This window comes from Mycobacterium sp. GA-1285 (assembly GCF_001499905.1).
Classification (GTDB): domain Bacteria; phylum Actinomycetota; class Actinomycetes; order Mycobacteriales; family Mycobacteriaceae; genus Mycobacterium.
Map to the genome: position 1 here is coordinate 56564 of NZ_LQIS01000002.1, position 54262 is coordinate 110825.

The 54262-nt window shown below is 66.4% G+C and carries 65 protein-coding genes, 2 tRNA genes and 1 other RNA gene (2 of these 68 cut by a window edge); 25 read left to right on the forward strand and 43 right to left on the reverse strand.

The window, feature by feature from the left end; genetic code table 11:
• The 6 genes from AU193_RS02145 to AU193_RS02170 all read right to left on the reverse strand — a co-directional run.
• Positions 1-1185, reverse strand: partial view of an Ig-like domain-containing protein gene (locus tag AU193_RS02145; protein ID WP_064420703.1) — the beginning only. It extends 1932 nt beyond the left edge of the window; the window shows 1185 of its 3117 coding nt (coding positions 1-1185); it begins with the start codon at positions 1183-1185; its stop codon lies off the left edge, out of view.
• Positions 1186-1471: 286 nt separating this feature from the next.
• A complete protein-coding gene (locus tag AU193_RS02150; protein WP_253867566.1) occupies positions 1472-2560 on the reverse strand; it encodes a DUF4185 domain-containing protein in 1089 nt (362 codons plus the stop codon).
• Between the two features lie 44 nt (positions 2561-2604).
• Complete coding sequence (locus tag AU193_RS02155; RefSeq protein WP_064420704.1) at positions 2605-3645, reverse strand: aspartate-semialdehyde dehydrogenase; 1041 nt, start codon at positions 3643-3645, stop codon at positions 2605-2607.
• Entirely contained in the window at positions 3646-4911 is a 1266-nt protein-coding gene (locus AU193_RS02160) for an aspartate kinase (RefSeq protein ID WP_064420705.1), read from the reverse strand.
• A 101-nt stretch (positions 4912-5012) separates the two neighbouring features.
• Positions 5013-5996: a linear amide C-N hydrolase gene (locus AU193_RS02165; RefSeq protein ID WP_064420706.1), complete on the reverse strand. Its 984-nt coding sequence runs from the start codon at positions 5994-5996 to the stop codon at positions 5013-5015.
• 21 nt (positions 5997-6017) lie between these two features.
• Entirely contained in the window at positions 6018-6470 is a 453-nt protein-coding gene (locus AU193_RS02170; RefSeq protein ID WP_253867551.1) for a hypothetical protein, read from the reverse strand.
• A 257-nt stretch (positions 6471-6727) separates the two neighbouring features.
• On the opposite strand from AU193_RS02170, the gene leuA reads away from it, so the two are divergent.
• Together leuA and AU193_RS02180 are read left to right on the forward strand one after the other, a co-directional pair.
• On the forward strand, positions 6728-8569 hold the full coding sequence (gene leuA, locus AU193_RS02175) for a 2-isopropylmalate synthase (RefSeq protein ID WP_064420708.1): 1842 nt from the start codon (positions 6728-6730) through the stop codon (positions 8567-8569).
• Between the two features lie 124 nt (positions 8570-8693).
• Positions 8694-8999 (forward strand): hypothetical protein, encoded by a 306-nt coding sequence (locus AU193_RS02180; RefSeq protein ID WP_064420709.1) that lies wholly within the window; start codon positions 8694-8696, stop codon positions 8997-8999.
• Between the two features lie 4 nt (positions 9000-9003).
• On the opposite strand, the gene AU193_RS02185 is transcribed toward AU193_RS02180, so the two are convergent.
• Entirely contained in the window at positions 9004-10044 is a 1041-nt protein-coding gene (locus tag AU193_RS02185) for a DEDDh family exonuclease (protein ID WP_064420710.1), read from the reverse strand.
• Positions 10045-10127: 83 nt separating this feature from the next.
• Here AU193_RS02185 and AU193_RS02190 point away from each other — a divergent pair, with 83 nt between their 5' ends.
• Genes AU193_RS02190 through AU193_RS02200 form a run of 3 tightly spaced genes read left to right on the forward strand, consistent with a single transcriptional unit; the run spans position 10128 to position 12745 of the window.
• Complete coding sequence (locus AU193_RS02190) at positions 10128-11354, forward strand: Mur ligase family protein (protein WP_064420711.1); 1227 nt, start codon at positions 10128-10130, stop codon at positions 11352-11354.
• Positions 11347-12063 (forward strand): type 1 glutamine amidotransferase, encoded by a 717-nt coding sequence (locus AU193_RS02195; RefSeq protein ID WP_064420712.1) that lies wholly within the window; start codon positions 11347-11349, stop codon positions 12061-12063. Before AU193_RS02190 ends, AU193_RS02195 begins: the two co-directional genes overlap by 8 nt.
• 1 nt (position 12064) lies before the next feature.
• The gene (locus tag AU193_RS02200) at positions 12065-12745 is read left to right on the forward strand and encodes a hypothetical protein (RefSeq protein WP_064420713.1); all 681 of its coding nucleotides are present in this window, start codon (positions 12065-12067) and stop codon (positions 12743-12745) included.
• Between the two features lie 29 nt (positions 12746-12774).
• On the opposite strand, the gene AU193_RS02205 is transcribed toward AU193_RS02200, so the two are convergent.
• From AU193_RS02205 to AU193_RS02215, 3 genes are read right to left on the reverse strand one after another with little or no spacing between them, the layout of a single operon-like run.
• Positions 12775-13173 carry a hypothetical protein gene (locus AU193_RS02205; protein WP_064420714.1) on the reverse strand — a complete coding sequence of 133 codons (399 nt, stop codon included), beginning with the start codon at positions 13171-13173 and terminating at the stop codon, positions 12775-12777.
• A 12-nt stretch (positions 13174-13185) separates the two neighbouring features.
• Positions 13186-13797 carry a recombination mediator RecR gene (gene recR / locus AU193_RS02210; protein WP_064420715.1) on the reverse strand — a complete coding sequence of 204 codons (612 nt, stop codon included), beginning with the start codon at positions 13795-13797 and terminating at the stop codon, positions 13186-13188.
• Positions 13798-14130 carry a YbaB/EbfC family nucleoid-associated protein gene (locus tag AU193_RS02215; RefSeq protein WP_064420716.1) on the reverse strand — a complete coding sequence of 111 codons (333 nt, stop codon included), beginning with the start codon at positions 14128-14130 and terminating at the stop codon, positions 13798-13800.
• Positions 14131-14241: 111 nt separating this feature from the next.
• Between AU193_RS02215 and AU193_RS02220 the strand changes: the two genes are divergently transcribed.
• Positions 14242-15015 (forward strand): Rv3717 family N-acetylmuramoyl-L-alanine amidase, encoded by a 774-nt coding sequence (locus tag AU193_RS02220; protein WP_064420822.1) that lies wholly within the window; start codon positions 14242-14244, stop codon positions 15013-15015.
• Between the two features lie 55 nt (positions 15016-15070).
• On the opposite strand, the gene AU193_RS02225 is transcribed toward AU193_RS02220, so the two are convergent.
• Positions 15071-15508, reverse strand: a complete 438-nt coding sequence (locus tag AU193_RS02225) for an SRPBCC family protein (protein WP_064420717.1) — start codon at positions 15506-15508, stop codon at positions 15071-15073.
• A gap of 69 nt (positions 15509-15577) precedes the next feature.
• Between AU193_RS02225 and AU193_RS02230 the strand changes: the two genes are divergently transcribed.
• Together AU193_RS02230 and AU193_RS02235 are read left to right on the forward strand one after the other, a co-directional pair.
• On the forward strand, positions 15578-16987 hold the full coding sequence (locus AU193_RS02230; protein WP_064420718.1) for an FAD-binding oxidoreductase: 1410 nt from the start codon (positions 15578-15580) through the stop codon (positions 16985-16987).
• Positions 16984-18297, forward strand: a complete 1314-nt coding sequence (locus AU193_RS02235) for a class I SAM-dependent methyltransferase (protein WP_064420719.1) — start codon at positions 16984-16986, stop codon at positions 18295-18297. Before AU193_RS02230 ends, AU193_RS02235 begins: the two co-directional genes overlap by 4 nt.
• Before the next feature lie 44 nt (positions 18298-18341).
• Here the strand turns inward: AU193_RS02235 and AU193_RS02240 are convergent, their stop codons facing one another.
• Positions 18342-20219, reverse strand: coding sequence for a DNA polymerase III subunits gamma/tau (locus tag AU193_RS02240; protein WP_064420720.1), 1878 nt, complete (start codon positions 20217-20219; stop codon positions 18342-18344).
• A gap of 179 nt (positions 20220-20398) precedes the next feature.
• On the opposite strand from AU193_RS02240, the gene AU193_RS02245 reads away from it, so the two are divergent.
• Positions 20399-21268 carry a hypothetical protein gene (locus AU193_RS02245; protein WP_064420721.1) on the forward strand — a complete coding sequence of 290 codons (870 nt, stop codon included), beginning with the start codon at positions 20399-20401 and terminating at the stop codon, positions 21266-21268.
• 50 nt (positions 21269-21318) lie between these two features.
• Here the strand turns inward: AU193_RS02245 and AU193_RS02250 are convergent, their stop codons facing one another.
• A complete protein-coding gene (locus AU193_RS02250) occupies positions 21319-22596 on the reverse strand; it encodes an aminotransferase class I/II-fold pyridoxal phosphate-dependent enzyme (protein ID WP_064420722.1) in 1278 nt (425 codons plus the stop codon).
• Between the two features lie 30 nt (positions 22597-22626).
• Positions 22627-22721, reverse strand: an RNA gene (gene ffs, locus AU193_RS22635) — signal recognition particle sRNA small type.
• Between the two features lie 68 nt (positions 22722-22789).
• On the opposite strand from ffs, the gene AU193_RS02255 reads away from it, so the two are divergent.
• The 3 genes from AU193_RS02255 to AU193_RS02265 all read left to right on the forward strand — a co-directional run bounded on the left by AU193_RS02255 (position 22790) and on the right by AU193_RS02265 (position 24790).
• Positions 22790-22875 (forward strand) — tRNA-Ser (locus AU193_RS02255).
• Positions 22876-22961: 86 nt separating this feature from the next.
• Entirely contained in the window at positions 22962-23744 is a 783-nt protein-coding gene (locus tag AU193_RS02260) for a hypothetical protein (protein ID WP_064420723.1), read from the forward strand.
• Positions 23745-23773: 29 nt separating this feature from the next.
• Complete coding sequence (locus AU193_RS02265; protein ID WP_064420724.1) at positions 23774-24790, forward strand: S1C family serine protease; 1017 nt, start codon at positions 23774-23776, stop codon at positions 24788-24790.
• Here AU193_RS02265 and AU193_RS02270 read toward each other — a convergent pair.
• On the reverse strand, positions 24787-25443 hold the full coding sequence (locus AU193_RS02270; RefSeq protein ID WP_064420725.1) for a TetR/AcrR family transcriptional regulator: 657 nt from the start codon (positions 25441-25443) through the stop codon (positions 24787-24789). The genes AU193_RS02265 and AU193_RS02270 overlap by 4 nt on opposite strands.
• Before the next feature lie 89 nt (positions 25444-25532).
• Between AU193_RS02270 and AU193_RS02275 the strand changes: the two genes are divergently transcribed.
• Complete coding sequence (locus AU193_RS02275; protein ID WP_064420823.1) at positions 25533-26600, forward strand: dihydrodipicolinate reductase; 1068 nt, start codon at positions 25533-25535, stop codon at positions 26598-26600.
• Between the two features lie 4 nt (positions 26601-26604).
• On the opposite strand, the gene AU193_RS02280 is transcribed toward AU193_RS02275, so the two are convergent.
• The 3 genes from AU193_RS02280 to AU193_RS02290 all read right to left on the reverse strand — a co-directional run bounded on the left by AU193_RS02280 (position 26605) and on the right by AU193_RS02290 (position 28723).
• Positions 26605-27060, reverse strand: coding sequence for a hypothetical protein (locus AU193_RS02280; protein ID WP_064420726.1), 456 nt, complete (start codon positions 27058-27060; stop codon positions 26605-26607).
• A gap of 62 nt (positions 27061-27122) precedes the next feature.
• Positions 27123-27884: a superoxide dismutase family protein gene (locus AU193_RS02285; RefSeq protein ID WP_172798192.1), complete on the reverse strand. Its 762-nt coding sequence runs from the start codon at positions 27882-27884 to the stop codon at positions 27123-27125.
• Between the two features lie 164 nt (positions 27885-28048).
• Entirely contained in the window at positions 28049-28723 is a 675-nt protein-coding gene (locus AU193_RS02290) for a DUF1942 domain-containing protein (protein WP_253867552.1), read from the reverse strand.
• 239 nt (positions 28724-28962) lie between these two features.
• On the opposite strand from AU193_RS02290, the gene AU193_RS23015 reads away from it, so the two are divergent.
• Positions 28963-29232: a hypothetical protein gene (locus AU193_RS23015; protein ID WP_156425083.1), complete on the forward strand. Its 270-nt coding sequence runs from the start codon at positions 28963-28965 to the stop codon at positions 29230-29232.
• Between the two features lie 410 nt (positions 29233-29642).
• On the opposite strand, the gene AU193_RS22640 is transcribed toward AU193_RS23015, so the two are convergent.
• The 4 genes from AU193_RS22640 to AU193_RS02310 all read right to left on the reverse strand — a co-directional run bounded on the left by AU193_RS22640 (position 29643) and on the right by AU193_RS02310 (position 32703).
• The gene (locus AU193_RS22640; RefSeq protein ID WP_253867554.1) at positions 29643-30038 is read right to left on the reverse strand and encodes a J domain-containing protein; all 396 of its coding nucleotides are present in this window, start codon (positions 30036-30038) and stop codon (positions 29643-29645) included.
• A gap of 53 nt (positions 30039-30091) precedes the next feature.
• Positions 30092-30508, reverse strand: a complete 417-nt coding sequence (locus AU193_RS02300) for an Hsp20/alpha crystallin family protein (protein ID WP_064420729.1) — start codon at positions 30506-30508, stop codon at positions 30092-30094.
• 97 nt (positions 30509-30605) lie between these two features.
• Positions 30606-31649, reverse strand: coding sequence for a non-homologous end-joining DNA ligase (gene ligD, locus AU193_RS02305; protein ID WP_064420730.1), 1044 nt, complete (start codon positions 31647-31649; stop codon positions 30606-30608).
• A gap of 1 nt (position 31650) precedes the next feature.
• The gene (locus AU193_RS02310; RefSeq protein WP_064420731.1) at positions 31651-32703 is read right to left on the reverse strand and encodes an ATP-dependent DNA ligase; all 1053 of its coding nucleotides are present in this window, start codon (positions 32701-32703) and stop codon (positions 31651-31653) included.
• Positions 32704-32819: 116 nt separating this feature from the next.
• Here AU193_RS02310 and AU193_RS02315 point away from each other — a divergent pair, with 116 nt between their 5' ends.
• Together AU193_RS02315 and AU193_RS02320 are read left to right on the forward strand one after the other, a co-directional pair.
• The gene (locus AU193_RS02315) at positions 32820-33884 is read left to right on the forward strand and encodes an ATP-dependent DNA ligase (RefSeq protein ID WP_064420732.1); all 1065 of its coding nucleotides are present in this window, start codon (positions 32820-32822) and stop codon (positions 33882-33884) included.
• A 58-nt stretch (positions 33885-33942) separates the two neighbouring features.
• Positions 33943-34368: a hypothetical protein gene (locus AU193_RS02320; protein WP_064420733.1), complete on the forward strand. Its 426-nt coding sequence runs from the start codon at positions 33943-33945 to the stop codon at positions 34366-34368.
• 49 nt (positions 34369-34417) lie between these two features.
• Here AU193_RS02320 and AU193_RS02325 read toward each other — a convergent pair whose 3' ends face one another.
• The 11 genes from AU193_RS02325 to AU193_RS02375 all read right to left on the reverse strand — a co-directional run bounded on the left by AU193_RS02325 (position 34418) and on the right by AU193_RS02375 (position 41190).
• Positions 34418-35740, reverse strand: coding sequence for an MFS transporter (locus tag AU193_RS02325; RefSeq protein WP_253867569.1), 1323 nt, complete (start codon positions 35738-35740; stop codon positions 34418-34420).
• Positions 35741-35975: 235 nt separating this feature from the next.
• Positions 35976-36287 carry a gas vesicle protein K gene (locus AU193_RS02330; protein WP_064420734.1) on the reverse strand — a complete coding sequence of 104 codons (312 nt, stop codon included), beginning with the start codon at positions 36285-36287 and terminating at the stop codon, positions 35976-35978.
• Complete coding sequence (locus AU193_RS02335; RefSeq protein ID WP_064420735.1) at positions 36268-36483, reverse strand: gas vesicle protein; 216 nt, start codon at positions 36481-36483, stop codon at positions 36268-36270. Before AU193_RS02335 ends, AU193_RS02330 begins: the two co-directional genes overlap by 20 nt.
• Positions 36480-37253 carry a GvpL/GvpF family gas vesicle protein gene (locus AU193_RS02340; protein ID WP_064420736.1) on the reverse strand — a complete coding sequence of 258 codons (774 nt, stop codon included), beginning with the start codon at positions 37251-37253 and terminating at the stop codon, positions 36480-36482. The genes AU193_RS02335 and AU193_RS02340 overlap by 4 nt, the downstream gene beginning before the upstream one ends.
• A complete protein-coding gene (gvpJ, locus tag AU193_RS02345) occupies positions 37246-37656 on the reverse strand; it encodes a gas vesicle protein GvpJ (RefSeq protein WP_064420737.1) in 411 nt (136 codons plus the stop codon). Before gvpJ ends, AU193_RS02340 begins: the two co-directional genes overlap by 8 nt.
• Positions 37653-37973 carry a gas vesicle protein gene (locus tag AU193_RS02350; RefSeq protein WP_064420738.1) on the reverse strand — a complete coding sequence of 107 codons (321 nt, stop codon included), beginning with the start codon at positions 37971-37973 and terminating at the stop codon, positions 37653-37655. Before AU193_RS02350 ends, gvpJ begins: the two co-directional genes overlap by 4 nt.
• 5 nt (positions 37974-37978) lie before the next feature.
• Positions 37979-38233 carry a gas vesicle protein GvpG gene (locus tag AU193_RS02355; RefSeq protein WP_064420739.1) on the reverse strand — a complete coding sequence of 85 codons (255 nt, stop codon included), beginning with the start codon at positions 38231-38233 and terminating at the stop codon, positions 37979-37981.
• Positions 38234-38238: 5 nt separating this feature from the next.
• Positions 38239-39024, reverse strand: a complete 786-nt coding sequence (locus AU193_RS02360) for a GvpL/GvpF family gas vesicle protein (RefSeq protein ID WP_064420740.1) — start codon at positions 39022-39024, stop codon at positions 38239-38241.
• Positions 39021-39428 (reverse strand): gas vesicle structural protein GvpA, encoded by a 408-nt coding sequence (locus tag AU193_RS02365; RefSeq protein ID WP_064420741.1) that lies wholly within the window; start codon positions 39426-39428, stop codon positions 39021-39023. The genes AU193_RS02360 and AU193_RS02365 overlap by 4 nt, the downstream gene beginning before the upstream one ends.
• The gene (locus AU193_RS02370; protein WP_064420826.1) at positions 39425-40468 is read right to left on the reverse strand and encodes an SRPBCC family protein; all 1044 of its coding nucleotides are present in this window, start codon (positions 40466-40468) and stop codon (positions 39425-39427) included. The genes AU193_RS02365 and AU193_RS02370 overlap by 4 nt, the downstream gene beginning before the upstream one ends.
• 5 nt (positions 40469-40473) lie before the next feature.
• Complete coding sequence (locus AU193_RS02375; protein WP_082682797.1) at positions 40474-41190, reverse strand: hypothetical protein; 717 nt, start codon at positions 41188-41190, stop codon at positions 40474-40476.
• Between the two features lie 404 nt (positions 41191-41594).
• Here AU193_RS02375 and AU193_RS02380 point away from each other — a divergent pair, with 404 nt between their 5' ends.
• Genes AU193_RS02380 through gluQRS form a run of 3 tightly spaced genes read left to right on the forward strand, consistent with a single transcriptional unit; the run spans position 41595 to position 43044 of the window.
• Positions 41595-41804, forward strand: a complete 210-nt coding sequence (locus tag AU193_RS02380) for a hypothetical protein (RefSeq protein WP_064420743.1) — start codon at positions 41595-41597, stop codon at positions 41802-41804.
• Position 41805: 1 nt separating this feature from the next.
• Entirely contained in the window at positions 41806-42120 is a 315-nt protein-coding gene (locus AU193_RS02385; protein ID WP_064420744.1) for a hypothetical protein, read from the forward strand.
• A 54-nt stretch (positions 42121-42174) separates the two neighbouring features.
• The gene (gene gluQRS, locus AU193_RS02390) at positions 42175-43044 is read left to right on the forward strand and encodes a tRNA glutamyl-Q(34) synthetase GluQRS (RefSeq protein ID WP_064420745.1); all 870 of its coding nucleotides are present in this window, start codon (positions 42175-42177) and stop codon (positions 43042-43044) included.
• 136 nt (positions 43045-43180) lie between these two features.
• Here gluQRS and tgt read toward each other — a convergent pair whose 3' ends face one another.
• Positions 43181-44455 (reverse strand): tRNA guanosine(34) transglycosylase Tgt, encoded by a 1275-nt coding sequence (gene tgt / locus AU193_RS02395; RefSeq protein WP_064420746.1) that lies wholly within the window; start codon positions 44453-44455, stop codon positions 43181-43183.
• A gap of 17 nt (positions 44456-44472) precedes the next feature.
• On the opposite strand from tgt, the gene AU193_RS02400 reads away from it, so the two are divergent.
• Together AU193_RS02400 and AU193_RS02405 are read left to right on the forward strand one after the other, a co-directional pair.
• A complete protein-coding gene (locus AU193_RS02400; protein WP_064420747.1) occupies positions 44473-44931 on the forward strand; it encodes a lipoprotein LpqH in 459 nt (152 codons plus the stop codon).
• A 116-nt stretch (positions 44932-45047) separates the two neighbouring features.
• On the forward strand, positions 45048-45509 hold the full coding sequence (locus AU193_RS02405; protein ID WP_064420748.1) for a lipoprotein LpqH: 462 nt from the start codon (positions 45048-45050) through the stop codon (positions 45507-45509).
• 54 nt (positions 45510-45563) lie between these two features.
• Here the strand turns inward: AU193_RS02405 and AU193_RS02410 are convergent, their stop codons facing one another.
• Positions 45564-45902, reverse strand: a complete 339-nt coding sequence (locus AU193_RS02410; RefSeq protein WP_064420749.1) for a DUF732 domain-containing protein — start codon at positions 45900-45902, stop codon at positions 45564-45566.
• A 57-nt stretch (positions 45903-45959) separates the two neighbouring features.
• Here AU193_RS02410 and AU193_RS02415 point away from each other — a divergent pair, with 57 nt between their 5' ends.
• A complete protein-coding gene (locus AU193_RS02415; protein ID WP_064420750.1) occupies positions 45960-46331 on the forward strand; it encodes a hypothetical protein in 372 nt (123 codons plus the stop codon).
• 123 nt (positions 46332-46454) lie between these two features.
• The gene (locus tag AU193_RS02420) at positions 46455-46925 is read left to right on the forward strand and encodes an ATP-binding protein (RefSeq protein WP_253867558.1); all 471 of its coding nucleotides are present in this window, start codon (positions 46455-46457) and stop codon (positions 46923-46925) included.
• Here the strand turns inward: AU193_RS02420 and AU193_RS02425 are convergent.
• The 6 genes from AU193_RS02425 to AU193_RS02450 form a co-directional block, all read right to left on the reverse strand.
• Positions 46911-47351 (reverse strand): response regulator, encoded by a 441-nt coding sequence (locus AU193_RS02425; protein WP_064394836.1) that lies wholly within the window; start codon positions 47349-47351, stop codon positions 46911-46913. The genes AU193_RS02420 and AU193_RS02425 overlap by 15 nt on opposite strands.
• Positions 47348-48919 (reverse strand): ATP-binding protein, encoded by a 1572-nt coding sequence (locus AU193_RS02430; RefSeq protein ID WP_064420751.1) that lies wholly within the window; start codon positions 48917-48919, stop codon positions 47348-47350. The genes AU193_RS02425 and AU193_RS02430 overlap by 4 nt, the downstream gene beginning before the upstream one ends.
• Complete coding sequence (locus AU193_RS02435) at positions 48916-50127, reverse strand: PP2C family protein-serine/threonine phosphatase (RefSeq protein WP_156425086.1); 1212 nt, start codon at positions 50125-50127, stop codon at positions 48916-48918. Before AU193_RS02435 ends, AU193_RS02430 begins: the two co-directional genes overlap by 4 nt.
• Positions 50128-50324: 197 nt before the next feature.
• Positions 50325-50415 (reverse strand) — tRNA-Ser (locus AU193_RS02440).
• A 29-nt stretch (positions 50416-50444) separates the two neighbouring features.
• Positions 50445-50906, reverse strand: a complete 462-nt coding sequence (locus tag AU193_RS02445; protein WP_064420752.1) for a nucleoside deaminase — start codon at positions 50904-50906, stop codon at positions 50445-50447.
• 16 nt (positions 50907-50922) lie between these two features.
• A complete protein-coding gene (locus AU193_RS02450) occupies positions 50923-51444 on the reverse strand; it encodes a tRNA adenosine deaminase-associated protein (protein WP_064420753.1) in 522 nt (173 codons plus the stop codon).
• Positions 51445-51592: 148 nt separating this feature from the next.
• On the opposite strand from AU193_RS02450, the gene AU193_RS02455 reads away from it, so the two are divergent.
• A complete protein-coding gene (locus AU193_RS02455; protein ID WP_253867573.1) occupies positions 51593-52498 on the forward strand; it encodes a prephenate dehydrogenase in 906 nt (301 codons plus the stop codon).
• On the opposite strand, the gene AU193_RS02460 is transcribed toward AU193_RS02455, so the two are convergent.
• Positions 52461-53051: a putative glycolipid-binding domain-containing protein gene (locus tag AU193_RS02460; RefSeq protein ID WP_064420755.1), complete on the reverse strand. Its 591-nt coding sequence runs from the start codon at positions 53049-53051 to the stop codon at positions 52461-52463. The two genes, AU193_RS02455 and AU193_RS02460, sit on opposite strands and share 38 nt — an antisense overlap.
• 259 nt (positions 53052-53310) lie before the next feature.
• On the opposite strand from AU193_RS02460, the gene AU193_RS02465 reads away from it, so the two are divergent.
• Positions 53311-53700, forward strand: a complete 390-nt coding sequence (locus AU193_RS02465; protein ID WP_064420756.1) for a lipopolysaccharide assembly LapA domain-containing protein — start codon at positions 53311-53313, stop codon at positions 53698-53700.
• On the opposite strand, the gene AU193_RS02470 is transcribed toward AU193_RS02465, so the two are convergent.
• Positions 53697-54262, reverse strand: partial view of a phosphotransferase family protein gene (locus AU193_RS02470; RefSeq protein ID WP_064420757.1) — the 3' portion only. 478 nt of this gene lie beyond the right edge of the window; the window shows 566 of its 1044 coding nt (coding positions 479-1044); its start codon lies beyond the right edge, outside the window; it ends in the stop codon at positions 53697-53699. The genes AU193_RS02465 and AU193_RS02470 overlap by 4 nt on opposite strands.

Here is a 54262-nt window from a genome sequence, read left to right on the forward strand (position 1 = left end):
CGTGAAGCTGTCATCACCGCTGTAGCCGGTGTTGGGCGTGTACGTCCAGGTGCCCGCCTCTGCGTCGATGGACACTGTGCCGTTCGAAGGGGCTCCCGGGCCGGTGGCCGGCACGCTGTAGGTCAGCGCGTCGCCATCCGGATCGGAAGCGCCTAGAGTGCCGTGGATCTCGCGGTCGTCGGCATCCTGTTGGCCGGTGGTTTGCAAGTCCACCACCGGCGTGGAGTTGCTGAAGACCTGGTTGGTCTGGCGGCGCACGGCCTCCACGAACCCCCACAGCGTCGAGTTGTAGAACGGCGCGCCGGGACCGAAAATCGGGGCGAGGGCCGTGGCGACCGCATTGACCGCCCGGCTGATGATGGAGCCGGTGAACGCCAGTATGGCCTCGACCGGATCTGGGACAGCCACCGGTGGGGGCGCGGGCTCGTCCAAAGCTGTGACACCCTCGGCGACGTTGGCCGCCATCGAATTCTGGGTGTCAGCGACTTCGCTCGGACCCGACATTCGCAATCCCAGCTGTCCGGCGTCGGCATCAGCACCGTCCAAAGTGGTGAACATCGTTGTGCCTGTGAGGCCGTCCGCGTCACCTGTCGACGGCTGCAAATCACCCTCGCCGGGGAAGAACTTCCGCGAACTGCCGGGCGGCGTAGACGGCGGCAGGTCAGGATCTGGCGCCGTCGACACCAGCGGTTCAGGATCAACGCTCGGCGTCGACGTGGGTTCTGGCGGCGTGTAACCGGGGGTTTCGGACGCACCGGTCGCTTCGACTGCAACGGTGGGCGTAGCTTCACTTACGGCCGTCGGGGCGCTGGACGCAGCCGTTTGCTCGGTCGAACTGCGAGACGATTCAACCGTCGACCCGCTGATCGTCACCTGAGGGGACCCACCTCCGCCGATCACCGTGGTGCTGTTGCTACCCGTCGTCGTCGTTGTCGTGGTGGCATTGGACCCGCTCCCTGGGTCACCCGGGTCGCTACCGCCGTCATCGTGCTGGCCTTCGGAACCGGCCGCCGGTTGGGTTTCAGCCAGTTTGGTGTCGACCGACGACGTGTCGTCATCCCCACCGCCGGCGGTGCTGGCGCCATCCTCAGCCCACGCCCACCCCGGCGTCGTGGCGACCGCAAACCCCACTCCCAACGCCACGGCCAACGCCCCGACCCGACCGACGTACCGTCCATAATCCACAGCCGGACCTCCCGCTCCAAAGCGCAGCTAATTGCTTCAAGCTAGCTGACTAGATCCTGGAAGGAATCAGGGATTTCCCTATGCGTCAATACAAAGATGCTCGCGGAAGCAAACATCGAGACAAACCACGATGTCGCCAAACAAGCCGCAGGCAACGAGTTGGCGTCGGATTCCCATAAGAACCCACGCTGTGAGGTCATCATTTACAGCCACCTCTGGCTTAATGCAACGACCGCACCCCGAAACGCCGCTGCGACACAGGGGAATTGTTCGCAACCAAGCTGGACTAGGGCTTGAACGGGTTGACTGCGAACTGGATCACCCGGTACGGCGACCCGCCACGCGGTCCGGTGTTCCACTGGCTGACGAACACCCGCACCTCATCCAGCGTCGATCCCGGTGAGATGTACCCGCCGTACGGTTGGGCCAGTCGGTTGCTCTCGGGAGGTCCGAGGTGGTCAACCGGGTCGGGCCACTCGGACGCGACGACGACGGTGGTCACCGGCGCTGCGCCCAACCCGGTCGGGTCGTCGGCCACCCGCATCTCCATGTTCCCGGTCGTCGCGTTGAAATAGGACAGCACGGTCTTGCCGTCGATCTGGCGGATGCTCATCTCCCCGACCGCGTCCGGCCACAGCGGCGTCGGCGGATTGCCCCAGCCCGAATCAACCGACCAGCCTTGCCAACTCGACCGATCCTCGAACTCCTCCGGCGTGGCACGGTACAGCACCAGCGGCGCACTGCGGTCGAAGTTGTCGGAAACGATGTACACCCACCCGCTGTCCGAGTCGGCGCGCGGGATCGGGTCGTAGTAGCCGCTGATCTGCGACTGTCTGCCGTCGGCGTAGGACGCCGCGCGCTCGGAGTCCGGCAGTGTCGGCCAATTCCCGCGTGCCGGTACGGCTTTCACCAGCCGCGAGGTCTGCGGCTCCAGCTCCCGCACAGTGGTGACCATCAAATAGTTCTGCCGGTTGATCTGTACGACACCCGCCGGCAGCTGCGACATGCCTTCGGACGTCGGATCGGCCAGCAGCGGACGGTCGGTTCCGGTGACGCCGTCGTAGCGCACGCCTGCCGGGTCGTCGATGGATTCCGTCTCGACGTGCAATGCGATCGGTGAGAACCAGCCCCCGTAGCCGACTCCCTGTCCGGCGAAACTGTCGCCGCACACCTGAAGGATGCCACTGGGAAACTCCATGAACTCACACAGATCCGTTGCGCCGATGCCGTAATCGCGCGTCGGGGTTCCGGTTCCGGCCGTCGGACCGATCCTGATCACCTGCCCGGGCGCCAGCGCCGGCAGCACGGGATCGGGTATCGGCGCCGGCTGGGCGGCGGCACCAACCGCCGAAATTGTGTTCCAGCAGACAAAGATCGAGAGCAGCCCTGCTGGAATGCAGTTTCGGCGCAAGGCAGCGGCTAGAGTTCCGCGGCCAACAGCTCGGCGATCTGAATCGTGTTGAGCGCCGCGCCCTTACGTAGGTTGTCCCCGGACACGAACAGTGCCAGCCCCCGACCGTCGGGCACACCGGGATCCTGACGTATCCGGCCGACCAGCGAGTCGTCCACCCCGGCCGCCGCCAACGGCGTCGGGACGTCGACGAGCTTCACACCGGGAGCCGCGCCCAACAACTCCGTCGCGCGCTGCACCGAAAGAGGTTGGGAGAATTCGACGTTCAGAGACAACGAATGGCCCGTGTACACCGGGACCCGCACGCAGGTCCCGCTCACCGCCAGGTCCGGGATCCCCAGGATCTTGCGGCTCTCGTTGCGCAGCTTCTGGTCCTCGTCGGTCTCGCCGGAGTCGTCGTCAACGTACGACCCGGCCAGCGGGACCACGTTGAACGCGATCGGCGCCACATACTTCGACGGGGGCGGAAAGTCGACCGCGGACCCGTCGGCCACCAGGTCCCGGCTATCAGCGACGACCGCACTGGCCTGGGCGAACAACTCCTCCACGCCGGCGACACCGCTGCCCGACACCGCCTGATATGTCGAGGCGATCAGCCGTATGAGGCCCGCCTCGTCGTGCAATGGCTTGAGCACCGGCATCGCGGCCATCGTGGTGCAGTTCGGGTTGGCGATGATCCCCTTCTCGAGAGTGACACCCCGCACGTCGCGGGCGAAGTTCACCTCGCTGACCACCAGCGGCACGCCGGGGTCCTTGCGCCACGCCGACGAGTTGTCGATGACGACGGCGCCCGCCTCGGCGAACCGCGGCGCCTGCACACGCGACATCGTCGCGCCCGCGGAAAACAACGCGATGTCCAGCCCGGAGGGATCGGCGGTCGCGGCGTCCTCGACCTCGATCTCCTGCCCGCGGAACGCGAGCTTCTTGCCCTGCGACCGCGACGAGGCGAAGAACCGCACGCTGGTTGCCGGAAAGTCGCGCTCCTCCAACAGCGTTCGCATCACCTGTCCGACCTGACCGGTCGCGCCGACCACACCAAGGTTGACCATTTAGCGCCCCGTCCCCGCGTACACCATGGCTTGCTCGTCGCCGCCCAGGCCGAACGCCTCGTGCAGTGCAGCGACCGCCTTGTCCAGATCGGTGTCCTTGACCAGCACCGAGATCCGGATCTCCGACGTGGAGATCAGGTCGATGTTCACCCCGACCTCGGCCAACGTCTCGCAGAATTTGGCGGTCACCCCGGGATGGCTTCGCATGCCGGCGCCCACCAGCGACACTTTGCCGATGTGGTCGTCGTAGAGCACACCGGTGAAACCGATCTCGCCCTGCAGCGACGTCAGCTTCTGCACCGCCGCAGGGCCGTTGTCCCGCGGGCAGGTGAAGGTGATGTCGGTCTTGCCGTCCTCGACCTTCGAGATGTTCTGCAGCACCATGTCGATGTTGATGTCGGCGTCGGCGACGGCGCGGAACAGCTTGGCGGCATAGCCCGGCACGTCCGGGATACCGACCACGGTGACCTTGGCTTCGCTGCGGTCGTGTGCGACTCCGGTCAGGATGGCGTCTTCCACGGGTATGTCCTCCATCGATCCGGTCACCAGGGTGCCGGGATTGTCCGAATATGACGAGCGGACGCGAATCGGCACGTTGTAGCGCCGGGCGTACTCCACGCAGCGCAGCATCAGCACCTTGGCGCCGCACGCGGCCATTTCGAGCATCTCCTCAAAGCTGATCTGGTCGAGGTGGTGCGCGTTGGGCACGATCCGCGGGTCAGCGGTGAAGATGCCGTCGACGTCGGTGTAGATCTCGCAGACGTCGGCGTTGAGCGCGGCGGCCAATGCCACCGCGGTGGTGTCCGAGCCGCCGCGTCCCAGCGTGGTGACGTCCTTGCTGTCCTGACTGACCCCCTGGAACCCGGCGACCAGAACGATGACGCCCTGGTCGAGCGCGTCGCGCAGTCGGCCGGGGGTGACGTCGATGATCTTGGCGTTGCCGTGGATGCCGGTGGTGATCACGCCGGCCTGCGAGCCGGTGAACGAGCGCGCCTGCGCTCCCAGCGAGTGGATGGCCATCGCGACCAACGCGTTGGAGATCCGCTCGCCGGCGGTCAGCAGCATGTCCATCTCGCGGGGCGGCGGCGCCGGGCACACCTGGTTGGCCAGGTCGAGCAGGTCGTCGGTGGTGTCCCCCATCGCCGAGACGACCACGACGACGTCGTTGCCCTGCTTTTTCGTCTCGACGATCCGCTCGGCCACGCGTCGGATCCGCTCGGCGTCGGATACCGAGGATCCGCCGTACTTTTGCACGACGAGCGCCACTGAACAAGCCTTTCAAGTGCTGGGAAGAATCCCACCAAGGATAAGGGCTGCGCGCATCCTATTTCTTTCGCCCGTGGCGGCCCGACCGGAGCCGAAGGCGATCAGGCCACTCCGGGGAACGGGAACGGCTCGGCTTGCTCGAACTTCGAGCTGGCATCACCCGCGTAGATCGTCTTCTCGCCCTCGCCGAGGGGCAGCCGCAGCGTCGGGGCGCCGGGTGAGAAGTCGAGGTTGCCCAACTCGACCCAGAACGTGTTCGGCGAGAGCGCCGACTCGAAGAAGTACCGCAACGCCTTGTGGTCGACGACCGTGCGCCAACGGGTGGTCGAGATGTTCGGCTCGTCCGGCGTGGAGATCCCGTATGGCACCGACGCGTTGCGCACGACGCTGAGCACTGTCGCGGCGGCCAGCAGCGGGTCGTCGGTCTTGGGGACCGCGTCGATGTAGAACGACGCCCGCACGAACCGGTCCGCCGCGCGGTTGGTGCCGGGCAGCATCACGGTGCCGCCGATCTGCTTCCAGTACTCGCTGATCGCGAGCTGCTTGTCGAAGGTCGGCGAATTCGTCATCACCCGGTACTGGCTGCCGTGGTGGATGACCTGTTCACCGTCGATGTACTCGACGATCGCGCTGTCGCCGCTCGCATCGGACATCGCCAGGTGCAGCGTCGCCATCCTCTCCTCGCCGGGCACCTCGGCGGTGGCCACCCGCAACGGGGTCGCGCTCAGCGCCTGCACGGCCTCGGCGACCGTCGCGAAGTTGTCGAGCACGTACTGGCCCCAAAGGGCCAACGAGACCGCGGGGCCAGCGGCGGTCTCCGCGGGATACTGCGACTCGGCAAGCCACAGGAGGTTGACCACGAGGCCCGCCTCGTTCACGCCATCGGTCGTACTGACGTCGTAGCCGGTCGCGACCACACTGCCGTACTTCGACGTCCACTGCGCGGAGCCGTGGCCGGCCTGACCGGTTCGGCGGACACCCCTCGGCAGCGCCCACAGATTCGTCTGGATCTCCGATTTCCAGTCCATCGAACGACCGGTGATGTTGCGGTTGTCAGTTCCGAGATAGACGACACGGGTGCACACGCTGAGCCATCGTATGAGGTGTCAGGTGGTGCAGGCCTTTGACAGCTCGGCGAGTTTGCGCCGTAGCTGCGTGTCGAGCGCCGACATCTCGTAATAGATCTGCGGAGCGGGGGCACCCGGTGCGCGGGATTCGGTTTCCCCGCGCGCCTGCGGCATCTTCTGAACGAACAGTCCGGCGAGATCGGCGACTTCCACCGCGGTGAACCGCAGCTCGGGGGTGTCGATCTTGCGCGCGCGCTCGGAGAGGCCGTCAGCCCATTCCCGGTATGCCAGCTCCTCGGCCGCAGTCGGCGGACCCTCGGCGCCCTCGCTCTTCGCGCTGATCAACTCGTTCTGCTGCTTGTTGTATTCGAGGAAGTCGAGGACCGGACGGCATTCCTGGGGCGGTTGCTGCAGTTGGCTGTAGACCAGCGCCACGATCGCGATCACCACGACGGCGATCGCCACCCACCATCGCCGATCAAGTTTCCTCACCGCCGCAACTCTAGCCAGCACCACAAACCGGTGAGCGCTCACTGTTGTACATATCCGGTGTGCGCGAAACCGTACCTAGCTGCGCGCTCGCGACAGCAGAGTGGTTTGGTGACGCGCCCGGCCCCGGAGTACAGTGGCCACCGTGCAGCGGGTGCTCCTTCTCGGCAGCCGCGACGGGGTCTGATCCAGACCGGCTTCCCGTCGCGGGTGTTCGCGATGCGCCGGTCGAGTCCCCTTTCAACTCCCGGAGCGACACCGTGACCACGTTCTCGAAACCTTCACCCGATTCGCCTGACGCGTTCTCGTCAGTCCGCCAGATCACCAAACCGTCCGGCCCGCCCCACCCCGGCCAGCCGGCGTGGAACACTCAGCGCGGCTCGGCGATGCCGGTCAACCGGTACCGCAGCTTCGCCGACGAGGTGCCGGGCGGAAGTCCGGCGTTGGGCCCAGTACCGATTCCGTTCGACCGCACCTGGCCGGACACGGTCATCGACTCCGCGCCGATGTGGTGCGCGGTCGATCTGCGTGACGGCAATCAGGCACTGATCGACCCGATGAGCCCGCAACGTAAGCGCCGGATGTTCGACCTGCTGGTGCGCATGGGCTACAAGGAGATCGAGGTCGGCTTCCCGTCGGCCAGCCAGACCGACTTCGACTTCGTCCGCGAGATCATCACCGACGGCGCGATTCCCGAGGACGTCACGATCCAGGTGCTGACGCAGTGCAGACCCGAACTGATCGAGCGGACGTTCGAGGCGTGCGAGGGCGCACCGCGGGCCATCGTGCACTTCTACAATTCGACGTCGATTCTGCAGCGGCGGGTGGTGTTTCGTGCCGATCGCGATGCGGTCAAGGCGATCGCCACCGACGGCGCACGGATGTGCGTCGAAGAGGCCAAGAAGTACCCGGGCACCCAGTGGCGGTTCGAATACTCCCCGGAGTCCTACACGGGCACCGAATTGGAGTACGCGGTCGACGTGTGCAACGCCGTCGCCGCCATCATCGAGCCGACACCCGACGCGCCGCTGATCGTCAACCTGCCCGCGACCGTCGAGATGGCGACGCCGAACGTGTACGCCGACTCGATCGAGTGGATGCACCGGCATCTGACCCCTCGCGACAGCATCATCTTGAGCCTGCATCCGCACAACGATCGCGGAACCGCGGTCGCCGCCGCCGAATTGGGTTATCAGGCCGGCGCGGACCGGATCGAGGGCTGCCTGTTCGGCAATGGTGAACGCACCGGAAACGTGTGTCTGGTGACACTGGGGTTGAACCTGTTCTCCCGCGGCGTCGACCCGCAGATCGACTTCTCGAACATCGACGAGATCCGTCGCACCGTCGAATACTGCAATCAGCTTCCGGTGCACGAACGCCATCCCTACGGCGGCGATCTGGTGTACACGGCGTTCTCCGGCAGCCACCAGGACGCCATCAACAAGGGCCTGGACCAGATGAAGGTCGACGCGGACGCCGCGGATAAGGATGTCGACGACATCCTGTGGCAGGTGCCGTATCTGCCGATCGACCCGCGCGACGTCGGTCGCACGTACGAGGCTGTCATCCGGGTGAACTCGCAGTCGGGCAAGGGCGGCGTCGCCTACATCATGAAGGCCGATCACGGTCTGGCGCTTCCCCGGCGGCTGCAGATCGAGTTCAGCCAGGCGATCCAGAAGATCACCGACGGTGAGGGCGGCGAGGTGTCTCCGAAGGAGATGTGGGACGTCTTCGCCGAGGAGTATCTGGCGCCGATCCGCCCGCTCGAACGCATCCGGCAGAAGGTGACGGCCGCCGAGATCGACGGCGGCACGGACACCATCGAGGCGGTGGTGAAGGTCGACGGCGTCGAACGCGAGATCGTCGGCGCGGGCAACGGTCCGCTGGCCGCGTTCGTCGACGCGTTGGGCGCCATCGGGTTTGACGTGTCGGTGCTCGACTACTTCGAGCACGCGCTGTCGGCGGGCGAAGAGGCGCAAGCCGCGGCCTACGTCGAGGCGTCGATCGGTGGAATCACCGTGTGGGGCGTCGGTATCGCGACCTCGATCACCACCGCGTCGCTGCGCGCGGTGGTCTCGGCGGTCAACCGGGCGTCGCGCTGACCCCTGGGTTGGACGCGCCGCTTCCATACGCAAGTAGCCGACATGCTTGTGTGCACTCGGTGCGGTGCATAGCTTCGGAGTTCCAGGGCCGAGATCCGCGGCCTGGCAGTCCGAAGGAGGCAAAATGACCACTGCGCACTGGGGGACATTCACCCTCAACACGCCTCATTGGAACGCGCTGAAGTTCATCGACCCGCTCATGAGGCAGAACAGGGAAGCGCCGTATACGTTGTTCGACCCGGGCGACGACAACGACTACCAGATCATCGGTCGGCCGGCTGGCACGGATTTGATTGTCACGGTGGTGTGCGTTCCGGTCGAGGCCCACAAGACCTGGGTTAGCGTGATCGTGTGCGGGTCGGACAGTCATGTTGCCGAGCGCGAACGAAATTCGTTGCGCCAGAAGATTATCGACCTTCGGCTCAACTGACCCGTCAGAACAGCGCGAACTGGTCGCCGGTGACGGTGGTGTCGATGAACTCCTCGACGCCGGTGCCGCGAACGACGCGGTCGAGTGCGCACATGAAGTCGGTGTCGGGCACCAGCGGGACACCTAGTTCCTTGGCGTGGTAGCCCTTGCCTTGGGCCGGGTCGGCGTCGTTGCAGACGACCAGCGAGGTTTCGGTGTCGACGGTGTCGGTGTAGGCCAGCCCGACGTCCAGGATCCGTTCGATGAGCTCTTCGTGGGTGCGCTGGACCTCGGCTGACAGGCCGATCCGCATGCCCTGCACGAGCGGGCGCCCGGCAACGAATCGGCCGGGATTGAGGTAGGGACACGGAACGCGCGACGCGACCGCCTTGAGCGGGCGCAGCTCGTCGTGGGTGACGACGCCGTTGGGCCACCGCCTGCGCGATACCGGGTGCACTGGTAGCCAGACCTTGCGTTCGCGGGCGCGCACCAGCACCGGCTTGAGGATCTGGGCGAGCACGAGGGCGTCGTCGAGGGCGTCGTGCGGCCGTATCTGGCTGATCCCCCAGTGCGTGGCGAGCGTCTCGAGCCGCAGGTTCTCCGTGCCCAGGTCCAGCCTGCGAGCCAGCTCGACGGTGCACATCACGGTGTCGGTAGGTAGCTGGCGGTTCGCCAGCTCGGCCTCGGCCGCCAGGAACGAGTAATCGAAGCCGACGTTGTGCGCGACCAGGGTGCGGCCGTCGAGCAGCTCGACGAGGTGGTCGACGATGTCGGCGAAGGTGGGTTGCCCCTCCAGCATCTCGGCCGTCAGACCGTGCACGTGCGTCGGGCCGGGATCGACGCCCGGATCGAGCAGGCTGTAGAGGCTCCGTTCGACGTTGCCGTCGTCGCCGAGGGCGAGTGCGGCGATGCTGACGATGCGGGCCTGCCCCGGCCGGAAACCCGACGTCTCCACATCGACGACCGCCCAGCCCGGTCCGGTGTGCTCCGCCGGCCGGCCCCAGCGCGGCCGGTTGTCGGCGTCAGAGCTACTCGGCCGGTGACCTCCGGCGTCCGTCTGGCCCACTTCGTCAGGATCGCACGGTGCTGTGACAAAGCCGGGACCTCGCCGAATCGCCCGCGAGCGTGTCGGCTACCTAAACTGCCGGGGTGGTCACGACACGTGGGCGGCTCGCCCTCGCCGCCGGCGCGAGCGCACGTTGGGCGTCGCGGGTCACCGGCCGCGGGGCGGGGGCGATGATCGGCGGGCTGGTCGCGCTGGCGCTCGACAAGTCCCTGCTGCGCCAGCTCGGCGCGGGCCGTCGCACGGTGGTGGTCACCGGCACCAACGGCAAGTCGACGACCACCCGGATGATCGCCGCGGCGCTGCGCACGATGGGACCGGTCGCCACCAACGACACCGGCGCGAACATGGACGCCGGCCTGGTGGCCGCGCTGGCCGCCGCGCGGGAGGCACCCCTGGCCGCGCTCGAGGTCGACGAGATGCACGTGCCCCATGTGGCCGAGGCGGTCGACCCGGAGGTGATCGTGCTGCTGAACCTGTCGCGCGATCAGCTGGACCGCGTCGGGGAGATCAACCACATCGAGCGCACCCTGCGCGCCGGGCTGGCTCGTCACCCGTCGGCCGTCGTGGTCGCCAACTGTGACGACGTGCTGATGACCTCGGCCGCATACGACAGCCGCAACGTGGTGTGGGTCGCCGCGGGCGGAAGCTGGGCCAACGACTCGGTGAGCTGTCCCCGGTCCGGCGAGATCATCCTGCGCGACGGCCGCGACTGGCGTTCCACCGGAACCGATTTCAAGCGTCCCAGTCCGCACTGGTGGTTCGACGACACCAACATCTATGGGCCGGAGGGGTTTTCGTTACCGATGACGCTGTCGTTGCCCGGCGCCGTCAACCGCGGAAACGCCGCGCACGCCGTGGCCGCGGCGGTCGCTTTAGGCGCCGATCCGGCGGCGGCGGTGGCCGCGGTGTCCGGTGTCGACGAGGTCGCCGGACGCTATCGGACTGTGCGCCTCGGCGAGCACACCGCACGGGTGCTGCTGGCGAAGAACCCGGCGGGTTGGCAGGAAGCGTTGTCGATGGTCGACAAACATGGTGCGGGCGTGGTGATCTCGGTCAACGGCCAGGTGCCCGACGGTGAAGACCTGTCGTGGTTGTGGGATGTCCGCTTCGAGCACTTCGAGGACACCCACGTAGTGGCCGCCGGCGAGCGGGGTACCGACCTCGCGGTGCGTCTGGGTTACGCGGGTGTGAAGCACACGTTGGTGCACGACACCCTCGCGGCGATCGCGTCGTGCCCACCGGGACACGTCGAGGTGATCGCCAACTACACCGCGTTTCTGCAGTTGAACAGGCGGCTGCCCGATGCGTGAGTCGGCGGTGCGGATCGGCCTGGTGCTGCCCGATGTGATGGGCACCTACGGTGACGGCGGTAACTCCGTGGTGCTGCGACAACGCCTGCGGCTCCGGGGGTTTGACGCCGAGATCGTGGAGATCACCCTGGACGACCCGGTGCCGTCGGAGCTCGACCTGTACACGCTGGGCGGCGCGGAGGACTACGCGCAGCGCCTGGCCACCAAACACCTGCTGCGCTATCCCGGTTTACAGCAGGCCGCCGCGCGGGGCGCGCCGGTGCTGGCGATCTGCGCGGCGATTCAGGTGCTCGGCCACTGGTACGAGACCTCGTCGGGGGAACGCGTCGACGGCGTCGGCCTACTCGACGTCACGACCGCACCGCAGGACAAGCGCACGATCGGCGAGGTGGTGTCCCAGCCACTGCTGGCCAGTCTGTCGCAGCGGCTGACGGGATTCGAAAACCACCGCGGCGGAACGGTTCTGGGCGCCGACGCGCGCCCGCTCGCGAAAGTCGTCAAGGGCGCGGGCAACCGCGAGGGCGACGGTTTCGACGGCGCGGTACAAGGCAGCGTCGTCGCCACCTATCTGCACGGACCGTGCCTGGCCCGCAATCCCGAGCTGGCCGACCACCTGCTGGGCCAAGTGGTCGGTGGGTTGGCGCCCCTGGAGCTGCCCGAGGTCGACCAGCTGCGCCGCGAACGCCTGGCCGCACCCCGGCGAGCCTGAGATGTCCGACGACTTCCCCGTTCAGGTCGGCGACACGGCCACCGTGGCAATGCTCAGCCTGTGCGCCGGCGGACTGGTCCGCACGTGGACGGACACGGGCCCGTCCCGGCTGTGGTCGGTGACCGAACCGCAGCGTCTGCTGGCGCTGCAGGGCACCGGAACGATTGCCCGGACGCTGCGGGAGGAGGGGCGGTTTCGCGAAGTCGGCTGGCTGTCGGAGGACAGTGGCACGCTGATGCTCCCGTCGCGGTTTCCGCAGCAGTCGACCGACGAACGATTCGAAGCCGGTGCCGATCTGGTCAGTCTCGGCCCGGCGACAGAGCCCGCCGAATCGTGGCCCGACGACGTGCGGTTGCTGCTGGCACAAGCGATCCGCCATTGCATCGCCAGCAACGAGTTCCTCCTCGTCGAGGTGGGTGGATGGGATGCGCCGACGGAACCGTACTGCCTGTTCATGCTCACAAGCGAGGACGATGGCGTGCTCAGCGTCATCGAGGCCGCTCCGCCGCCACACGGCTCCGAGATCTGGGACCCGCACATCGTCGGCGGACAGCAGGGCGCCACGCTGAGTGCGCCCGCGAACGAGGACACGATCGACGTCGCACCCCTCATCATGATCGAGGCGGTCGCTACGTGGGGAGTGTCGCCGTGGGACCTGGCGCTGACGTTCGGCAGACGCTGACTCTGCCGATGCACCGCGGTGCGTCGCGGTTACAGACCGAGGTCGCGCAGGAAATCCGGCTTGTACGCCTCGAGGATGACGTAGCGCGGATCTGGGACGGGCACCTCCGGCGCATCGTCGGGCACCTCCTGCCCGCTGACCGGGTCCACCCACTCCTGGCTCGCGGCGTCCCACCGGCTGACCGTGTACTGGGCGGTGACGTCGTCGTCGGCCACCAACCCGCGCACCGTGCGCTCGGCCTCCTGCGCGTCGGCCAAAGTCGCGGTGTACAACTGGATGCGGTCGCCGTCGCGGGTCACCGTGACCCGCGAACCGAGCCTCTCGCGTGCGGCGTCGTCCACGTCCAGCGTGCGCAGCTTCTCCCAGAACGAGAGCCGATGCTCGGGGCTGCCGAGTTCCACCTCGACCTTGAACTCCTCGTCCGCCATGCGTGTCCTTTCTCAAGCCATCGCGCGCCGGCCCGCCAGCGCGCGGCCCAGTGTGAGCTCGTCGGCGAACTCCAGGTCACCACCCATCGGTAGGCCTGACGCGATCCGGGTCACGGTCAGGCCCGGGATGTCGCGCAGCATGCGCACCAGGTAGGTCGCCGTCGCCTCGCCCTCGGTGTTGGGGTCGGTCGCGATGATGACCTCGGTGACGTCCACCCCATCCACCCGCTCACCAATCCTGTTGAGCAGCTCGCGGATTCGCAGTTGTTCGGGTCCGACCCCGGAGAGCGGATCCAAGGCGCCGCCCAGTACGTGGTAACGCCCGCGGAACTCCCGCGTGCGTTCGACGGCCTGTACGTCTTTCGGCTCCTCGACCACGCAGACCAGTGAGGCGTCCCGGCGGGGATCGCTGCAGATGCGGCAGCGGTCGTCGTCGGAGACGTTGCCGCACACCACGCAGAACTTGACACCGTCGCGCACTTTGTTGAGCACGGCGGTCAACCGGTCGATGTCGGGCGGCTCCACCGACAGCAGGTGAAAGGCGATCCGCTGCGCGCTCTTGGGCCCGATGCCGGGCAGCTTGCCGAGCTCGTCGATCAGATCCTGAACGGGTCCCTCGAACAATTACATTCCCGGGATACCGAGATTGCCCATCCCGCCCGCGAGCGGTCCGAGCCGGTCGTGCGCGAGGATGGTGACCTGCTTGGCGGCGTCGGAGATGGCTCCGACGACAAGATCCTGCAGCGTTTCGACGTCTTCGGGGTCCACGACCTTCGGATCGATCGACACGGCCACCACCTCGCCACTGCCCCTCATCGTGACCTGCACCAAGCCGCCGCCGGCCTGACCGTGCACCTCGGCATTGGCCAGCGCCTCTTGGGCCTCCATCAGCTGTTGCTGGACCTGCTGGGCCTGCGCGAGCAGCGCGGACATATCGGGTTGGCCTTGCGGTTGCATGAGTGGTCCCCTTGCGTCTCGGTTGCGGTCCGGTCTCGACTCGGTCTCTGTCGTGGGCTCGCGGCCGTTTGAGCTTTCAGCCTAGACGTCGTTGCGGTTACGGTGACGGCCGTGCCTGCCCGCCTGCGTGTCGGCGCCACCGGAGCATTGCGCGGCTGTGCCGTGGTGGCCGCCGGACTACTCGTCGCCGCATCGACCCTCGTCAACCCTGCCTTCGAAGCCGATGCCGCGCCCGCCAACATCGCGGGCAAGATCGTGTTCCTCGATCCGGGGCACAACGGCGCCAACGACGCCTCGATCAGCAGGCAGGTGCCCACCGGTCGCGGCGGCACCAAAGACTGCCAGGCCAGCGGCACCTCCACCGACGACGGCTACGCCGAGCACACGTTCGCCTGGGAGACCACGCTGCGGATCCGGCAGGCCCTGCACGCGCTGGGCGTGCGCACCGCCATGTCGCGCGGCGACGACACCGGCCTGGGTCCGTGCGTCGACGAGCGCGCCGCGCTGGCCAATTCGATCAAGCCCAACGCGATCGTGAGCATCCACGCCGACGGTGGCCCGCCGACCGGGCGCGGATTCCACGTCCTGTACTCGTCCCCGCCGCTCAACGACGCGCAGGCGGGGCCGTCACCGCGGTTCGCCGCGATCATGCGCGACCAGTTGCAGGCCTCCGGTTTCGTGCCGTCGACCTACATCGGCTCCAACGGCCTGAACCCGCGGTCGGACATCGCGGGCCTCAACCTCGCCCAATACCCGTCGATCCTGGTCGAGCTGGGCAACATGAAGAACCCGGTCGACTCGGCGCTGATGAAGACGCCGGAGGGCAGGCAGAAGTACGCCGACGCCGTCGTGCGCGGCATCGCGGGGTTCCTGGGCTCTGCGTGACCCTTGACAGGTTGCGAGCACGCAGAAGGTGCTTGCGATCAACCGCTCAACGACGTCAGCCTTCGAGGTGCTTCTTGAGGTTCTCCAGCACCTCGGACTGGATTTTGCGCAGCCCCAGCGGCGCGAACGTCTTCTCGAAGAAGCCGCCGATCCCGCCGGCGCCCTGCCAGGACGTCTTAACAGTCACCGAGGACCCGGGACCCGCGGGTGCGACGGTCCAGTTGGTGATCATCGAGGAGTTGGCGTCCTTCTCGATGACGGTGTGACCGGCCACGTCGATCTCGGCCTTGACGTCGCGCACCCGCGACTTGGTCGCCTGCAGTTTCCAGCTGGCCACCGTGCCGGCGCCCTGCCCGCCCTCGATCACCTTGTAGTCGCTGTACTGCGGCGACAGAATCTTCGGGCGCACGTTCGCGTAGTCCGCGACGGCAGACAACACCGTCTCCGGCGACGCGTCGATCAAGACGGTGCTCGATGCGCTGACCTGTCCCATCGGTGCTCGCTCCTTGTATAGAAGTTCCGTGCGGTCGCATCGCCCGCGACCGCGGACTAGCGTATATCCGTGTCTGTTGCCCGAACCGACGCACATGCTCTTCATGCCGCGGGCGTGCAGCGGCTGCTGAACAGCTACCGTGCGATTCCGCCCGATGCCACCGTTCGCCTGGCCAAGCCCACGTCGAACCTGTTCCGTGCGCGGGCCAAAACCACCGCCAAGGGCTTGGACGTCTCGGGGTTGACCGGTGTCATCGCTGTGGACCCCGACGCGCGCACCGCCGATGTGGCGGGCATGTGCACGTACGAAGACCTGGTGGCCGCGACGCTGCCATACGGCTTGTCGCCGTTGGTGGTACCGCAGCTGAAGACGATCACGCTCGGCGGAGCGGTCACCGGGCTCGGCATCGAGTCGACGTCGTTCCGGAACGGGCTTCCACACGAGTCGGTATTGGAGATGGACATCCTCACCGGCACCGGCGATGTCGTCACCGCGTCGCCGGATCAGAACACCGACCTGTACCGCGCGTTTCCGAATTCGTATGGGACACTGGGCTATTCGGTTCGGTTGAAGATCGAGCTGGAAACGGTACGGCCGTTCGTCGCGCTGCGGCACCTACGGTTCAACACGATCGAGGACCTCGTGGCGACCATGGATCGCATCGTCGAGACCCGCGGCTACGGAGACTCGGGGAGCGCTCCCGTCGACTATCTCGACGGTGTGGTGTTCTCCGCCGACGAGGCCTACCTGACGCTCGGATTCCAAACCACCACACCCGGACCGGTCAGCGACTACACCGGTCAGCAGATCTACTACCGCTCGATTCAGCACCCGGGCGGCAACGGCGCCGAGAAGCACGACCGGCTGACGATCCACGACTACCTGTGGCGGTGGGACACCGATTGGTTCTGGTGCTCACGGGCGTTCGGCGTGCAGGATCCGCGGATCCGCCGGTGGTGGCCACGCCGGTACCGGCGCAGCAGCTTCTACTGGAAGCTGGTGGCCCTCGACCAGCGGTTCGACATCGCCGATCGGATCGAGAAGCGTAACGGGCGGCCGCCGCGCGAACGCGTCGTGCAGGACGTCGAAGTGCCGATCGGACGAGTCACCGAGTTCCTGCACTGGTTCCTCGACAACGTGCCGATCGAGCCGATCTGGCTGTGCCCGTTGCGACTTCGTGACGAAGCGGCGACAGGCGGCGCGTGGCCGCTGTATCCGCTTCGGCCGCGTCACACCTATGTCAACGTCGGGTTCTGGTCGTCGGTGCCGGTCGGTCCGACCGAGGGGTATACCAACAGGTTGATCGAGCGCAAGGTCAGTGAACTCGACGGTCACAAGTCGTTGTACTCGGATTCGTACTACAGCCGCGAAGAATTCGACGATCTGTACGGCGGCGAAACGTACAAGATCGTGAAAAAGGCATACGATCCAGATTCACGGCTGCTCGATCTGTATGCGAAGGCGGTGCAGAGACGATGACGACTTTCAAGGATCAGGTGACCCAACAGCCGGCGGGAAAGCTCACGCTGGCCGATATTCTGGCGATCTTCGCGGGCGGAAACCTGCCGCTGCGCTTCAGCGCCTACGACGGAAGTGCCGCCGGCCCCGAGGACGCCCCGCTCGGCCTGGAACTGCTGACGCCGCGCGGCACGACGTATCTGGCCACCGCGCCTGGGGATCTGGGGCTGGCACGCGCCTACGTGTCGGGCGATCTGGCGACGCACGGTGTGCATCCGGGCGATCCCTACGAGCTGCTCAAAGCGCTCGCCGACAAGATGGACTTCAAACGTCCGCCCGCGCGGGTGCTCGCCCAGATCGTGCGCTCCATCGGCATCGAGCACCTCAAGCCGATCGCACCGCCGCCGCAGGAGGCGCTGCCGCGGTGGCGTCGTATCGCAGAAGGCCTGCGCCACAGCAAGACTCGTGACGCTGAGGCGATCCACCACCACTACGACGTCTCCAACCGGTTCTACGAGTGGGTGCTCGGCCCCTCGATGACCTACACGTGCGCGTGCTATCCGCACGACGAGTCGACGCTCGAGGAAGCACAGGAGAACAAGTACCGGCTGGTGTTCGAGAAGCTGCGGCTCAAGCCCGGCGACCGCCTGCTCGACGTGGGTTGCGGTTGGGGCGGCATGGTGCGCTACGCCGCACGACACGGAGTCAAGGCGCTCGGCGTTACGCTGTCGAAGGAGCAGGCGGCGTGGGCGCGGGAAGCCATCATCCGCGACGGGCTCGAGGATCTCGCCGAGGTGCGGCACAGCGACTACCGCGACGTGCGCGAGTCGGATTTCGACGCGGTGTCGTCGATCGGACTGACCGAGCACATCGGTGTGCACAACTACCCCGCCTACTTCGGTTTCCTCCAGTCGAAGATGCGCTGCGGCGCACTGCTGCTCAACCACTGCATCACCCGGCCGGACAACCGGACCGGGTCCACCGCCGGAGGCTTCATCGACCGCTACGTCTTCCCCGACGGTGAGCTCACCGGGTCCGGCCGAATCATCACCGAGGCGCAGGACGTCGGCCTGGAGGTGGTCCACGAGGAGAACCTGCGCCGGCATTACGCGCTGACGCTGCGCGACTGGTGTCGCAACCTGGTGGAACACTGGGACGAGGCGGTCGCCGAGGTCGGCCTGGCGACGGCCAAGGTGTGGGGGCTGTACATGGCCGGTTCGCGTCTGGGTTTCGAGACGAATGTCGTTCAGCTGCACCAAGTTCTGGCGGTCAAGCTGGATCGCGACGGCTCCGACGGCGGGCTTCCGCTGCGGCCGTGGTGGACGCCGTAGTGGACCTCGTAGCCTCAGCCGTCGAATCCTCAGCCGTCGAACCCTCAGCCGTCGATACGCCGGGCGCCCAGCTCGGTCTGCAGTAGCTCGAGCGCGGCTTCCTCAGGGTCACGGCGCGCCGTCTGCGAGGTGTCGCTGCCGGCTTCGGCCAGCATGGCTTCCTCGTCGTCGTCGTCGTCGCGCGGCGGCGGGGGGTCAGCCGGGACCGGTTCCGTCGGCGGCGGTGCGGCGGTACCCGACTCGCACCGGATCTTCCAGTTCACCCCGAGCGCGTCTTTCAACGCTTCGCGGAGGACGTCGGCGTTGCGCTGTTCGGTCAACCGCTTGGCCAGCGGCGCCGACTCGTGGCTGAGCACCAACGTGTCACCCTCGACCGCACGGACGATCGCACCCGACAACATCACCTCGGTGGTGCGACTGCGTTCGCGCACCTTGTCGCGCACCGTCGACCACATGCTGCGCACGGCCGCAGCGTTCGGCTCCCCCGTCACGGCGGCCGGGGGCGGCGCCTCCACCACCGGATCGGACGGCGGCCGCACCGGCGGCGGCGATGACGGCTTGCTTTCGGACGCGGGTGCTGTCGGCGTGGGTTCGCGCTGGGGCTCTGGCTTCGCTTCGGGCTTGGTTTCAGGCCGCGGCTGGCTGCGCGGCGGCGACGGCTGGCTGCTCGGCGGCGACGGCTTGGCCGCTTCGGTCTTACTCCTGCGGGCGTACTGCTTCGGCGGCCCGCTCACCTGAGGCGCTGCGCCCTCACCGGCCGGAATCGACATGTCCAGGCGCGTCTCGATGCGCTCGATCCGTTGCAGTAGCGCCGATTCCGTGTCACTGGCCGACGGAAGCAGCAGCCGCGCGCACACCACCTCCAGCAGCAGTCGGGGCGCCGTGGCGCCGCGCATCTCGCCGAGTCCGGCGTGCACCACTTCGGCGTAGCGGGTCAGCGTCGCGGCGCCGATGCGGGTCGCCTGCTCGCGCATCCGGTCGAGCACGTCCTCGGGCCCGTCGACGACCCCACGCGCCGCGGCGTCGGGTACCGACTGCAGGATTATCAGGTCGCGGAACCGCTCCAACAGGTCGGTCGCGAACCGGCGCGGGTCGTGACCGGCGTCGATCACCGCCTCGACGACCCCGAAGAGCGCCGCGCCGTCGCCGGCGGCCAACGCGTCGATCGCGTCGTCGATGAGCGCCACGTCCGTCGCACCCAGCAGCGCCAGCGCCCGCGCGTAGTTGACGTGGTTTCCCTCGGCGCCGGCGAGCAACTGGTCGAGCACCGACAGGGTGTCGCGGGGCGACCCGCCGCCGGCGCGAATCACCAGCGGGTACACCGCGTCGTCGACGGTGACGTTCTCCTGCGTGCAGATGCCTTCCAGCAGCGTTCGCATGGTCCGCGGTGCCAGCAGCCGAAACGGGTAGTGATGTGTGCGCGACCGGATGGTCGGCAGCACCTTCTCCGGTTCAGTGGTCGCGAACACGAAAATCAGGTGTTCGGGCGGTTCCTCGACGATCTTCAGCAGCGCGTTGAAACCCGCCGTCGTGACCATGTGCGCCTCGTCGACGATGAAGATCCGGTACCGCGACTGCGCAGGGGCGTAGAACGCGCGGTCGCGCAGCTCCCGGGTGTCGTCCACACCGCCGTGGCTTGCGGCGTCGAGTTCGACGACGTCGACGCTGCCGGGCCCGTTCGGCGCGAGCGCCACGCACGAATCGCACACTCCACACGGGGTGGCCGTCGGGCCCTGCACACAGTTCAGCGACCGGGCCAGGATGCGCGCCGACGAGGTCTTGCCGCATCCACGCGGACCCGAGAACAGGTACGCGTGGTTGATCCGACCCGACGCCAGCGCCGTCGACAGGGGCTCGGTGACATGTTCCTGGCCGACGACCTCGGCGAACGTCGCGGGCCGGTACTTGCGGTAGAGCGCCACGATCAGCAGGCTACCGGCGCGGTCCGACGGCTCGACACCTCAGCCCTGCGAGGCTGGATTGTGCATCTGGCGACGGTTGAAGGGCCGGAAGCGTCGGCAGATTCACAAACCGCGTGGGCCTGTGGATGACGGCGTGACCGCAGCCGTGATCCGTCGGTCCACGCGTGCACCGTACGACCATGACCGAGCTGCCGTGGCCGTTCGTCGGGAGCGAAGCGTTGTCGACCGGCGCCATCTCCGAGCGGGCGATGCGCCGCCTGTACGCGCCGCTGTATCCGAACGTCTACGTCCCGCGCGACGTCCCAGTGGCGGCGGACCAACGGGCGCAGGCGGCGTGGCTGTGGTCGAAGCGTCGCGGAATCCTCGCGGGTCTGTCGGCGGCGGCGGTACTGGGCGCCAAGTGGATCGAGGCCACAGAATCTGCAGAGTTGATCCACGACAATCGCAGGCCTCCAAGGAAACTCGTCGTGCGCACCGAAAGCGTGCTGCCCGACGAACTGACCACGATGAACGGCATGCGTCTGACGACGCCGGCCCGCACCGCGTTCGACCTCGGTCGCCATCTCGAGTCTCGAACCGTCGCAGTGCAGCGTCTCGACGCTCTCGCCAACGCCACCGGCCTCGAACACGTCGACGTCGAGGCGGTGATGGCCGCGCATGCGGGCGCCCGCGGCATTCCTCGGTTGAGGCGCGTACTCCCGCTGGTGGACGGCGGCGCGGAATCGCCGCAGGAGACGGTGGCCCGGCTGGCGTTGATCGACGCCGGGCTTCCGGCGCCCCAGACGCAGGTTCGCGTGTTCGACGGCTTCGGCCAGGTCATCGCACGGATCGATATGGCGTATGAGGACTTCAAGGTCGGTATCGAATACGACGGGCCGCAACACTGGACCGATCCAAGGGTGAGGCAGCGCGACATCGACAAGCAGTTCGAGTTGACCGAGCTCCGCTGGCTGATCATCCGCGTCAGCAGAGATCTGCTGCGCTACCGGCGCGCCACCTATGTGGCCAGGGTCGAAAGCGCGTTGCGCTCACGCGGGCTTCGATGGTGAATCCGACGACGCTTTTCGCCGAATTCCGTCGTCAGATTCACAAACGGGCGCTAGTCCCTGAGCAACGACTCGGTCGCCGAGAGCAGCGCGCAGGTGGCCAGACCGTCGATCGCGGTCCGCAGCTCGGGTTCCGGCGGCATCGTCGGCGCGATGCGGATGTTCTTGTCTTCCGGGTCTTTTCGATACGGGAACGTCGCACCGGCTTCCGTTACCGCGATGCCCGCGTCCTTGGCGAGCGCCACTGTGCGCTTGGCCGTGCCGGGCAAGACGTCGAGGCTGATGAAGTATCCGCCCTTGGGTTCGGTCCACGACGCGATCTTCGACTCCCCGAGCCGCTCGGAGAGGATCTCCAACACAGCGGCGAACTTGGGCGCCAGCAGCTGCTGGTGCCGCTGCATCTGCAGCCGCACTCCGTCGGCGTCGCGGAAGAACCGCAAGTGCCGGAGCTGGTTGACCTTGTCCGGGCCGATCGACTTCTTGCCGGCGTGCTGCAGGTACCAGGCGATGTTGCCCAGCGAGGCGCCCAGGAAGCTGACCCCGGCCCCGGCGAAGGTGATCTTCGACGTCGACGCGAACACCAGCGGTCGGTTCCCGTTACCGGCAGCCTCGGCCAGCCCGAGCACGTCGACGTTGCGGACGAAGTCGTGGGTCAATGTGTGCACCGCGTAGGCGTTGTCCCACATCAACCGGAAATCGTTTGCCGCCGTTCGCATCTGGACCAGCCGCCGCACAGTCTCCCAGGAGAAGGTGACGCCGGTCGGGTTCGAGTAGACCGGCACGCACCACATCCCCTTGATGGCGGGGTCGGCCGCGACGAGTTCCTCGATCAGGTCGACGTCGGGCCCATCCTCGAGCATCGGCACGGTGATCATCTCGATGCCCAGGTTCTCGGCGATCGCAAAGTGCCGGTCGTAGCCCGGGGCCGGGCACACGAACTTCACTGTGGGCTCCTGCGCCCACGGCCGCGCCGAGTCCGGACCGCCGTGCAGCATCGAGAACACGACGACGTCGTGCATCAGCTCGAGGCTGGCGTTGTTTCCAGCGATCAGGTTCTGCACCGGGATGCCCAGCAGTTCGCCGAAGATCGCGCGCAGTTCCGGCAGCCCGTGCACGCCACCGTAGTTGCGGACGTCGGTGCCGTCAGCGTCGCGGAAGTCGTCGGAACCGGGCAGTTCGAGCAGTTTGTTGGACAGGTCCAGCTGCGCCGCGGACGGCTTGCCGCGGGTCAGGTCGAGTTTGAGCGCCTTGGCCTGCAGTTCGGCGTAGTTACGCTTCTGCTGCTCGTGTTCTGCGGCGAGTTCGTCCCGACCGAGCGACAGAAATGACACCGAACGCCTTTCGACTCACAGATGCGGGAGATGAGGGGACCCCGCGCACCCGCCAGAGCCCATTGACCCTTGCTGCCTTCCGGCCCTGGGGGAGTTCACAGGATGGACGCCGCGCGGGGTCCACGGCGAGTCTAATACCCGAGCGGCTCGCATCCGGATCGGCTCCGGCCTGAGGTCGGTTACCATGGCCCGCGGAGGATTCGCCTAGTGGCCTATGGCGCTCGCCTGGAACGCGGGTTGGGTTAATAGCCCTCGCGGGTTCAAATCCCGCATCCTCCGCACTCGGCCCGGGGTGCGGTCTGTCGGTACGTTTCGACGGCCAATCCCGGTCGCACCCCGGGGCCAAACAAGCGTCTAGGAGGAGAATGAGCCGCACTGTCGCGGTGACCTGGCACGCGTTGTTCAGCGTCGTAGCCGGTGTTCTGTACTTCTTCTTCGTCCTGCCCCGCTGGTATGAGCTGTCGGGCGACATCCCGCACACGTTCGGCACCGTGATGCGCATCGTGTGTGGCGCGCTGATCGGGCTGGCCGCGCTGCCCGTGGTCTTCACACTGCTACGGACGCGGCGGCCGGAATTCGGCACGCCCCAGATGGCGCTGACGCTGCGGACCTGGTCGATCGCGCTGCACGTGCTGGCCGGCCTGCTGATCATCGGCGCGGCCGTCAGCGAGATCTGGCTGTCGCTCGATACCGCGGGTAGGTGGCTGTTCGGCATCTACGGGGCCGCCGCCGCGATCGCGCTGCTCGGCGTGTTCGCGTTCTACCTCGCTTCGGTCGCCGAAATGCCACCGCCGCCGCCGAAACCGCTCAAGGTCAAGGAGCCGAAGCAGCGCCGTGGTCGGCGCAAGGGCGCGAAAGAGGCCCAGGACGAGGACAAAGCCGAGGTCGCGGCCGACGAGGACAAGGCCGAGGTCGAGGACGACGAGACCGAGGATGCGGCTGCGGCCGAGGAGGCCGAGGAGGCCGAGGTCAAGGCCGACGAGACCGAGGTCAAGGCCGACGCCGACGAACCCGAGTCCGGTGCCGAGAAATCTGCAGTCGAGGCCACCGCGACCGAATCCGGCGACGGCAAACTGCGCAATCGCAGACCCGAAGCGGCACGTCGCCGCCGTCGGCGCCTGCGCGGAGGTGTCGCGCTAGACGATTAGCCGTGGCCGCATCGGGCAATATGGGCGTTATGGGCAAATTCCCCGTTCGGCGTCCATTCACGACGCTGCTGATCGCATTGGCCATGGCGTTGGCCGTGGTGACACCGGTGTTTCCCGCTACGGCCGCCCCGGGCGACCCGATCGCCGCCGCCGCTCAGGTCGAACCCGCCGTTGTCCGCATCGACACCGAGATCGACTACCAGAGCGCGTACGGAAACGGCGCCGGATTCGTGATCGATCCCAACGGCCAGGTCATCACCAACTTCCACGTCGTATCCGGCGCGGACCGGATTACCGCGAGCGTCGGCGGCCGGTCCTACCCCGCTGAGCTGGTCGGCTACAACCGCAGGCGCGACGTCGCGGTCCTGCAGCTGATCGGCGGGAGCGGCCTGCCCGTCGCACCAATCGGCGATTCCGGGCAACTTGCGCCCGGTGAACCCGTCGTCGCCCTAGGCAACGCCAACGGAACGAACGGCCCGCTGACCCGCGAGGTCGGCTCGATCACGGCGTTCGGCCGGACGGTGAGCGCCGAAGACTCCCTGACCGGCAGCAAGGACGAACTCTCGGGCCTCTTCGAGTTCGCCGCACCGGTCGTGGCTGGCGACTCCGGCGGCCCGGTGGTCAACTCTGCCGGTCAGGTCGTCGGCATCACCACCGCGGCGTCGGTGAACTTCCGGTTCGGTCCTGGCGGTGAAGGCTTCGCGATCCCGATCAACGACGCGTTGCCGATCGCCAACCAGATCCGGTCCCGCACGCCGTCGGCCGACGTGCACATCGGTCCTCCGGTGCTGCTCGGCGTCGGGGTGCGCTCGGCGCAACGCGGCCCCGGCGTGCTGATCGCCGACGTGCTGCGCGGCGGGCCTGCCGACCGGGCGGGACTGGTTCCCGGCGACGTGCTCGTCGTGCTCGACGGCACGCCGTTGGATTCGGCGACGACGCTGACCTACGTGCTGGACCGCCACTATCCCGGTGACGTGGTCGACCTGACGTGGATCGACCGCGGCGGGATCGAACGGACCGCCAAGGCCACGCTGACGCCCCTTTAACGGCTGAGGAGTCGTTCCAACCCGGCGATGAGCACCTCGACCTCGAAGTCGAACTGGTGCTCGGCGTCGTGGCGCTTGGGTTCGGCCGAAGCGAGCACAGCGCGCAACGCGGGATAGGTGTCGTCGGGTTCTGACTCCAACGCCGCGGAAGTCTCCGCCCGGTGCCGGTGCACCCCCGACGGCGTCTGCGCGGCGCTGCTGTGGGCCGCTGACTGCGCGATGTTCGACGCCGCGGTCAACCCGTACCGGGCGGTGTCCGGTGTGAAGCCGGCGGAGAGCAGCGCGTCAAGCACCCGGTCGGCGAGGGCCAACGCGGCGGCCGCACCGATACCCCGAAGCCGGGTGAAGTCGGTGGCCGCACCAACCTGAATCAGGCCGTTGCGAAAGGCGACGGTGTAGGCGCGCAGGACCGCCCGCCAGTCGTCGCCGTCGGGCAACTCGACACTGGTGAGTTCACGTTCGAACAGATCGGCCACCACCAGCGTCAGGAGGCCCTCCCGGTCGCCGACGTAGTAGTGCAGGGCCTTGCGGCTGACCCCGAGGGCGTCGGCGACCGCCTGCATCGTCAGGTCGGCGCTCGCCACATCACGGGCCGCCGCGACGATCTGGTCGCGGCTGATCCGGGCCGGGCGACCCCTGGTTCGGCCGCTCATCACCGGTCAGACTAGGGCTTCGCGAGCCAATTTTTCGCCGCCCGGCAAAAACAGCCTCGCGAAGCGCCGCACTTTCCTATGCTGTGCGGGTGCCAAACACTCCCTATCGCGTCGTGCAGTGGACGACCGGAAACGTCGGCAAGAGCTCGGTCGAGGCGATCGCCGGCAATCCGAACTACGAACTCGTCGGCCTCTATGCCTGGTCACAGGACAAGGCCGGCCGGGATGCCGGAGAACTCGCCGGCATCGAACCCCTTGGAGTGAAGGCCACCAACGACGTCGACGCCCTGCTCGCCTTGAAGCCCGATGTCGTGGTGTACAACCCGATGTGGATCGACGTCGACGAACTGGTGCGCATCCTCGAGGCCGGGATCAACGTGGTGTCGTCCGCCTCGTTCATCACCGGGCACAACCTCGGCGCGGACCGCGACAGGCTCGAAGCGGCCTGCCGGCGCGGCGGGTCGACGATGTTCGGGTCCGGGATCAGCCCCGGCTTCGCCGAACTGCTCGCGATCGTGGCCGCCACGGGCTGCGACCGCGTCGACAAGATCACCATCGCCGAATCCGCCGACACCACGCTCTACGACTCCCCCGACACCGAGCGACCCGTCGGATTCGGAACCGCGATCGACGATCCGAACCTGCCGGGTATGGCCGCCAAGGGCACCGCGGTGTTCGCCGAGGCGGTGCGGCTGGTCGCCGACTCGATCGGGGTCGAGCTCGACGAGATTAAGTGTGTGTCCGAATATGCCCAGACCACAGAGGATCTCGTGATGGCGTCGTGGACGATCCCGGCCGGTCACGTCGCGGGGGTGTACGCAAGCTGGCAGGGCATCGTCGACGGCAAGACGGTCATCGACATCAACGTCCGGTGGAAGAAGGGCACCACGCTCGACCCCGACTGGCAGATGGACGCCGAGGGCTGGAAGATCACGATCGACGGGCGGCCGACGGTCAACATGCAGGTCGGATTCCTGCCGCCGCCGGACATGATCGAAAACGCCACGTCGATCGAGGACTTCTTCGTGCTCGGTCACATCATGACCGCCATGCCCCCGATCCATGCGATCCCGGCGGTCGTCGCGGCACCACCCGGCATCGCCACCTACAACGACCTGCCACTGCCGCAGGCACGCGGCGTCGGCCCAAGGCGCTAACGGCTCAGCCGGCCACCTGCAGGACGTTCGCCTTTAGTTGGGTGCCCGGCGGTCCCTCGACGACGACGTCCTGAAGGATCTGCGCCTGCCCGTTTTCCACGGTGAACTCGCCCTTCTGCGGCGCGTTACCGCCGACCACCTCGTAGAAGACGGTGAACGGGGTCTCCGGCAGCGGATGCATGCCGATGTATTTCGGCTCGATCGAGTACTTGTAGAAGCATCCGGGCGGTTCGGGTCCGCAGTGCCGGTCGGTGACGACGACGTTGATCGCGAACTCGAACGGCGTCGGAACCTGTGGCGGCGGGGCCTGCGTCGCGCGCTGAGTTGACGCGGCTTGTGTCTGCTTGGCCTCCGTGACCGATCCGAGGATCATCAGCGCTGCCACCCCGAGACCACTGCCCACTAGCGCGAACAGCGCCAGGCCCGCCAGCCATCTGCGAACGGTCGTCGAAACGCGCATGCGAACAGCAGACCCGGTTCAACGGCCGATCGGCGGGATTTCGGCGTACTGAGCGAGTCGTGTCAGCCGCCGGGCGGCGGGGGCACCGTGGTGGTGGTGGGAGTCGGCGAAGGCGACTCGGTCCCGGTGATTGTGGTCGTCTCCGTCGGCGGGGTCGTGGTGACCGGGGATTCGGTTGGCGACGTGGTGGCGGTTGTCTCCGTGACGGTGGTCGGCGAGACCGCGGTCGTGGTGATGACGGTCGTCGTCGTCTCGACGGAGGTCGTCGCCGCGGTTCCCGGGCTGAGGACACCACACGCGATCGGGCGATCGGCGGCGGCCGGATCCTCCGGGGTTCCGCTCTCGTGCAGCACGATCGACGACCCTTGCGGCGTCGTGAGCTGCTCCTCGGTGAAGGCGTCGGTGGTCGCGACCAGCTTGCCGGCGCCGGTCGAGCGCACCAGCAGCGGCGGCAGATCACCGCTGGCCGGCGTGCCCGTGTGGCCGGGCGCCTGGAAGTGCTCTCCGGCGGACGCGAAGCCGTTGCCGGCGTCGCAGGTACCGATCTGGTGAATGTGCATGCTGTGGAAGCCCGGCGACAGGATGCCGTCCTCGACGGTTTCGACGGTCACCGTGGCGTACCCGCCGGAGAAGTCGATGTTGGCATCGGCCACGTGCCTGTTGTCAAGCGTATTGATCTGGGCTGATATGCCCCTGGCGCTCGGCGATTCCGTGGTCGTGGTCGTGGTGGTGGTGGTGGTGGTGGCCGAATCGTCGGACGCTTGATTGGCACAGCCGACCGCAACCACGAGTACACCCAAGGCAACACTGACTTGTTTGATCATGAAGTCCCCGTACCCGTGTGACACCCGGCACAAACCGCGAATTCAGCCGTCGACCGGATTGCCATGCTCATCCCAGTTCGCCGCCACCTTCTTGCTCGGCTGCACGCGGGGGGTTCACCCGACTTTTTGCTGCAAGAAAGCTGCAAGAAAGCAAAGGCTCCGCCCTAGTCTCCAGTGTCGGCGTCAGTGGCGCCGGAACCGCCGCCCGTCTCTAAGTTTCCGCCGCCACCCTCAACGCCGCCCTCGCGTATGTTCCCGGCCTCACCACCAGATGTCTCCGGGCTGACATCGTTGGGTCCGGTCGATCCCATCGTTCCTTGATTCCCACTGTTGCTGCCTGTCGAGCCGCTGCCGCCATCAGTGGAACCGCCAGCCATTGGTTGTCCAGCCTGGACCCAGGCCAGCAGATCCTCGAACCCATTGTTGTAGACGACGCTGTTCGGCTCGTCGCCTACCACGTCGAAATAGATCTTGCCGTAAGTGGTGCCACGCTCCGCGAGCGGCGCTGTACTGAGGCTCGAAACGTCTGCCAGGACAGGGTAATTGGCGCCGCTCTCAGCGCGGGCGTTGAAGAACGGCACCATCGGAACGACTGTGCCCCGGATCGCCTTCGCCATCACTGTGGCCTCATACAGTCGGCCGACGACCGGGTACGCGACGGGGTCGGCGCTCGGCAGGATCTTGCTAACCGTGTACGCGACCTCCGTACCGTTAGGGTCAATCAATCTTTCTTCGATACCCACCGCCTGGATATCGACTGCCGACGCCGCCGGAGCGGCACCGATGCTCAACATGACTGCGGTGGCTGCAACGACGCCTACCAATATCTTGATGTCCACGCGGGGTCTCCTTTGCCGTGGGTACGGCGAGCGGTACCCGGCGAGTAAGAGACCAAACATACGATTACCTGCGGCTTCACTGACCCGTAGACGCTGCCGCGTTCGCCGTCCGGTGCGACGAATCCAAGCCCGAACGTCTGCTTCATGGGCGCCGTCGTTGCACAAGCTCGCCCCGCCGGCATTCGTGAACCGGCGGGGCGAGGACTCGCTTATTGCGCTTGTTCAGTTATGCGGGGTCGGTGGCCTTACCGCTGATCCTGAGGGACCTGCTGATCCAGCGCGGTCGGGCCCGGTTGCGGATTCTGTTGGGCCGGTTCCGGCTGTCCCAGCGGTGCCGGCTGCGCCGGAGGGGTCGGCTGCGCCGCCGGGTTCCAGCGAATCTCCTGGAAGCCGGCTGGCGTGCAGTACACGCTCACGGTCTGGCCGGGCGCGACACCAAGTTCGCCGGCCAGAGGACCAACGACGGGTACCGGCACCTGACCAACCTCGCGCCAACTTGCCTCGGTTGACACCTCGGTGGACGCCTCGTTGGCCGAGATGACCTCGAGGTTGGACGGGAACGCATCAGCGATGACGCAGGTAGACCCGTTTTCGTCTACACCAGGCGGCGGAACCGGCGGCTGCGCTGGTTGAGCCCATGCAGCTCCAGCGAACGGAACTGCCATAGCGCCGGCGGCCACGCCGCCCAGTAGGAACCTCTTCAGCATGCTCTTCCTCCCATTTGATTGGGTTCACTTCATGACCCCCCGAACGGTCACTGTTGACGCTTGAGCAGAAGTTCAAACTCCAGCAAGATGCAAATACTTGCGAAATAAACTACTTCTGCCTCACTCCAATCTGCTGACCAGGCATGATCTGCCCGGCTCCCTAACCCCCTATGTCGGTCAAGTTCACGGCATCGGCTAACAGCACCGTTGGCTCAGCGATGTCGTCGGACCGGTCCTACCCACAACGGCGGGGTTCGTGCCGAGTCGGTGCGGGCGTGGGCATTGTGCGTGACGGGAATATCGACTCGCTGAGCGCCGCTCGGCGGTTGGCTTATCTCGGGTTGTGTCGGGACCTGCGCAGTACGGTCGAAGGCGGCCCGTCGAGCCGGGTCGCGAAGGATCGCGTAGGCGCGCATTAACCGCTGAAGCTGCTCATCGGCGACCGTGGCCGCTCCTTCTCCAGGGGTACGGGTGTCGGGGTGCTGAGCGCGTACCTTCTGTCGGTAGGCATGGGTGATCTCAGCTGGTGTGGCCGATCGCGGCACCGCCAGCACCGTGTAGGGGTCGAGCGCGTCGGGCATCGCCTTCTCCTCGGTAAGCCACTGCACGCCATCAAGCTCGGCAGCCCACGCCGGCGTGCGTCAAGTGAGATCCTGTCCTATCAGGTTTCTGTCGAGGGCTTGTCAGAACCGTGGGAGACTTCGATGCGTCGCGGCTTGGCCGCCTGGGCGACCGGAATGGTCAGCCGCAGCACCCCGTCCTGATAGCTCGCCTCAATGCGATCGGTGTCGAGCGTGTCGCCGAGAAACACCTGGCGACTGAACACCCCACGCGGTCGCTCAGCCGCCAGCATGTCGCGATCGGCCTCCAGCTCGGGGCGCTCGGCACGCACCGTCACCACGTTGCGTTCCACCCCGAGATTCAGCGACTCAGCCGCCACGCCGGGCAAGTCGAACTCCACGATGAACTGATCCCCCTCGCGCCAGGCATCCATCGGCAGCACTGTGGGCCGCGCCGATGTACCTAGCAGCTGAGTCCAGCGATCCAATTCGCGAAATGGATCTGACCGCATCAACATCCGACTACCTCCGCTTCGACGGTGTCAGTGCGTACACAAGTGGTGATACCACTGTGCTATTCGTGCGGCAAGACGTTATCCGTGCGGCAAGACGGGTTCAAACTCTGTTTCCCTCCTCGTCCCAGTTGGCCGCCACCTTCTTGCTCGGCTGCACGCGCGGCGGTTCGCCCGGCATCTTGGGGTAGTTGGGCGGATACGGCAGATCGCCCAGACCCCGATCCTCATCGGCCTGGACCATCTCCAGCAGCTTGTTGATCGACTGGGGCTTGCGGTCGATATCGGCCCACGGATCAGGCCTTCCCGCAATGAAACCGGGCACGGTCGAGATCGTGTAGTCGTCTGGGTCGGCGGTACGAAGCTCGTCCCAGGTCAACGGAGTAGAGACGGTCGCGATGGGAGTCTTTCGTGCCGAGTACGCCGAGGCGAAGGTCCGGTCCCTCGCATTCTGGTTGTAGTCGATGAAGATGCGCTCACCCCTTTTTTCTTTCCACCACGACGTCGTCACCTCGTCGGGCGCCCGGCGTTCGACCTCACGGGCCAGCGCGATGCCCGCGCGACGCACGTCGATGAAGTCCCAATCGGTCTTGATGCGGAGGAAGACGTGCACGCCGCGGCCGCCCGACGTCTTCGGAAAACCGATCAGACCCAACTCGTCGAGCAGCGGTCTGAGAACGTCGACCGCGACCGCGCGGGCATCGGCGAAACCCGTTCCCGGTTGCGGGTCTAGGTCGATGCGCAGTTCGTCGGGATGCTCGGTGTCGGGGCATCTGACCTGCCAGGGATGCAGGGTGACCGAGCCCATCTGGGCCGCCCAGGCGATCGCCGAGGGGTGGGTGACCTTCAGCGCGTCGGCGGTGCGGCCGGATGGGAAGGTGACGGTGCAGGTTTCGAGGTAGTCGGGATGCTTCTGCGGCACCCGTTTCTGGTAGATCTCCTCGCCGTCGATGCCGTCGGGGAATCGTTGGAGGTGCACGGGCCGGTCGCGCAACAGCGCCACCATCGGTTCGGCAACGGAGAGGTAATAGTCGAACAGCTTGCCCTTCGTGCCGTTTGTGCCCAGCTTCGGGAAGTACACCTTATCGCGGTTGGTCAACCGGACCTTGGTGCCGTTGACATCGACTTCCTCTGCGGCAGAAGGCATCTCAAGACTCCAGTACGTCGTAGACGTCGTAGTTGAGCGGCACGTCGAGCTGGTCGAAAGTACAGCTCTTCGGGTCGCGGTCTGGCCGCCAGCGCCGGAACTTCACCGCGTGCCGGAAGCGTCGGGCGGTGCCGCCGTTGCCCTCCATCTGGTCGTAGGCGACCTCGCAGACCCTCTCCGGCCGGATGGGGACCCACCGCTTGTCGGCGGCCGAGTTCCAGCGGCTGGGATCGCCTTCGCGCAACTCGTCGCCCTCACGAAGTGGCTCCAGCTCGGCCAACAACTTGACCCGGTCCTTGGCCGTGAAAGATGCTGCGCCGCCGACCATCTGCAGCTCTCCGTCGTCGCGGTACAGGCCCAGCAGGAGGGATCCGATCCCCTCGCCGCTCTTGTGGATGCGATAGCCCATCGCCACACAATCGGCGTCGCGGGCGTGTTTGACCTTCACCATCTCCCGCTTGCCCGGCAGATACGGACCCTCGAGCCGCTTGGCGATCACGCCGTCCAGTCCGGCACCCTCGAACTCCTCGAGCCACTGCGCGCCGAGTTCGGGGTCTTCGGTGGTGCGGGTGACGTGACACCACTGTTTCTCGTGCATTGCGTCCAGCAGCGCTTCCCTGCGGCTCCGGAACGGTTCCTTCATCAGCGAGTCATCGCCGACGGCCAGCGCGTCGAAGCCGATGAAGTGGGCGGGCGTCTGCTCGGAGAGCATCTTGATGCGGCTGGCGGCGGGATGGATGCGCTGGCTCAGCGACTCCCAGTCGAGACGGGTGCGGCCGCCGAACTCGCGGGGGACGACGATCTCGCCGTCCAGCACGCACCGCGGCAGCAACTCGTCGCGGACCGCCTCGATGACGTCGGGAAAATACCGGCCGAGGTCCTTACCGTTGCGGGAGAGCAGTACGACCTTGTCGCGGTCGCGGAACACCAGAGCGCGGAAGCCGTCCCATTTCGGCTCGTACGACCACACCCCGGCTTCGGGCGGGACCTTCGCCTGAGCCTTGGCCAGCATCGGTTCGAGCGGCGGCAACACGGGGAGGTCCACCTTGCCCATTATTGCGTCCACGCCACTTCAGACCCCCGGCACGGCGAAATGTCACCGCCGGAGCGGCCGGTGCCTCGCTGCTCTCCGCCCCGGAGTCGGAACGGTCGCCCTGCGACAATGGTCCGATGCGTCTGCCCGTGATGCCGCCGGTGTCGCCGATGCTGGCCAAATCGGTGGCGTCGATTCCGGAGGGCGCGTTCTACGAGCCGAAGTGGGACGGTTTCCGGTCGATCTGCTTCCGTGACGGCGACGACGTCGAACTCGGCAGCCGCAACGAGCGGCCGCTGACCCGCTACTTTCCTGAACTGGTGGAGGCCGCCAAAGCCGAACTACCCGGCCGCTGCGTCATCGACGGCGAGATCATCGTCGCCACCGACCGCGGGCTCGACTTCGAAGCGCTGCAGCAGCGCATCCACCCAGCCGACTCCCGGGTTCGGATGCTGGCCGAGAAGACGCCGGCGTCCTTCATCGCATTCGACCTGCTCGCGCTTGACGACATCGACTACACCGAGCGACCTTTCAGCGAGCGTCGTGCCGCACTCGAAGACGCGCTCGTCGACACCGGCCCGAGATTCCACGTCACACCGGTCACGACCGACCTCGCGACAGCACAGCGCTGGTTCGACGAGTTCGAGGGCGCCGGCCTCGACGGTGTCGTCGCCAAGCCTCGGTCCCTGAACTATCAACCGGACAAGCGCGTGATGTTCAAAATCAAACATCAACGGACCGCTGACTGCGTCGTCGCCGGCTACCGCGTCCACAAATCGGGCGAGGATACGATCGGGTCGCTACTTCTCGGGCTGTACAAAGACGACGGCACGTTGGCGTCCGTCGGCGTGATCGGCGCTTTCCCGATGGTCCGCCGTCGCGAACTCTTCGCCGAATTACAGCCGCTGGTAACCACATTCGACCAGCATCCGTGGAACTGGGCCGCCGATGCCGATCCCGACGTCGTGCGCCGCTACGGCGGCGGGTCCCGCTGGAACGCCGGCAAGGACCTGTCGTTTGTTCCGCTGCGTCCCGAACGCGTGGTCGAGGTCCGCTACGACCACATGGAGGGCGAACGGTTCCGCCACACCGCGCAGTTCAACCGGTGGCGCCCCGACCGCGACCCCCGTTCGTGCACATACGACCAACTCGAGCAGCCGGTCACCTTCAAACTGGGTGACATAGTTCCCGGACTCGGCTGACCGAAGAACTTTCGCCAACTCAGCGATGACCGAACGCCGGACGTGTGATGCTGCCTCCATGGGGATCACACGCGCGATGGCAGCGGCGGTGACGCTCATCGGTGCGGCCATCGGGTTGGCGGGCCCCGCATGGGCCGATGGGCGGCTCGAAGGCCAGTACCGGCTCATCAACGGCGCGACGTCGAACACGTGGGCGATCACCACGCAGTGCAATCCCGAAGGTTACTGTGCCGGAACGGTTTCTAGTTCGACCGGAATGATCGCACAGATCAGCAAGCAGCCCGACGGCCCATGGACCGTCGAGCGCCACGATGTCTTCAACGGACGCCCGTGCGCTGACGGCAGCACCGGCCCCGCCGATTTGACGTACTCGTTCGATCCGGCCAGTTTGGCGGGCAACCTGCGCTACACGTGGAAAGCGGGGACGTGTAACGACCCCGCCGCCGGTCAGAGTGACCAGCCGATAAGTCTCCAGCCGCTGTAATCGGCAATTTTGCTTCGCGCGTTGGGATCCCGATGACTCAGCGACTGACTCAGCGACTGCCCTCGAGTTCGTAGTCCAACTGCGGCGGCGCTTCCGGCGTGCCGGGTATCTCGGTGCCGTTGATCGGGCAGCGGGCCGTCTCGGGAACCTTGGCCAGCGCGATCGCGCCGACGACGCAGGCACCCATCATGTAGTACGCCGGTACGAGGTTGTGACCCGTCGCGTTGACCAGCCACTCGTTGACCGCCGGGGCCGTGCCGCCGAAGAGCGCCGTCGACACGTTGTAGGCGATGGCGAAACCGGCATAGCGCACCTGCGTCGGAAACATCGCGGGAAACGTCGCCGAGATGGTCGCCAACTGCGGCACGTAAAGCAACCCCAGTACGGCGAAACCGATGACAGCGCCGATGAGGCCGGTCGACATCAGCATGAACATCGGAATGCCCGCGACGAACAACCCGGCCAACGAGAACCACCAGACCGGCTTGCGCCCGAACCGATCTGAGGCCAGGCCCGCGAACGGCAGAAAGATCATCATCGACAGCATCCCGATGATCGGCACGACCAACGACATGTCGGTGGACAGGCCGATCGACTGCTCGAGATAGGTGGGCATGTACGAGAGCAGCGTGTAGTTGACGACGTTGAGCGCGACCACCATGCCGCCGAGGCGCAGGATCGGCCCGCGGTACCTGGCGATGAGATCCTTGAACTCGGAGCCGACGGTTTCTTCCTGGCGCCCCGACGCCTCAAGTTCTTTGAACACCGGCGTCTCGTCTAGCCGCGTGCGCAGGTACAGCCCGATCAGGCCGAGCGGAGCGGCGATCAGAAACGGCAGCCGCCAACCCCAGACGTTCATCTGGTCGTCGGAGAGGATCAGCGAGAACCCGAGCATCATCAGCGCTCCGGTCGAGAAGCCGGCCAGGGTGCCGAACTCGAGGAAGCTTCCCAGCACGCCGCGACGGCGGGTGGGTGCGTATTCGGCCATGAACGTGGCGGCGCCGCCGTACTCTCCGCCCGTCGAGAAGCCCTGGATCATCCGCAGGATCACCATCAGCACGGGCGCCCAGATCCCGATGGTGGCGTAACTGGGAACGAGCCCCACGCACAGCGTCGCGCCGGCCATCACCAGGATCGTGATGGCCAGGATCCGCCGCCGCCCGAGTCGGTCGCCGAGTGGACCCCAGACGAAACCGCCGAGCGGGCGGACCAGGAAGGAGACGGCGAACGTCATCAGTGCCAACAGAGTCGCGGTCGCCCCGTCGCCCGGAAAGATGGCCGTCGAGATGTACGAGACCCCGTAGGCGTAGAGGCCGTAGTCGAACCATTCGGTGTAGTTGCCGACGGCCGATGCCGCGATCGCCTTCTTCACCTCACCCGACGACGGCTCCTGCTCGGGCTTGTGCTGCGGGCCGGCCGAACCTTCGGCATCCACGTAGTGCTCCTCGCGTCCGTCGGGCACGGTCCCGGACCGCCTACGTACGGCGAGCGTTCGGCACGGGCCGTGGTTCTCGGTGCACAGGCAAAGTACCAGCGGAAGTCGTGGGTACCCGGAACGGCCTTTCCCATGGCAACTTTGACGAGGCGGTGGAAAGAGCGGGTTCGGGTCAGCCCGGATCAGTGGGCAGCAGCGGCCCGAGCGGCCCTAGATCGATATTGAGGTCCTCTGGCTTGAGATCAAAGTGGTCGCGCAGTTCGGCCATCTTCTCTTCCAACAGCATGAGAGTGGTGCCGATGCGCTCGATCTGCTCGTCGGACAGAGTTCCATCGTCGACCCTGCGGATCGCCTGGCGCTCCATCAGCTGTCGCAGTAACTCGACCAGCGTCAGCACCAGGCTGACCAGGCCACGCTCGACATTGGCCGGGTCGGAGTTGATCCGCCGCCGCGGTTCCGGCAGTTCAGGTCCAGTCGAGTTCATCTGCCATGCCCTGTTCGGCTGACATCAGCGAACTCATCGAGGAGACCAGGGTGCGAAGCGAGATCACAACCATGTCGACGTCTGCGATGGAGAGCACGACCTCGCCGCTGATCACGACACCCCCGGCCAGCACCCGGTCGAGGAGATCGACAAGTGCGATGCGCCGGTCCTCCTGCCCGGGAAGTACGTCAGTCATCCGGCCACCGGCTCGCCAGTGAACGAGTAGGGAGGCCAGGGTCCCGTGGTCTCCAGAGACAGCGCGTCGGTCGACATCACCAGTGCTGAAACGGCTTTACGGAACAACCCGACCGCATCCGAGTCGACCAGATACGTGCCGTTGAGCACGATCACATCGTCCCGACCCGACAGCGCGCGTGTGGGTGGCGGCTTGCGCTTTCCATCGACGGCATAGCGCATCAACGTCCTATGAATACGCTCGGCCCCGACGGCGGCAGCCTGATAGGCCTCCTCACGTGACACCAGCGCTTGCCTCCGTCGCATCAAATACGCTGTGCCGCTGATCTTTCCACTCTCCTCCTTGCCGCCGGCCGGCGCATGCTGGCGCTTTGGATCGGCGTAGACCTTCACGCCCACCTCGAGACGGTCGCGGAGTCGGCTCAGCGTCGCTTCGAAGTCCCGGCTCCGGTTCTGCAACATCTCCCGCACCCGGTCCTCCGAGAGGTAGACCGTCGCCATCCGTACCGGAATGACCGAGCCGGACCGGGCAACCGCGCTGATGACGGCATCGTGCGCCCGCGCCTTGCTAGCGACCCAGTCGAGATCCTCGAGGTTGCGGCTCAAGGCGTCCTTGCCGAACTCATCGAGGTCGACCGAGCCGACGACGGCCGCGAGTTGATCGGTCGAAACCACGTGCACCAGCTCATCGGCGACACCTCGCAGGCCACCCATTCGCCCCTCGGCGCCTTCACCCTGGGTCACGGCGTATAGCCAAACCCCCTCAGTCATAATCGACGTCCTCGTATGCCACCGGTCGCGCTTCCACAGCGCGACGTTGGCCGTCGACCTGCTCGAGTCCGCCCTGCTCGAGTCCGCCCCGCTCGAGTCGCTCAATCTGCGCACGCAGCTTCTCGTTCTCCAGTTGGAGCGCGGATTTCTTGCCCGTGAGCCAGGGATCGTTCTCCCACCAGTCGATGCCGACCTGCTTGGCGGTGTCGAGAGAAGCCACCACCAGACGCAATTTGATGGTGAGAAGCTCGATGTCAAGGAGATTCACCTGGATGTCGCCGGCGATCACGATCCCTTTGTCCAGCACCCGCTCGAGGATGTCGCCGAGGTTCGCCGGCTGCGGACTCGCGACACCGCCACCGCCATAGCCGCGCGGCACGAGGCTGTCATCTCCCAACGTCACGTGCCATCACCTCCGTCGCGAGTCTGGCCGCGCAGATACCGTCGGATGCGGCGGAATCCCAGCAGTTCTCCATCGACATCCAGTTCCACCTCGTAGAGCGCCAGGATGTCCGCCGAGGATGGAATTCGCCGGTCCTCGACCACTTCGAAATCGACCACCCACCCGTCGATGTCGGTCGCCTCCACCGAAGTCATGGCGACGGGTTCATTACCGCTGAGTTCCTCGATGAGTTCGCGGGCCACCCCGGCGGCTTGGCGTGCACTCAATGACTGTCCGCCGTCGCCCTTGCTTGTTCGTGTCCGGCTGCCTTGGGTCATTGCTCTCACCCGTCTTCCTCAACGGTCGTGCCCACATCAGGGCCGATCCTCGTCGCCAGAATCTGCTCCTGGGCCTCGCGTTCCTCTTCGGCCGAGATCTCGCCCCGCTGACGCGCATCTTCGAGTTCCTCGAGTTGCCTGCGGGTCCTGGCCGGATCGTGTAATTCGGCGTTCACTCGGCGCTCGATCAGCTCACCGAGCGACACCACACCGCGGACCGGAATCAGTGGCCACATGACGAGCGACGAAAGGAGTCCCATCGCCGTCAGCCCTTCGCACGAGTGACGACGAAGTCGTATGCCGCCAGTGGTCCCAGCAGCCGCATCTGCACACGGCCGGCCCAGTCCTCTGTTAGCTCGTCCACCACTTCCTGCAGTCGAGCTTCGTCCTCGACAGCGGCCAAGACCGCCACGTTCACCGCATCAAGTTCGTGCGTGGGCTGCCGGACGTTGACCTGCTTGGCCAGTCCTTCGAGCGCTTTGACCGCGATGTCCGTATCGGCGCGCCGCTTCACCTCGATCGCGTTGACCACGAGCTCGCCAAGCGCCATCCGAGGCTGCCGCGCGGCATCGTCCGAGAGGCCGGCTATATCATTTCGGAGTTGCTGTGCCCTTTCACTTTCCGAAATCACCTCGCGCAGGATGGCCGCTTCCTCATAGCGCCCCTTCACGATGTATTCGGCGTGTCCTTCAAGGGCCTGCAAAGCGTCCGCGAACTCGTCGTGATTCTGCCCGAGAAGCTCCTCGGCCACGGACTCCACGTCGGTCATCACCGCCCCGAATCGCATCGGCAACACCGGCGCCACCGACGCGGTTCCGTCGAGCAACCGCGCGTGGGCCTGTAGGCATTCGGGCTTGCCCAACGGTTGGTCCGTGGGTATCGGGCTGATGAGCGCGGCGATGTCTCCCTTACGGATCACGTCGACCTTCGCCGGTGGATCACCGATTCCCTGGGCATCGCTCTCGACTTCGACGTCGGCGGGCACGATCCCGTAGACGTAGATCCCGGATGGCTTCTTCGACCCATCGGAGTTGTTAGTCCGAGCCATCATTCCTCCCTCCGCCGTCTCCGGCGCTGTTGCGGTTCGTGTTCCGCAGTGGAGTCGCTCAGCAGGTCTCCGAGTTTCTCGCCCGCCGCTTCCAGCGCGCCCTTGGTCTTGTGTTTGGCCCCACGCTCGGTGACCTCGCCGACCAGATCGGTCAGCCCTGCCTTGGAGTCCTGCTCTGAAATATCGAGCCGATTAACGGCTTCAGCGAAACGCAGGTAAGTATCGACGCTCGCAACGACGACGCGGGCGTCCACAGTCAGTAGCTCGATGCCGACGAGCGACACCCGAACGTACGCGTCGATCACTAGCCCCTTGTCGAGAATGGTGTCGATGACGTCGGCCAGGCTGCTCGAGTTGGGGCCGCCGACATCACCACCGCCGCTCGCGGGTTGAATTGCCGTTGTCATGACCGTGCGCTTTTCTTCGGGGCGAACCGCCGCTGGCCCGTCGAGGGTCGGCGGGCACCCGACCGCGAGGAGGCGGAACGGTCGCCGGTGCCCCGTTGCTCTCGCGCGTGACTCGGCTTGGAACCGCCGGAACCGTTTCTCGGTGCCCCTTTCCGTCTGCGTGTCGCGGGCTTCGAGTCCTGCTCGTCGGTATCGGCGTTGTCCGAGGACACCACCTCGCCGTCGCGGATTTCGCCTCGCCATCCTTCGACGTCGTCGGGGTGAAGGATGGTGTCCGTCATGACGTGACGCTGGAAATGCTTCAGCTCCAGCCGGATCCGCCGACCAGGGGCTCGCCACAGATTGCCGGTCTTTTCGAAGAAACCCTGCGGGTGGTACTCGAGTATCACGATGATGCGGGTCAGGTCCGGGGCGAGTTCATGGAACGTCACCGCACCGTCGACATACCCCTTGGCTCCCTTAGACTTCCAGACGATCCGGTCGTTCGGCACCTGCTCGACGATCGTGGATTCCCACGTCCGGTGCGAGAGGAACACCTGAGCCTTCCACTCCAACTTCTCGTCTGAAACCTGCTCGACGTTCTCGACCTTCTTCATGAACTTGGGGAACTCGGAGAACTGGGTCCACTGGTCGTAAGCCACATCGATCGGCACGCCGACCTCGATCTGCTCGACAATGTTGGTGACCTTCAGCTTCTGACCGCCGCCCTTACCGCCTTTGCCGCCCACTGCGTTGGTCAACGACTCAGCAGCGCCCTTTACTGAATCCTTCACCTTGCCCGCGGCGCCGCCGACACCGGCCTTCAGCATGGTCTTGACCGGTGAGGAGTGCCCCTCCTTCCCTGTGACGGCCGACAACAGGCCGCCACCGTTCTCGGCATAGTGGGTCAGGCGACTCGAGGCACCGCTGAGCCGTCCGGATACCGAGTTCACGGCCCGGTCCGTCATCGACCCTGCGAGCCGTTGCAACGACTCCTGCAGTGCACCTGCGCCGTTCGTCGCCTTCGCGTCATGGGCGTTTCGCTTGGTCTGTGTCGCCATGTCGGTCACCTCCCTCGGCGCACCGGCGCGCGCTTCGCGGCAGCGCTGCCGCGCCTTGTCGGTCGGCCCTGCGCCTCGCCATTACTATCAGAACGCGTACGTCGCGCGGGCCGCGTCGCTCGTGCACTGGCCGCGCGGCGTGTGACCCGCCGCGGTGGCGCGTCGTCCGGCTCCTCGTCGGCATCCTCGTCGTCGATGTCGGCGTCGATGTCGGCGTCATCGTCGAGATCCTCGAAGTCGTCGTCACCGAGGTCGTCGTCACCGAGGTCCTCTTCCGCGACGTCCAGTGGCTCGTCGTCGTAGTCGTCCTCGTCGTAGCTGTCGTCGTAGCTGTCATCTCTGGCGGCTTGTCCGCGACCGCCATTGAGCAGACCCGTCGCCGACGTCAAGTCATCAACCGCGGAACCGGCGGTTCGTCCGACCTCCTCGGTCGGCACCACACCCTGCAGTCGATCGTTGAGCGCGTCGACTCGATTGGTCGCCGCAGTCATGGCGGCCGCTCTCGCGGCGGTCAAGACCTCACCGCGAAGTTGACTCGACAGATCGTGAATCTGATCCGAGACCCCCAGCGAGGCCACGCCCTTCGAAAGAAGTTGGCCCGGCCCCGGGAATTTGCCCGTCAGCCCCGCCGCAGCCAGCATCAAGGCGATCCTCATCTTTCGCGTCCTACCCAGGAAGTAGCCGGCGCCCACCGCGAGCGCCACCTTTGGTCCGTTTGCCATGATCGGTTCCTCTCGAATCGAGTTCAATTAGCTCTGTTCGGCACGCGCTGCGGGACGTCGTTGCAAATCCTTTGAAATCACAGCCTTCTGCTACCAAGCGGTTACCCGTCCAGGGCCGTGAACATACACAAATCTCCTGCTCAAAAAAGTTTTTTCGTCGTCGTAAGTTTTGCAAACGACCGCGGGTTGCTACCAATTTGCCGTGATCCACGTCACACCGTTGAAGTGGACGATGTCCTCTTCGCTTAGCTACTTAGCAGTACGAAGAATATCGACGCCTTCGTAAGAATTCGCTGGCGCGGACCGTTAACTTCGTCGCCAGCGGGTACTTCTCCGGCAGCGAGGAACGGTGCCGGAGTGCGACCGCACCGCTTTGCTGCACCGCTCCCACAGAGGAGGTCATCATGCAAGTACTCAATCGCTTGGTCGGTGTGGTGCTCGGAATGCTCGGGGCGGTGCTCGGCGTCCTGCTCAGTGTTGTCGCCGCATTGGTGTGGGTCGTCGGCGGCGTGCTCTGTTTGACGGTCATCTTGATACCGCTCGGCATCCCCGTACTGAAACTAGGTTCACGTCTGTTCAGCCTCGCCGGCGACATGATGCACGTCGGAGGATGAGATGAGACTTCTACGCGGCCTCATCGGCACCTTGTTATGGATAGTCGGAGCGTTGCTCGGGCTCGTAGGCATTTTGCTGTGTCTGACGATCGTCCTGCTTCCCGTCGGTGTGCCGCTCGTGGCCTTCGCGGGAAGGCTGTTGACGCGGGCCGGGTCGTTGCTGCTGCCGCGCGCGGTCGTTCACCCCGTCGCCGAGGCGTCGAAAACCGTCAAGCGCAAGCAGCACAAAGCCATATCCGCTACGTCCGACGTCGGGGCCGACGTTCGCAAGAAGACGCGTGATTCCATCCGGAAGGCGCGCAAGCGCGTGGCGTGAGCCGCCATCCACCCGTTCGGTCGGTAAGCGCAGGGCGCCGGTTAGATTGCGACGATGAATGCCGGCAGGTTCGCCCCGAGCCCCTCGGCGGACCTGCACATCGGCAACCTGCGCACCGCGATCCTGGCCTGGTTGTTCGCTCGCACCACCGGCCGGCGGTTCCTCATGCGCGTCGACGACCTCGACGACCGCACGTTCACCGACGTCGGCCGGCACCAACTCGCAGACCTGGCGGCGATCGGGTTGACGTGGGACCTCGTGGAGTGGCAGTCCGAGCACCCCGAGCGTTACGACGCCGCGATCGCAGAATTGGCCGGCCGCGGCTTGCTCTACGAATGTTATTGCAGCCGAAGGGATATCGCGCAGGCGCCGCGAGCTCCGCATGCGCCGCAGGGGGCTTATCCGGGCACGTGCCGCGACCTCACCGACGCCGAGCGCGCCACGCGCCGGGCCGAGACGGGCCGCCCACCCGCGCTGCGGTTGCGCACCGACGCGATCGTCCACACCGTGCACGACGTCTTGCACGGTGATTACACCGGCATCGTCGACGACTTCGTCGTGCGCCGCGGCGACGGGGTGCCGGCCTACAACCTCGCGGTCGTGGTCGACGACGCGGCCCACGGCGTCGACCAGGTCGTGCGGGGGGATGACCTGTTGCCCTCCTCGCCGCGACAGGCGTATCTGGCCCGGATGCTCGGTTACCCCGAGCCGGTGTACGCCCACGTCGCGCTGGTGCTCAACGAGGACGGCGCGCGGTTGGCCAAACGCGACGGGGCCGTGACTCTGGCCGAGATCGGCGTGCCGCGGGCGCTGGCACAGATCAGCGAGTCGTTGGGCTGGAAGGCTCACGACGTCGAGGGCATGCTCGCCGAGTTCGATCCGGCCGCACTCCCGCGCACACCCTGGATCTATCGACCTGACTAGTACCGGCTACACCCCGTCCAATACCTCACCAGTACCTGGCGAGCGACCGCGTTTGTGCACATATTTGCGGTGTGTTGGCGGACAAACACGGTCGCTCGCGCAAGAAAACAAGAAATGAGTGCACCGAAACCGCCGATCAGGTACTGGTCGAGTAGTAGCGGCCGAGCACCTCGTCGCGCAGCTCGTCGAACTCGCCCACGTCGATGGCCGCGCGGATCCGGTCGACCAGCCGCACCACGAACCGCTCGTTGTGGATCGTGCACAGCGTCGCCGACAGAATCTCCTTGGCCTTGAACAGGTGATGAATGTAGGCCCGGGTGTAATGGACGCAGGTGTAGCAGTCGCACTCGGCGTCGATCGGGGTGAAGTCCCGACGGAACCGGGCGTTGGTGACGTTGAAGCGGCCCGTCGTCGAGTACACCGCCGCGTTGCGGGCGACCCGCGACGGGGACACGCAGTCGAACGTGTCGGCACCCGCGGCGACCGCGTCGAACAGATCGTCGGGCTCGCTGATGCCCAGCAGGTGTCGCGGCTTGTCGACGGGCAGTTCGTCGACCACCCACCCGACGATCGTGGCCAGGTTCTGTTTCTCCAACGCACCGCCGATCCCGTAGCCATCGAACTCCAAACCCCCGGCGGGCCCGTCTGCCGCGCCGATCGACACCAGCCCGCGGGCGGCCTGCCTGCGCAGGTCCTCGTACTGCGCGCCCTGCACGATCCCGAACAACGCCTGCTTCGGCTTGTCCGGTCTCGCGACCTGCAGCCGCCGATGCTCGACCAGGCAGCGCACCGCCCAGTCATGGGTCCGCTGTACTGACCGTTCCTGGTACCCGCGGGTGTTGACCAGCGTGGTCAACTCGTCGAACGCGAAGATGATGTCGGCACCCAGCTGATGCTGGATACCGATCGACACCTCGGGGGTGAACCGGTGGGTGGACCCGTCCAGGTGCGACCGAAACGTCACCCCGTCGTCGTCGACGTCGGCCAGTCGCTCCTTGCCTTCGGCGATGATGTCGTCGGCCTGGATGCGGTCGGTGTCCATCGCGAGCACCTTGCGGAAGCCCGCGCCCAGCGACAACACCTGGAAGCCGCCACTGTCGGTGAACGTCGGGCCCGGCCAGTTCATGAACACCGACAATCCACCGGCCTCGTCGACGATGTTGGGGCCGGGCTGCAGATACAGGTGGTAGGCGTTGGCCAGGAGCGCTTGCGCGCCAAGCTCTTTCATGGTCTCGGGCAGCACCGCCTTGACGGTCGCCTGCGTGCCGACGGGAATGAACGCCGGGGTGTGGATCTCACCGTGCGGGGTGCGGATCACGCCGGTGCGGCCGGCCCGCCCGGGTAGTTCGGCCGTCACGCTGAAGAACGGGGCCTGCGACTCTTTCGGAGCGGAAGATTTCGGCACGGCCACGCCGTAGATTCTGCACTGTGAGAAACCGGTGGGTGCCGACGTGCTGTGCCGCTGCGATGGTGCTGGTCCCGGCGGGATGTTCGAGCCCTCCGGATTACGCGGCGCCGAAGGGCGAGTTGGTCGCGGGCACCGCGCAAATCACGGTCAACGGGAACGACGCCGGGACCACCGACGCGGTGCAGTGCAACACGACGGGATATCTCACCACGATCACCACGGGCGACCAGACATCCGGAGTCACCGCGATGGTCTCCAACCAGGAGGAGCTGACCGTCGAGTCGGTCGGGATCAACAACATCGGCGGATTCACCGGCAGCTACACGGCCGGGGTGGTCGACACGACCGAGACGGCGGACATCGCTGAGATCTCGATGACGGGCCGGACCTACAACATCTCGGGCACGGCCGACGGCTTCAACACCGACAAACCCAGCTTCCGCGCTTCCGGCACTTTCAGCATTCGGGTGTCCTGCTGAGCAGCGTCGCGGCTCTTGATCAATTTCGGTGAAAGTGCGGTTGGTGGGTTCGCCGCGAACCATACTGCTCTAGATGATCCGATCTTGACGGGTCACGACATACAAAGGAGAACAGGGTGAAACGTGGTTTCCTGGTCGCCATCGGCGGCGCGGCGATCGTCATCGCCGGTCTATCCGGCTGTTCGGGTGACAAGAAGTCCGAAACCTACGGTGAGACATCGTCGGCCGCGTCGGCGGAGGGTAAGACCACCGTCACGGTCGACGGTCAAGATCAGGCCGTCCAGGGCACCGTGGTGTGCAGCGACATGGGCGGGAACACGAACATCGCGATCGGCGACGCCACCACCGGCATCGGCGCCGTCGTCAGCTCCGGTGACGAACCGACCGTGCAGTCCGTCGGACTCGGCAACGTCAACGGTGTGACGCTCGGCTACCAGAGCGGCGCGGGCCAGGGCGAGGCCAAGGCCGAGAAGGACGGCAAGACCTACAAGATCACCGGAACCGCGACGGGCGTCGACATGGCCAACCCGCTGCAGCCGGTCAACAAGCCTTTCGAGATCGAGGTCACCTGCCCGTAGCCGGGTCATCGAGCTAGAAAGAAGGCGGCGTCCCGACAGGGGCGCCGCCGCTTTTCATCCGGTGTAGCCGGCGGCCGACTGGCGCAGCTGCCAGATCTGCGCCGGGCACAGCTCGTTGACCGCCTGGTTGATCAGGTAAGCGCCCTGATACTTGTCTGTGGTGTGGAAGTCGGCGGTCACCTGGTCCACGAGCTGGCCGTAGCCCATCTTGCCCGCCACGCGGTCGCATATCGTCCTGCCGTAGCCGATGGCGGCCTCGGCGTTGGGGAAGTTGTATCCCGGTCGCACGTGCACGTTGACCAGGTATGCGACCACGTCGGCGTTGGCTGTCGGAGCGGAGATCATCGCGGCCGCACCCGCGGCCGCGGCCAGGGTAACCATCACCGGCTTCATGGCTTAAGAGCCTATTCCGTGTCCGCCGTCGATGCGGGGCACTTAGGCTAGCCACCTATGAGGCTCATGGCTGCTGCTGCGCTCGCGTGTGGATTCGTCGCCGCACCGCTGATGACCGCCGCGAATGCGCCGGCGTCGCCGGGCTACTGCGACGGCGCTGACTGTGTGCCGTACGTCGACCGGACCGCGGTCGAGGGCACGCAATGTGTGCAGAACACCCGCTACAACTTCGGTATCGACGCGTCGGGCAACACGCTGGCGTGCAACTCGCGCAGGACCTGGGTCTCGTCGCCGCCATTGGTCGGCATCCGCACCAACCGTCTGCCGTGCGGTGACGCGACCGGGGTGGCCCAGTCCCCCGACGGCGTTCCGCTCAGCTGCCTGGACGGTGCGTGGACGCCCGACTACCGGGTGATCTTCTACGGCTGACGCGCGCGTCAGTACCCCCCCGGGACGTGGCCGGAAGCGGCCGTGTTGCGCCCTCGCATCGTCTTCCCGGATGTGATCTGCGCCTCGCTATTGTTTTGAGACCCAACGCGTTGCGTGGCGAAGGTGACGAATGGGGTCAAGCTGGGTACAACCACGGGCGTGGTGATCGATGTGCGTCTGCGGCCGGCAGACCCCCTGAGAATCGAGGTGCCGGCCACCGCGGATCGACTGGCACAGATTCGCCGCGATCTTCTCGGGTGGATGGAACCGATCGGCGTGCCCGACGCCGTGGGCGCCGATATCGTGCTCGCGGTCAACGAGGCCGCCACCAACTGCGTCGAACACGCCTACCGGGACTGTCCCGACGGTGTGATGGTCGTCGAAGCGAGCGCCGAGGAGGGGCGGATCGTGGTCTGTGTGTCCGATCACGGCCAGTGGCGAACCCCCAGCACCGAGCCGACCACGCGCGGCCGCGGCCTGCCGATCATCCGCGCGGTGGGCGACGGCGTGGATGTCTGTCCATCCGCGTCGGGCACCACCGTGCGCATCGACTTCGACGTGACCGAAGCCGAGCGCCGGTCAGGAATTGGGTAGCCGAACCACCTGAACGAAGAACTCGTCGATCTGGCGGACGGCGTTCATGAACTGGTCGAGATCGACGGGCTTGGTGACATAGGCGTTGGCGTGCAGTTTGTAGCTGCGCAGGATGTCTTCCTCGGCCGACGAGGTCGTGAGCACCACCACGGGGATGTGGCTGAGTTCGGCGTCGGATTTGATCTGCTCGAGCAACTGCCTGCCGTCGTATTTCGGCAGGTTCAAGTCGAGCAGGATCAGGTCGGGCCGCGGCGCGTCCGCATACTTGCCTCGGCGGTAGAGGAAGTCAAGCCCCTCCTCACCGTCGTGCGCGACGTGCAGGGTGTTCTTGATCTTGTTGTGCTCGAACGCTTCTCGGGTGATCAGTTCGTCACCCGGGTCATCCTCGACGAGAAGCACGTCGATAGCCCGGCCGTCCAGTGTCATGCAGTTGATCCTTCCATCTCGGCCGCGACCGGTTCATCGACGACGCAGGGAATGGTGAAGCGGAACCTGGTGCCCTCGGTGTGGCCGGTGTCGATCCAGATGTTACCGCCGTGGTGCTCGACGATCTTCTTGCACAGTGCGAGGCCGATGCCCGTCCCCGTGTAGACCTCGCGGCCGTGCAGCCGCTGGAAGATCACGAAGACCTTCTCGGCGAACTCCTCGGGGATGCCGATCCCGTTGTCGGTGACCGTGAAGACCCACGAGCCCTCACGTGTGCCGTCACCGACCGCGCAGTCGATGACGATTCGCGGTCTCGCGTCGGGTCTGCGGAACTTCACCGCGTTGCCGATCAGGTTCTGCCACAGCATCGTCAGCAGGGTCGGGTCGCCCTTGACGGTGGGCAGCGGCTCTCCGGTGCGAACCACTTCGGCACCCGACTCCTCGATCGAGGTGGCCAGGTTGTCGATCGCGTCGGCCAGCAGGGCATCGAGGTCGACGTCGGCTTCGGCTGCGCCGAGCCGGCCGACGCGGGAGAACGTGAGCAGGTCGTTGATCAGCACCTGCATGCGCTTGGCACCGTCGACGGCGAAGCGGATGTACTCGACGCCACGCTCGTCGAGCTTGTCGCCGTAGCGCTTCTCGATCAGCTGGCAGAACGAGGCCACCTTGCGCAGTGGTTCCTGCAGATCGTGCGACGCGACATAGGCGAACTGTTCGAGTTCGGCGTTCGACCGCTGCAACTCCAGTGCCTGCTCGCCGAGTTGCTCCCTGGCCGAGCGCGACGCCGCCAGTTCGTCGACTATTCGCTGCCGCATGTCCTCCACATCCGACGCGATCGCCTGGATGTCACGCGGGCCCCGCACTGAGATCTTCTCGTCGAAGTTGCCCTCGGTGATCCGGCGGCACGACTCGGCGAGCCTCTCCAGCGGACGCGTGACGGCCTTGCGGACCAGTACGGCAAGCACGATCCCTACGACGAGCAGCGCCACGACGATCGCGCTCAAGAAGGTGTCGCGCCATTTCTGCATTGCGACAAGCTGGTCGACGGCGTTCTGCCGGGCCTGTGCCAGGTCGCGGTTCTGCTGGTCGAACAACACGCGCAGCGCGTCGAACGCGGCTTTGCCGCGTTCGGCCGTGGTGGCGTCCAGAACCTTGGGCACTCCGGGCGTCACCGAGGCGATCAGCGGGTCCGCATACGACGTGCGCCATGCAGCGGCGGCCCGTTCGATCGCCTGCAGATCGTCGATCAACTCCTGGCGGTGGCCGATACCCTCGCGGACCCGCCGCGCGGCGTCGCTCTCTGCTTGCTGTCCGGCGAAGTACGGCTCGAGGAACTGCCGATCGGCGGCGATGGCGTATCCGCGGATGGCCGTCTCCTGGTCCCGAAGGGCGGCCTGCAGTTGATAGGCCGCCACCCGGGCGGGCTGGATGCCCAGGTTCAATTCGCGCGAGACGTCGTCGGTCCGGTTCAACAGCAGCGCACCGGCGATCGCGCCCGCGACGACCACTATGCCCATCAGCGACAGCAGCAGGTTCTGCCAGCCCTGGACCGTCAGGCGCGCTCTCATCCGGCGGCTGTCCGCTCCACCCGTACAACGGCGATGTCGTCGCTGATCCCGCCGACCGACTGGGCGCGGCGCTCGACGTCGTCGATCAGCGCGGTGACGAACTCGCGACCGGGAAGGTGCGCGTAACCCCTGGCGACTTCGAGTAGACCGGCCTCACCGAGGCGTTCGGTTCCGCGACCGGAGCGTCCCTCAAACAGCCCGTCGGTCAGCAGCACCAGTCCGTACCCGGGGGGCAGTTCGAAGACGTTCAGCGGCCACTCGTTGCCGTAGAGGCCCAGCGCGGGGCCCACCTGGGGTTCGAGCCATTCCACGGTGTTCGGTCCGTGCAGCAACATGCCCGGATGACCGGCCGAGACGACGTTGAAGGAGAGGTTGTCGGTCGACATCGCGACGCTGATCACCGTCGCGAAGATGCTCGAGCCGGGCCGTTCGGTGCTCAAAATCCGTTCCAGTTGGCGCATGCGCTCGTTGCCCCGCAACCCGGCGAATGTCAACGCGCGCCAGCCGATCCTCAGCGCGACGCCGAGCGCGGCCTCGTCGGGCCCGTGGCCGGCCACGTCACCCACCATGACGTGCACGGTGCGATCGGGCGTCTGGACGAAGTCGTAGAAGTCGCCGCCGAGCAGGGCGTGCTGCCTACTGGGCCGGTATTCGGCGACGATGTCGACCCCGGGTTGTTCCAGAAGCAGCGGCGACGGCAGCAGTCCCCGCTCGAGGCGAGCGTTCTCCATGGCACGCAATTCGCTGGCGTGCAGTTCCACCGAGGTCAGCTCGGCGCGTTTGCGTTCGACCGCGTAAAGCAGTGCCCGGCGCAACGTCTCCGGTTCGACACGGCCCTTGACGAGGTAGTCCTGGGCGCCGGCGGCGACGGCGGAAATGCCGAAGTGCTCGTCGTTGAGCCCGGTCAACACGACGATGGGCATCGTGATGTCGCGCCTGGCGACCCGGTCGAGCGCCTTGATGCCGTCGGCGTCGGGAAGGTTCAGGTCGAGCAGCACGCAGTCGGGACGGAAAAGCTCCAGGTGTTGTTCGGCGTCCTCCATCGACGGGGCCCACGTGACGCTGATGTCGGCGTCGGCGTCGGCGATCAACTCCTCGACCAGGATCGCGTCACCGCGGTCATCCTCGATGAGCAGCACCGAAAACGGGCGCAGGGCAGCACCACCGCCGGCCGAGGCTGAGGGGTCCTGGTCGTGAAGCGCGCGCATATACCAATTCTCTCGGGTTGGTCACCGCGGTCGCCTCGACCTCTGCTTCAGTGACAAATCGTGACAATAGCGTCCTGGAACGATGTGTATCCGCCCTACCGCTACGACGCTCTCACCCTAACGTGCGGGCTCTCAAGGCAGCCATCCTGCGGGTCGATCGGCAGAGAGACGCGATCGATGAGGGACATCAGGTTCTTTGGCGGTGGCGGAGGGATTTGAACCCTCGGACGGGGGTTACCCGTCACACGCTTTCGAGGCGTGCTCCTTAGGCCGCTCGGACACGCCACCGTGTGGCAGCTTACCGGGCGCACGCCGGTCTACTCCAATCGCTGCCGGGAGAAGAACGCCTCCAGCGGCGCCGCGCACTCGTCCGCCAGCACGCCGCCGCGCACCTGCGGGCGGTGTGTCAGCCGCCGATCGCGGACCACATCCCACAACGATCCGACGGCGCCCGTCTTGGGTTCCCATGCCCCGAACACCACTCGCGCGACGCGCGCCATCACCAGCGCGCCCGCGCACATGGTGCAGGGTTCGACGGTGACCGCCAACGTGGTTCCCTCCAACCGCCAACCGTCGCCGAGAACCGCCGCGGCGGCCCGGATCGCGAGGATCTCGGCGTGTGCGGTCGGGTCGCCGAGAGCTTCGCGCATATTGACGGCCCGGGCCAGCTCGGTGCCGTCAGCTGAGACGACGACCGCCCCGATCGGCACGTCGCGCGGACCCGCGGTGCGGGCAGCCGCGAGGGCAGCGCGAATCAGCGCCTCATCGTCGAGGGTCATCGGGGATCGTGCGCAATCACCGACCCATACGGTCGAGTACGGCCGACAACTCGTCGGCGAAGCCCATCTCGCGCGCGATCCGGCCCAGCTGTTCGTCGGCGTAGAGGTCGGATTCGTCGAGAATGACGCCGAGCACCCCCTCGGGCAGCCCGATGTCGGAAAGCAGACCCAAGTCGCCCTCTTCGAACGGTTCGGCCTCCTCGAGTTCCTCGGGCTCGATGTCCGCGTCGAGCATCTCCAACGCCTCCGCGGCGATGTCGTAGTCCAGCGCGGCGGTGGCATCCGACAGGAACAGCCGTGCGCCCGCCGGGGCGGGGCGCACGATCATGAAGAACTCGTCGTCGATGTCCAGCAGCCCGAATACCGCTCCCGCGCTGCGGATTTCGCGCAACTCGGTCTCGGCGGCGGCGAGGCTGGTCAGGGCCGCCCTGTGCAGCGGCGCGCATCGCCACTTGCCGTCCTCACGGACGACAGCAACGCCGAAGCCGTCAGGAGTGTCCGTGGACTGCTCCCGCGCTTGTGCACGCTGTGCTCCCATGTCGGCCTACGGTAGTCGCCGACCATGCCCTTGACCAGCAGTCGGCACCGAGCCTGACGTCGGTCAATGACGCTTCATATGCCAACCTTGGAAGGTGACCAACACACCGGTTTGCGTGCTCGGCCTCGGGCTGATCGGCGGCTCGGTCATGCGCGCCGCGGACGCCGCCGGGCGGGAGGTGTTCGGCTACAACCGCTCGCTGGAAGGCGTTCAGGCGGCCACCACCGACGGGTTCGACGCCACCGAAGACCTCGACGCCGTGCTGAGGCGGGCTGCGGCCGACAATGCACTGATCGTGCTGGCGGTGCCGGTGCCTGCGCTGGGCCAGATGCTCGGCCACGTCCGCGAAACGGCTCCGGACTGTCCGCTGACGGACGTGATAAGTGTGAAAAGTGCTGTCCTGCAAGAGGTTCAGGCGTATGGGCTGCTGGAGCGCTTCGTCGGTGGTCACCCGATGGCGGGCACCGCGCACTCGGGTTGGGCGGCGGGCAACGCCCGGTTGTTCGTCGGCGCGCCGTGGGTCGTCAGCGTGGACGATCATGTCGATCCGCAGGTCTGGACGCTGGTCATGAATCTGGCTCTGGATTGCGGCGCGGTCGTCGTCCCGGCCCGTTCCGATGAACACGATGCGGCCGCCGCGACGATCTCTCATCTGCCCCACCTGCTGGCCGAGGCGCTGGCGGCCACCGCCGGCGAGGTCCCGCTGGCGTTCGCCCTTGCGGCTGGGTCCTTCCGCGACGGCACCCGCGTCGCGGCCACCGCGCCGGACCTGGTCCGGGCGATGTGCGAAGCCAACGCCGACGAACTGCTGCCGGTGTTGGACCGCACGTTGGAACTGCTCAGCCGCGCGCGCGATGCGCTCGCGGAACACAAGCCGCTGACCGAACTGGTCGACTCCGGGCACGCCGCCCGGATTCGCTACGACAACTTCGGCAGGCCGGAGATCGTCACGATCGTCGTCGGCGAAGAGCGGTGGCGCGAGGAACTGGCCGCGGCCGGCCGCGCCGGTGGGGTGATCAGATCCGCTCTGCCAACCCTGGGTAGTCGAGGATGAACCCGTCTTCGTCGACGCTGATCGTGGTGTCGGCGACGGGTGTGTGCAACTTGATGCCGTCTTCGGCGCTGCTGTAGCTGATCACCGCCGTCTCGACCGACAGGTCCGGCACTCGCACGTACACCACCGGACAGCTGATCGAATCCGACCGTTGATACAGCCCGGTACGCCGAATCGGCAGTGCGTTGAAGAACGGGCTGAAGATGACGTCGACGTCCAGCGCGCCGTCGTACGCGGCGCGGCGCGACTCCCCGGTGTGCTGCTGAACCAGCCACATGTTCTCGTCGTCGCGGGCGATCGACAGCTGCCGTTCCCGCTCGGCGAGTGTGACGGTCATCGACAGCCGTTTGGTGGCGCCGGCCTCGTCGGTCACCAAGTCATAGGAAGCGGAGAACGCCGGGTGAAAAGGCGTCGCGGCGGCCACGATCCTGCCGTACGCCTTGATGCGTTTGGCCGACACATGCACCCGGACCGATTCCATCCGCGGGACGTCGTGTGCCCGCCACGTCAGGATCGCCGGCCATGTCTTTTCGGAGCCGCCTGCTTCACTCACCCCTATACCGTATGCGAAGGGTCCCCTTGTTCGTAACCGTGCTTCGTCGTTGCTTTTTCGGGCGCGCTGTGACGTTGCGCGGCCTGGTTTCGTAAGTGAGTTGCTCCCCACGAGCCACCGCAGGTTGGGCTCATCGGGAACCGCGAGAACCGTTGCCACCAGACGAGCCGCCGGTGCCGGCGCCGCGGCTTCGAGTCTTGATTCGACCGTCCACGTCAAATGCGGTTTGCCGCGGGCGGGAAAGGGCAAAGATGGACCTATGAGCACCGATCCGCATGGGGCGTCAGCGCACAACGAGCCGGAACCCTACGGTCCGCCCAACCCCGGGCCACCGGTTCCGCCGACGGACGGCGAGATGGCCGATCGTACGTCCCCGTCGGTGAAGAAGGTCCATTTCACCCGCGCGGCCGCGCTGTGGTCGGCGGTGATCGCAGGTTTCCTCATCCTCATCCTGCTGCTGATATTCATCGCGCAGAACACCGAGTCGACCGAGTTCGCCTTCCTCGGGTGGCACTGGTACATGCCGCGGGGTGTGGCGATCCTGTTCGCTGCGGTGTGCGGCGGCCTGATCACGGCGCTGGCCGGAGCAGCGCGCATGGTCCAACTGCGCCGCGCCGCCAAGAAGAACTACAAAGCCGCCCTGCGTTAGCGCAGCGACTCGAGCCCGGCGGCGACCAACGGAGCGACCGCGTCGTCGACCATGGTGACGAAGTCGGACGGCGCACCGCCCACCCGGCCGCGGTAGGCAATGCCCGCCGCGATGATCGCCAGCTTGAAGTACGCCAGGCCCATGTAGAAATCCCAGTGATCCAGCGGCTGACCCGAGGCCACCGAATACCGTTGCGCCAGTTCGTCTTCCGGGGGAATCAGTGGTGACGCCCAGGCCGCGTCGGCATGCACCAGGTTGAACATGGGGTGGCGGTACACGCACATCAGGGCGGCGTCGCTGATCGGATCGCCCAGGGTCGACATCTCCCAGTCCAGCACCGCCAGCACCTTGGTCCCGTCGGTGGCGTCGAGCATCGTGTTGTCGATGCGGTAGTCGCCGTGCACGATCGCGCTGCGGCTCTGCGGCGGGATCGTCTCTGCGAGCGCCGTGTGAAGCCGCTTGACGTCGTCATCGCGTTCGTCCCCACCATTGATGTCGCGGCGCACCAACTCCCACTGTCCACCCCAGCGCTTGACTTGGCGCTCGAGATATCCGGTGGGCT

What these genes read in the sequence shown, in the direction of transcription:
- AU193_RS02430 (WP_064420751.1), bottom strand. Translation starts at nt 48,919, where the DNA reads ATGAGAGCGCGCCTGACGGTCCAGGGCTGGCAGAACCTGCTGCTGTCG.
- AU193_RS02265 (WP_064420724.1), top strand. Translation starts at nt 23,774, where the DNA reads ATGGGCAAATTCCCCGTTCGGCGTCCATTCACGACGCTGCTGATCGCA.
- ligD (WP_064420730.1), bottom strand. Translation starts at nt 31,649, where the DNA reads ATGCCTTCTGCCGCAGAGGAAGTCGATGTCAACGGCACCAAGGTCCGG.
- AU193_RS02435 (WP_156425086.1), bottom strand. Translation starts at nt 50,127, where the DNA reads ATGCGCGCGCTTCACGACCAGGACCCCTCAGCCTCGGCCGGCGGTGGT.
- AU193_RS02450 (WP_064420753.1), bottom strand. Translation starts at nt 51,444, where the DNA reads ATGGGAGCACAGCGTGCACAAGCGCGGGAGCAGTCCACGGACACTCCT.
- AU193_RS02370 (WP_064420826.1), bottom strand. Translation starts at nt 40,468, where the DNA reads ATGGCGACACAGACCAAGCGAAACGCCCATGACGCGAAGGCGACGAAC.
- AU193_RS02310 (WP_064420731.1), bottom strand. Translation starts at nt 32,703, where the DNA reads ATGGGCAAGGTGGACCTCCCCGTGTTGCCGCCGCTCGAACCGATGCTG.
- AU193_RS02270 (WP_064420725.1), bottom strand. Translation starts at nt 25,443, where the DNA reads ATGAGCGGCCGAACCAGGGGTCGCCCGGCCCGGATCAGCCGCGACCAG.
- AU193_RS02225 (WP_064420717.1), bottom strand. Translation starts at nt 15,508, where the DNA reads ATGGGACAGGTCAGCGCATCGAGCACCGTCTTGATCGACGCGTCGCCG.
- AU193_RS02340 (WP_064420736.1), bottom strand. Translation starts at nt 37,253, where the DNA reads ATGACTGAGGGGGTTTGGCTATACGCCGTGACCCAGGGTGAAGGCGCC.
- AU193_RS02350 (WP_064420738.1), bottom strand. Translation starts at nt 37,973, where the DNA reads ATGACCCAAGGCAGCCGGACACGAACAAGCAAGGGCGACGGCGGACAG.
- AU193_RS02360 (WP_064420740.1), bottom strand. Translation starts at nt 39,024, where the DNA reads ATGATGGCTCGGACTAACAACTCCGATGGGTCGAAGAAGCCATCCGGG.
- AU193_RS02235 (WP_064420719.1), top strand. Translation starts at nt 16,984, where the DNA reads ATGACGACTTTCAAGGATCAGGTGACCCAACAGCCGGCGGGAAAGCTC.
- AU193_RS02445 (WP_064420752.1), bottom strand. Translation starts at nt 50,906, where the DNA reads ATGACCCTCGACGATGAGGCGCTGATTCGCGCTGCCCTCGCGGCTGCC.
- AU193_RS02300 (WP_064420729.1), bottom strand. Translation starts at nt 30,508, where the DNA reads ATGTTGATGCGGTCAGATCCATTTCGCGAATTGGATCGCTGGACTCAG.
- AU193_RS02415 (WP_064420750.1), top strand. Translation starts at nt 45,960, where the DNA reads ATGAGGCTCATGGCTGCTGCTGCGCTCGCGTGTGGATTCGTCGCCGCA.
- AU193_RS02245 (WP_064420721.1), top strand. Translation starts at nt 20,399, where the DNA reads ATGACCGAGCTGCCGTGGCCGTTCGTCGGGAGCGAAGCGTTGTCGACC.
- AU193_RS02330 (WP_064420734.1), bottom strand. Translation starts at nt 36,287, where the DNA reads ATGAACTCGACTGGACCTGAACTGCCGGAACCGCGGCGGCGGATCAAC.
- AU193_RS02375 (WP_082682797.1), bottom strand. Translation starts at nt 41,190, where the DNA reads ATGGCAAACGGACCAAAGGTGGCGCTCGCGGTGGGCGCCGGCTACTTC.
- AU193_RS02385 (WP_064420744.1), top strand. Translation starts at nt 41,806, where the DNA reads ATGAGACTTCTACGCGGCCTCATCGGCACCTTGTTATGGATAGTCGGA.
- AU193_RS02320 (WP_064420733.1), top strand. Translation starts at nt 33,943, where the DNA reads ATGGGGATCACACGCGCGATGGCAGCGGCGGTGACGCTCATCGGTGCG.
- AU193_RS02410 (WP_064420749.1), bottom strand. Translation starts at nt 45,902, where the DNA reads ATGAAGCCGGTGATGGTTACCCTGGCCGCGGCCGCGGGTGCGGCCGCG.
- AU193_RS02465 (WP_064420756.1), top strand. Translation starts at nt 53,311, where the DNA reads ATGAGCACCGATCCGCATGGGGCGTCAGCGCACAACGAGCCGGAACCC.
- AU193_RS02380 (WP_064420743.1), top strand. Translation starts at nt 41,595, where the DNA reads ATGCAAGTACTCAATCGCTTGGTCGGTGTGGTGCTCGGAATGCTCGGG.
- AU193_RS02180 (WP_064420709.1), top strand. Translation starts at nt 8,694, where the DNA reads ATGACCACTGCGCACTGGGGGACATTCACCCTCAACACGCCTCATTGG.
- AU193_RS02155 (WP_064420704.1), bottom strand. Translation starts at nt 3,645, where the DNA reads ATGGTCAACCTTGGTGTGGTCGGCGCGACCGGTCAGGTCGGACAGGTG.
- AU193_RS02335 (WP_064420735.1), bottom strand. Translation starts at nt 36,483, where the DNA reads ATGACTGACGTACTTCCCGGGCAGGAGGACCGGCGCATCGCACTTGTC.
- AU193_RS02280 (WP_064420726.1), bottom strand. Translation starts at nt 27,060, where the DNA reads ATGCGCGTTTCGACGACCGTTCGCAGATGGCTGGCGGGCCTGGCGCTG.
- AU193_RS02200 (WP_064420713.1), top strand. Translation starts at nt 12,065, where the DNA reads ATGTCCGACGACTTCCCCGTTCAGGTCGGCGACACGGCCACCGTGGCA.
- gluQRS (WP_064420745.1), top strand. Translation starts at nt 42,175, where the DNA reads ATGAATGCCGGCAGGTTCGCCCCGAGCCCCTCGGCGGACCTGCACATC.
- AU193_RS02425 (WP_064394836.1), bottom strand. Translation starts at nt 47,351, where the DNA reads ATGACACTGGACGGCCGGGCTATCGACGTGCTTCTCGTCGAGGATGAC.
- AU193_RS02215 (WP_064420716.1), bottom strand. Translation starts at nt 14,130, where the DNA reads ATGCAACCGCAAGGCCAACCCGATATGTCCGCGCTGCTCGCGCAGGCC.
- AU193_RS02205 (WP_064420714.1), bottom strand. Translation starts at nt 13,173, where the DNA reads ATGGCGGACGAGGAGTTCAAGGTCGAGGTGGAACTCGGCAGCCCCGAG.
- AU193_RS02260 (WP_064420723.1), top strand. Translation starts at nt 22,962, where the DNA reads ATGAGCCGCACTGTCGCGGTGACCTGGCACGCGTTGTTCAGCGTCGTA.
- AU193_RS02195 (WP_064420712.1), top strand. Translation starts at nt 11,347, where the DNA reads ATGCGTGAGTCGGCGGTGCGGATCGGCCTGGTGCTGCCCGATGTGATG.
- AU193_RS02285 (WP_172798192.1), bottom strand. Translation starts at nt 27,884, where the DNA reads ATGATCAAACAAGTCAGTGTTGCCTTGGGTGTACTCGTGGTTGCGGTC.
- AU193_RS02365 (WP_064420741.1), bottom strand. Translation starts at nt 39,428, where the DNA reads ATGACAACGGCAATTCAACCCGCGAGCGGCGGTGGTGATGTCGGCGGC.
- AU193_RS02315 (WP_064420732.1), top strand. Translation starts at nt 32,820, where the DNA reads ATGCGTCTGCCCGTGATGCCGCCGGTGTCGCCGATGCTGGCCAAATCG.
- AU193_RS02455 (WP_253867573.1), top strand. Translation starts at nt 51,593, where the DNA reads ATGCGCGCCGCGGACGCCGCCGGGCGGGAGGTGTTCGGCTACAACCGC.
- AU193_RS02355 (WP_064420739.1), bottom strand. Translation starts at nt 38,233, where the DNA reads ATGGGACTCCTTTCGTCGCTCGTCATGTGGCCACTGATTCCGGTCCGC.